Origin of the sequence: Acinetobacter sp. 2JN-4, assembly GCF_003687745.1 — a bacterium.
GTDB classification, from domain to species: domain Bacteria; phylum Pseudomonadota; class Gammaproteobacteria; order Pseudomonadales; family Moraxellaceae; genus Acinetobacter; species Acinetobacter halotolerans.
The window spans coordinates 115,343-173,013 of record NZ_RDNY01000004.1 but is presented as its reverse complement, the minus strand read 5'-3'; the positions used below and the strand labels follow the sequence as shown (position 1 = coordinate 173,013).

Annotated in this window: 47 protein-coding genes and 1 CRISPR repeat array (2 of these 48 running past the window's edge); of the genes, 11 read left to right on the top strand and 36 right to left on the bottom strand. The window is 39.7% G+C overall.

Translation table 11 applies throughout. The features are described from left to right. The 3 genes in view from EAH57_RS07760 to EAH57_RS07750 are tightly spaced (at most 23 nt apart) and all read right to left on the bottom strand, a layout consistent with a single transcriptional unit that may run on beyond the window. Nucleotides 1-878, bottom strand: the 5' end (the start) of a protein-coding gene (locus EAH57_RS07760) for a T6SS effector BTH_I2691 family protein (RefSeq protein ID WP_121929560.1). It extends 1,876 nt beyond the left edge of the window; only the first 878 of its 2,754 coding nucleotides appear in the window; its start codon is at nt 876-878; its stop codon lies beyond the left edge, outside the window. Continuing rightward, nucleotides 875-1,801: a hypothetical protein gene (locus EAH57_RS07755; RefSeq protein ID WP_171407422.1), complete on the bottom strand. Its 927-nt coding sequence runs from the start codon at nt 1,799-1,801 to the stop codon at nt 875-877. Before EAH57_RS07755 ends, EAH57_RS07760 begins: the two co-directional genes overlap by 4 nt. A gap of 23 nt (nt 1,802-1,824) precedes the next feature. Continuing rightward, complete coding sequence (locus EAH57_RS07750) at nt 1,825-4,431, bottom strand: type VI secretion system Vgr family protein (RefSeq protein ID WP_121929558.1); 2,607 nt, start codon at nt 4,429-4,431, stop codon at nt 1,825-1,827. Between the two features lie 142 nt (nt 4,432-4,573). Here EAH57_RS07750 and EAH57_RS07745 point away from each other — a divergent pair, with 142 nt between their 5' ends. Beyond that, the gene (locus EAH57_RS07745; protein WP_265936493.1) at nt 4,574-5,413 is read left to right on the top strand and encodes an RnfABCDGE type electron transport complex subunit B; all 840 of its coding nucleotides are present in this window, start codon (nt 4,574-4,576) and stop codon (nt 5,411-5,413) included. Then, nucleotides 5,414-6,100 carry an endonuclease III gene (gene nth, locus EAH57_RS07740; protein ID WP_121929556.1) on the top strand — a complete coding sequence of 229 codons (687 nt, stop codon included), beginning with the start codon at nt 5,414-5,416 and terminating at the stop codon, nt 6,098-6,100. On the opposite strand, the gene EAH57_RS07735 is transcribed toward nth, so the two are convergent. The 4 genes from EAH57_RS07735 to EAH57_RS07720 all read right to left on the bottom strand — a co-directional run bounded on the left by EAH57_RS07735 (nt 6,097) and on the right by EAH57_RS07720 (nt 8,973). Beyond that, nucleotides 6,097-6,285 (bottom strand): hypothetical protein, encoded by a 189-nt coding sequence (locus EAH57_RS07735; RefSeq protein ID WP_004670461.1) that lies wholly within the window; start codon nt 6,283-6,285, stop codon nt 6,097-6,099. The genes nth and EAH57_RS07735 overlap by 4 nt on opposite strands. A gap of 59 nt (nt 6,286-6,344) precedes the next feature. Further along, complete coding sequence (gene adk, locus EAH57_RS07730; protein ID WP_004670460.1) at nt 6,345-6,998, bottom strand: adenylate kinase; 654 nt, start codon at nt 6,996-6,998, stop codon at nt 6,345-6,347. An 82-nt stretch (nt 6,999-7,080) separates the two neighbouring features. Beyond that, nucleotides 7,081-8,394: a hypothetical protein gene (locus EAH57_RS07725; protein WP_004670459.1), complete on the bottom strand. Its 1,314-nt coding sequence runs from the start codon at nt 8,392-8,394 to the stop codon at nt 7,081-7,083. A gap of 60 nt (nt 8,395-8,454) precedes the next feature. Continuing rightward, nucleotides 8,455-8,973, bottom strand: a complete 519-nt coding sequence (locus EAH57_RS07720) for a hypothetical protein (RefSeq protein ID WP_121929555.1) — start codon at nt 8,971-8,973, stop codon at nt 8,455-8,457. Nucleotides 8,974-9,212: 239 nt separating this feature from the next. On the opposite strand from EAH57_RS07720, the gene mrdA reads away from it, so the two are divergent. After that, on the top strand, nt 9,213-11,231 hold the full coding sequence (mrdA, locus tag EAH57_RS07715; RefSeq protein WP_121929554.1) for a penicillin-binding protein 2: 2,019 nt from the start codon (nt 9,213-9,215) through the stop codon (nt 11,229-11,231). Next, on the top strand, nt 11,231-11,782 hold the full coding sequence (gene rsmD / locus EAH57_RS07710) for a 16S rRNA (guanine(966)-N(2))-methyltransferase RsmD (protein WP_121929553.1): 552 nt from the start codon (nt 11,231-11,233) through the stop codon (nt 11,780-11,782). Before mrdA ends, rsmD begins: the two co-directional genes overlap by 1 nt. Here the strand turns inward: rsmD and EAH57_RS07705 are convergent. After that, nucleotides 11,779-12,174, bottom strand: a complete 396-nt coding sequence (locus EAH57_RS07705) for a hypothetical protein (RefSeq protein ID WP_121929697.1) — start codon at nt 12,172-12,174, stop codon at nt 11,779-11,781. The two genes, rsmD and EAH57_RS07705, sit on opposite strands and share 4 nt — an antisense overlap. Before the next feature lie 143 nt (nt 12,175-12,317). Between EAH57_RS07705 and EAH57_RS07700 the strand changes: the two genes are divergently transcribed. Both EAH57_RS07700 and EAH57_RS07695 read left to right on the top strand, forming a co-directional pair. Continuing rightward, entirely contained in the window at nt 12,318-12,653 is a 336-nt protein-coding gene (locus tag EAH57_RS07700; RefSeq protein WP_121929552.1) for a hypothetical protein, read from the top strand. A gap of 52 nt (nt 12,654-12,705) precedes the next feature. Further along, on the top strand, nt 12,706-13,356 hold the full coding sequence (locus tag EAH57_RS07695) for a DUF2238 domain-containing protein (protein ID WP_121929551.1): 651 nt from the start codon (nt 12,706-12,708) through the stop codon (nt 13,354-13,356). Nucleotides 13,357-13,370: 14 nt separating this feature from the next. Here the strand turns inward: EAH57_RS07695 and blp2 are convergent, their stop codons facing one another. The 8 genes from blp2 to EAH57_RS07655 all read right to left on the bottom strand — a co-directional run bounded on the left by blp2 (nt 13,371) and on the right by EAH57_RS07655 (nt 24,967). Beyond that, complete coding sequence (blp2, locus tag EAH57_RS07690) at nt 13,371-15,545, bottom strand: Ig-like repeat protein Blp2 (RefSeq protein WP_121929550.1); 2,175 nt, start codon at nt 15,543-15,545, stop codon at nt 13,371-13,373. Between the two features lie 252 nt (nt 15,546-15,797). Further along, nucleotides 15,798-16,760, bottom strand: coding sequence for a protease SohB (sohB, locus tag EAH57_RS07685; RefSeq protein ID WP_121929549.1), 963 nt, complete (start codon nt 16,758-16,760; stop codon nt 15,798-15,800). A gap of 181 nt (nt 16,761-16,941) precedes the next feature. Further along, the gene (gene pstB, locus EAH57_RS07680) at nt 16,942-17,853 is read right to left on the bottom strand and encodes a phosphate ABC transporter ATP-binding protein PstB (RefSeq protein ID WP_121929548.1); all 912 of its coding nucleotides are present in this window, start codon (nt 17,851-17,853) and stop codon (nt 16,942-16,944) included. 14 nt (nt 17,854-17,867) lie between these two features. Beyond that, on the bottom strand, nt 17,868-19,265 hold the full coding sequence (gene pstA, locus EAH57_RS07675) for a phosphate ABC transporter permease PstA (RefSeq protein ID WP_121929547.1): 1,398 nt from the start codon (nt 19,263-19,265) through the stop codon (nt 17,868-17,870). After that, nucleotides 19,262-20,641 carry a phosphate ABC transporter permease subunit PstC gene (gene pstC / locus EAH57_RS07670; protein WP_121929546.1) on the bottom strand — a complete coding sequence of 460 codons (1,380 nt, stop codon included), beginning with the start codon at nt 20,639-20,641 and terminating at the stop codon, nt 19,262-19,264. Before pstC ends, pstA begins: the two co-directional genes overlap by 4 nt. A 104-nt stretch (nt 20,642-20,745) precedes the next feature. Further along, nucleotides 20,746-21,777 (bottom strand): substrate-binding domain-containing protein, encoded by a 1,032-nt coding sequence (locus EAH57_RS07665; RefSeq protein ID WP_121929545.1) that lies wholly within the window; start codon nt 21,775-21,777, stop codon nt 20,746-20,748. Between the two features lie 283 nt (nt 21,778-22,060). Beyond that, on the bottom strand, nt 22,061-23,593 hold the full coding sequence (locus EAH57_RS07660) for a pyridoxal phosphate-dependent decarboxylase family protein (protein WP_121929544.1): 1,533 nt from the start codon (nt 23,591-23,593) through the stop codon (nt 22,061-22,063). A gap of 3 nt (nt 23,594-23,596) precedes the next feature. After that, on the bottom strand, nt 23,597-24,967 hold the full coding sequence (locus tag EAH57_RS07655) for a diaminobutyrate--2-oxoglutarate transaminase (RefSeq protein ID WP_121929543.1): 1,371 nt from the start codon (nt 24,965-24,967) through the stop codon (nt 23,597-23,599). Nucleotides 24,968-25,434: 467 nt separating this feature from the next. On the opposite strand from EAH57_RS07655, the gene EAH57_RS07650 reads away from it, so the two are divergent. Then, nucleotides 25,435-26,139, top strand: coding sequence for an SIMPL domain-containing protein (locus EAH57_RS07650; protein WP_121929542.1), 705 nt, complete (start codon nt 25,435-25,437; stop codon nt 26,137-26,139). A gap of 80 nt (nt 26,140-26,219) precedes the next feature. Here the strand turns inward: EAH57_RS07650 and EAH57_RS07645 are convergent, their stop codons facing one another. Both EAH57_RS07645 and EAH57_RS07640 read right to left on the bottom strand, forming a co-directional pair. Further along, complete coding sequence (locus EAH57_RS07645) at nt 26,220-27,314, bottom strand: fatty acid desaturase family protein (RefSeq protein WP_121929696.1); 1,095 nt, start codon at nt 27,312-27,314, stop codon at nt 26,220-26,222. 14 nt (nt 27,315-27,328) lie between these two features. Next, a complete protein-coding gene (locus EAH57_RS07640) occupies nt 27,329-28,399 on the bottom strand; it encodes a ferredoxin reductase (RefSeq protein ID WP_121929541.1) in 1,071 nt (356 codons plus the stop codon). A gap of 140 nt (nt 28,400-28,539) precedes the next feature. Between EAH57_RS07640 and fabR the strand changes: the two genes are divergently transcribed. Then, on the top strand, nt 28,540-29,235 hold the full coding sequence (fabR, locus tag EAH57_RS07635) for an HTH-type transcriptional repressor FabR (RefSeq protein WP_121929540.1): 696 nt from the start codon (nt 28,540-28,542) through the stop codon (nt 29,233-29,235). Between the two features lie 19 nt (nt 29,236-29,254). Here the strand turns inward: fabR and EAH57_RS07630 are convergent, their stop codons facing one another. Beyond that, nucleotides 29,255-30,388 (bottom strand): TIGR00341 family protein, encoded by a 1,134-nt coding sequence (locus tag EAH57_RS07630; RefSeq protein WP_121929539.1) that lies wholly within the window; start codon nt 30,386-30,388, stop codon nt 29,255-29,257. A 242-nt stretch (nt 30,389-30,630) separates the two neighbouring features. Between EAH57_RS07630 and dps the strand changes: the two genes are divergently transcribed. Then, on the top strand, nt 30,631-31,128 hold the full coding sequence (gene dps, locus EAH57_RS07625; protein ID WP_005197794.1) for a DNA starvation/stationary phase protection protein Dps: 498 nt from the start codon (nt 30,631-30,633) through the stop codon (nt 31,126-31,128). 59 nt (nt 31,129-31,187) lie between these two features. Here the strand turns inward: dps and rapA are convergent, their stop codons facing one another. The 12 genes from rapA to EAH57_RS07565 form a co-directional block, all read right to left on the bottom strand. After that, nucleotides 31,188-34,016, bottom strand: coding sequence for an RNA polymerase-associated protein RapA (gene rapA, locus EAH57_RS07620; protein WP_121929538.1), 2,829 nt, complete (start codon nt 34,014-34,016; stop codon nt 31,188-31,190). 188 nt (nt 34,017-34,204) lie between these two features. Then, nucleotides 34,205-34,849 carry an RluA family pseudouridine synthase gene (locus tag EAH57_RS07615; protein WP_171407411.1) on the bottom strand — a complete coding sequence of 215 codons (645 nt, stop codon included), beginning with the start codon at nt 34,847-34,849 and terminating at the stop codon, nt 34,205-34,207. A 142-nt stretch (nt 34,850-34,991) separates the two neighbouring features. Further along, nucleotides 34,992-35,408 carry a GlcG/HbpS family heme-binding protein gene (locus EAH57_RS07610; protein ID WP_121929536.1) on the bottom strand — a complete coding sequence of 139 codons (417 nt, stop codon included), beginning with the start codon at nt 35,406-35,408 and terminating at the stop codon, nt 34,992-34,994. A 349-nt stretch (nt 35,409-35,757) separates the two neighbouring features. Further along, nucleotides 35,758-37,056, bottom strand: coding sequence for a glutamate-1-semialdehyde 2,1-aminomutase (gene hemL, locus EAH57_RS07605; RefSeq protein ID WP_121929535.1), 1,299 nt, complete (start codon nt 37,054-37,056; stop codon nt 35,758-35,760). Nucleotides 37,057-37,118: 62 nt separating this feature from the next. Then, nucleotides 37,119-37,730, bottom strand: coding sequence for a thiamine phosphate synthase (thiE, locus tag EAH57_RS07600; protein ID WP_005197801.1), 612 nt, complete (start codon nt 37,728-37,730; stop codon nt 37,119-37,121). A gap of 135 nt (nt 37,731-37,865) precedes the next feature. Next, nucleotides 37,866-40,354: direct repeats of the CRISPR family, unit length 28 nt; unit sequence TTTCTAAATGGCGTGTGCCGCCATGAAC. A gap of 132 nt (nt 40,355-40,486) precedes the next feature. Next, nucleotides 40,487-41,098: a type I-F CRISPR-associated endoribonuclease Cas6/Csy4 gene (gene cas6f / locus EAH57_RS07595; protein ID WP_121929534.1), complete on the bottom strand. Its 612-nt coding sequence runs from the start codon at nt 41,096-41,098 to the stop codon at nt 40,487-40,489. A 3-nt stretch (nt 41,099-41,101) separates the two neighbouring features. Next, nucleotides 41,102-42,115, bottom strand: coding sequence for a type I-F CRISPR-associated protein Csy3 (gene csy3 / locus EAH57_RS07590; RefSeq protein WP_121929533.1), 1,014 nt, complete (start codon nt 42,113-42,115; stop codon nt 41,102-41,104). A gap of 26 nt (nt 42,116-42,141) precedes the next feature. Next, the gene (csy2, locus tag EAH57_RS07585) at nt 42,142-43,026 is read right to left on the bottom strand and encodes a type I-F CRISPR-associated protein Csy2 (RefSeq protein WP_121929532.1); all 885 of its coding nucleotides are present in this window, start codon (nt 43,024-43,026) and stop codon (nt 42,142-42,144) included. Continuing rightward, nucleotides 43,026-44,276 carry a type I-F CRISPR-associated protein Csy1 gene (gene csy1 / locus EAH57_RS07580; RefSeq protein WP_121929531.1) on the bottom strand — a complete coding sequence of 417 codons (1,251 nt, stop codon included), beginning with the start codon at nt 44,274-44,276 and terminating at the stop codon, nt 43,026-43,028. The genes csy2 and csy1 overlap by 1 nt, the downstream gene beginning before the upstream one ends. A gap of 15 nt (nt 44,277-44,291) precedes the next feature. Beyond that, on the bottom strand, nt 44,292-47,669 hold the full coding sequence (gene cas3f / locus EAH57_RS07575) for a type I-F CRISPR-associated helicase Cas3f (protein ID WP_121929530.1): 3,378 nt from the start codon (nt 47,667-47,669) through the stop codon (nt 44,292-44,294). 356 nt (nt 47,670-48,025) lie between these two features. Next, nucleotides 48,026-48,973: a type I-F CRISPR-associated endonuclease Cas1f gene (gene cas1f, locus EAH57_RS07570; RefSeq protein ID WP_121929529.1), complete on the bottom strand. Its 948-nt coding sequence runs from the start codon at nt 48,971-48,973 to the stop codon at nt 48,026-48,028. Nucleotides 48,974-49,096: 123 nt separating this feature from the next. Continuing rightward, on the bottom strand, nt 49,097-49,468 hold the full coding sequence (locus EAH57_RS07565) for a DUF962 domain-containing protein (protein WP_121929528.1): 372 nt from the start codon (nt 49,466-49,468) through the stop codon (nt 49,097-49,099). A gap of 239 nt (nt 49,469-49,707) precedes the next feature. On the opposite strand from EAH57_RS07565, the gene EAH57_RS07560 reads away from it, so the two are divergent. Next, nucleotides 49,708-51,153 (top strand): CYTH and CHAD domain-containing protein, encoded by a 1,446-nt coding sequence (locus tag EAH57_RS07560; RefSeq protein ID WP_121929527.1) that lies wholly within the window; start codon nt 49,708-49,710, stop codon nt 51,151-51,153. Between the two features lie 265 nt (nt 51,154-51,418). Here the strand turns inward: EAH57_RS07560 and EAH57_RS07555 are convergent, their stop codons facing one another. Then, complete coding sequence (locus EAH57_RS07555; protein ID WP_121929695.1) at nt 51,419-52,051, bottom strand: hypothetical protein; 633 nt, start codon at nt 52,049-52,051, stop codon at nt 51,419-51,421. Between the two features lie 103 nt (nt 52,052-52,154). Here EAH57_RS07555 and EAH57_RS07550 point away from each other — a divergent pair, with 103 nt between their 5' ends. After that, complete coding sequence (locus tag EAH57_RS07550) at nt 52,155-52,541, top strand: DUF3144 domain-containing protein (protein ID WP_121929526.1); 387 nt, start codon at nt 52,155-52,157, stop codon at nt 52,539-52,541. Between the two features lie 69 nt (nt 52,542-52,610). On the opposite strand, the gene EAH57_RS07545 is transcribed toward EAH57_RS07550, so the two are convergent. The 4 genes from EAH57_RS07545 to EAH57_RS07530 all read right to left on the bottom strand — a co-directional run. Further along, complete coding sequence (locus EAH57_RS07545) at nt 52,611-53,576, bottom strand: calcium/sodium antiporter (RefSeq protein ID WP_121929525.1); 966 nt, start codon at nt 53,574-53,576, stop codon at nt 52,611-52,613. 146 nt (nt 53,577-53,722) lie between these two features. Further along, on the bottom strand, nt 53,723-56,491 hold the full coding sequence (locus EAH57_RS07540) for a M16 family metallopeptidase (protein ID WP_121929524.1): 2,769 nt from the start codon (nt 56,489-56,491) through the stop codon (nt 53,723-53,725). Nucleotides 56,492-56,624: 133 nt separating this feature from the next. Further along, on the bottom strand, nt 56,625-57,446 hold the full coding sequence (locus EAH57_RS07535; RefSeq protein WP_121929523.1) for a PhzF family phenazine biosynthesis protein: 822 nt from the start codon (nt 57,444-57,446) through the stop codon (nt 56,625-56,627). Nucleotides 57,447-57,584: 138 nt separating this feature from the next. Continuing rightward, nucleotides 57,585-57,671, bottom strand: the 3' end of a protein-coding gene (locus tag EAH57_RS07530) for a hotdog fold domain-containing protein (protein WP_004670418.1). The gene runs 423 nt beyond the window's last position; only the last 87 of its 510 coding nucleotides appear in the window; its start codon lies beyond the right edge, outside the window; it ends in the stop codon at nt 57,585-57,587.

The following is a 57,671-nucleotide window of genomic DNA, read 5'->3' as shown; positions in this document are numbered from 1 at the left end:
TCATATAATGCCATGCATGCAACAGTATTTGGTTCTTGAACAAACTTTTTCAAAATCTGCTCTATACGCCCTGTACCAAAGCTTTTAATATTATAAATTGAATTTTTTAGATTAGCTGCAGCCAAACAATGATCTTGGGTTGCTCCGCCACCCACAATAAACTTTTGCCATTTACTTTCAGCTACAAATTTCTCGGCATTTTTTTCATACTCTTTGAGTTTTAACTTACTCATCGGATCATGGGTATGGATAATATAAGCAACTTTAGCTTCATCTTTCGGGTTACTTTCTATAGTAATCAAAGATGAATTAACACTATGCCCCGCACCTTTACAAGCAAACTCAGGAACACTTTTTGGTGCGACTTTTCCAACAGGGAAATATGATAAATGCCCCTTTGGTGTGACCAAATAGCCAGCCCATTCTAAAGCACCAGATGCTCGTTTTATTAAACGATAGATATACCCTGTATCTATCATTTCTACAGCATATTTAAAATGTTTTAATTGAATATCTTTGACATTTTTGCCTAATGTTGCAGGCAAAGCAGATGCATTGCCACCTACCACCGTATAACGTAAAGGTAAAATATTAAAACCAGTTTTACGACAAAAATTAGAGCACTCTTTTTGAGACTGTCCAGCATTACTGTTTTGCAAATTTGCAGGTGTAGACTGCTTTGCTGTTTTAGCAATCGAACCTTGCTCTATTTTTTTATTAACATTTTTGGCGACTGTCGGCTTGCGCATGTCTCCAACTGTTTCCGTTTTTCCAACAACAGGAATTCTAGCTTGTTGTTGTTTTTGCTTTGCAATTTTCTCAGCCAGTATGTTATTTGTTTGCGGCTTAGCCAATACCGTCTTTTGATTCGTAGTCATATTTCGTATCCATTCAATTCTTTACTAATTTGCTCATATAAATCTTTACTTACAGAATCCATAGCATTAGTAAATGTCATTTCACCGACAACACAGTGCTCAAAAAGAACATCCGTGACAATCGAGTGCTGAATAAAATCTTTATGTACAATCTGGCTATAAAGACCATATGTCACTAAATCTAAATAATTTTGAATACCATATTCCTGATATGCATATTTTAAGCTTCGATGTATATCGAGAGGATTGATCTCGGCCATTTCAATCTGTTCAAACTCATTTAGTTGCTGAAATACACTATTCGCAATTTCAATTAAGTCTAAATCTATAGACTGCTCATCATTCACTTGCCTTAAAGACAGAATAGAAGGTATCTCATAAACTGCATCAAAACTAAAAAATCCTTTAGGATGCAGAAAATGCCATTCTTTAAAATCTTTCAACAGACCTAGAACATATTCTTTTCTAAAAATTTCAGGTAAATAAATTAATACGCGAGGATCATACCAACGAAAAAGAATTTTTTTACCTTGATCAACAATCACCAATTTCTTTTTTATAGACTCAACTAATTCATCTAGTTCTATATCAGACTTACCAACTCCGAAACCATGAACAAAATAGCTGTCGTTTTCTATTTCATGATTTTTTAGAAGCAACTGAATAAGGTTATCCTTTATTAGGTTGAATTTGTCTTTCGCTTCAATTTTTACAAATAAAAGATTTGAAACCTGCATATCTTTTTTTAAAGCTAATGGAATGTAGGCAATATTTTTTTTCTCAATCTTAGATAAAAGATCATCAAAGATTGCTTCATTCAATGTCCGATCAAGTAAAAATAAAATATGTCCATGCGTATCTAATATTTGTAAGCAGCGATTTTCTAAAGCTAAGCAATCAAAATTTAAGTGTTCTGCTTCCATCTGCTTTTGAAAAGGAGAAACAATCACGATAAATCCACCTTGGCAGAACCATTTTGAGCAGCTTGAGTTTGCTTCGCAGAACAATCTGGTAAATCAATCGCAGGCGTACTGACAGATGCCCCGCTCTTAAACAAATGCTGCCCAGCTTTCACCTCGAACTTGCCACCCATCGTTGGGAAAATTCCATCACTACTGATTTCAATTTGTGATCCACCTGCAGTAATAATAATTTTCTTTGGAGAAGTAATCTCAATACGCCCTTCAGTTGAGATCACCTGTATATCTTTACGGGCAATGAAGTCAGCAGCATCACCTTGTGCCTGTATCTCAAACTTACCTTTTGCTGCAACTTGCTTAATTCCACCTTGTGCTGCAAATAGACTGATCTTTTGACTGGCTTGGGCGATTAAATTCTTTTGCGTGGTCAGGTTAATACTGTCCCCTGCAAATTGGTTTAGTTGTCCATCCGCAGAAAGGTGTATATCTTCTGCGGTGCTGAGTCCAATGCCATTTGGAGAACTCAGCAATAGCATCGCTTGTTCGAAACGAGAAATTTTCTCTTGAATTTGCTCCGCAAAAGCTTGTAATTGCTCTACCGATTCTAATTCATCCGTTTGTTGATTCTTCGCCACTTCACTGAGGGCTTTGGCATTGTTTTGGTTGCCTTCCAGTTGTTGTTTGGCTGTTTGCGCTTCGAGGTGTTCACCTTGTGCTTGTTGTTGTGCATGGGTGGTGATAAGTAAACCTTCGCCTGCTCGGATCGCGCCCCATTGGTCAGTGCGTAGTTCAAAGCCTTCGCCTCGGTCTTCGCTTTCTGCTTCTGATTTGGGATGGCTGAGTTTACCGAGATTGAGTTGGCTGGCTGCATGGCTGCTTTGTAGTTGTGCGCTGATCTGTCCTGTGGTGTCGTCAAAGCGGAGTTGGTTGTAACCTGTGCCTTGGACTTCTTTGGATTTAATCCCTGCGAGTTTCTTGGTATCTGGCAGTTGTCCTTGGTCATCAAATTTGGTCGGACTGCGTTGTGCTTCGTGCAGTCGTCCTGTGACATAGGGTCGGTCGATGTTGCCGTCAAAGAAGTCAATCACCACGATTTCACCGATACGTGGCAGGAAGCGTGCGCCGTAGCCTTCGCCTGCCCATGGCGTCAGGACATCCACCCATGCTGAATCAGTATCGTTGTCGTTACTGCCTGCGCCACCATCGTGGCTATGGTCGTCATTTCGGGTGAACAGAAAGCGGACTTTGATTCTGCCCCATTCATCGACATGGATTTCTTTACCTGCGGGTCCGACCACTTTGGCGCGTTGTGGATGGGCTGCTGGGCGGTGTTGTAGTGGCTGGTATTCGGGTACTGTTTTGATGGTTCGACGTTGTAGCGTCAGTTGGTTGGCTTGGCGTTCTGCTGAGTTGGTACTGTTATTTTGCCACTGACTTTGGTCAATTAAGCTTTGGATTTGTTGGTTTAAGTCTTTGGGTAGGTTGTTTTGGTTGTAGTAGTTTTTAGCAATGATCAGAAATTCTTGGTCTGATCCGCTGTGTTGATCGATCTCTGGGTGTTCATTCAGTTTAAACCAGTAGCCCACTTGGCTATCGCGTACGGTGCTATGGGCAATAAATTGTTTGGCTTGGGCATCGTGGTAGTGGCCGAGGTTTTGGTTGAGTTTTTCAATTTGGTTGTTGCCTGATGCAGTTGCGCCATCTTCGCCTTTGAGGTCTTGCATCCATGCTGGGGTGAAGTGCCATGCATCTTCGAGTCCCAAGCTGGTATTGTCGTGTTGTTCGCTATGCCGATGTTTGCTTTGGACGCTGCCTGCACCGTCTTCTTGTTCTAAGGCATCAGCTTGCCAGCGTTGGATATGCACTGCGGTCGGTTGTAGAGAGCGTTCCGCAATGAGGCTGGTCATGCTGTCGTATTGTTCGGTGGCACTGCTACGGTGGTAGCGAATCGTTCTTCGATTTAAGGCTTGGTATTGGTTGTTGTCATCGATCAAGCGGAGTTTTTGGGCTTGGATCGGGCTGTTGCTGTTGGCAACGTTGTGTTGGGCTTCATCGATCAGCCAGTTAATGCCTTCGCTTCTGAGCAGTCGTGTAATGAAATCATAGTCGCTTTCATTGGCTTGCATCACAAAGGGTCGGACATCGTAGTCTTGTGTCACGCCGCTAATATCAAGCGTAAGACTGGATGCGAATAAGGGACTGCGTTGTTGCCATTCTCTGAAAAGGGTTTGAACAATATCCAGTACGGTTTTATTCATAAACACGCGGCTGTTACGGCGTTTATGCCAAAGTGCAGTAGGGTCTTGCAGTTTGAGTTTATATAGGGTCAAACTTCCATCAGACTGCCCTTGTACGGCCTCAGTGATGATGCCTGTAGTTCTAAATAATGTGCCTGTGTCAGTCACTTGATCGACGGCGACCTGAGAGCCAATGAATTGTTTTAATGGGATGGTGGCATTGGTTGATAGGCAGATCAGTTCTGCTGTCATGCCAGTATTGAGTTGATGTTGCCCTTGTATTTTTTGTAGGAATACTGCTGTGTTTAAGGCAGAGTTGGCAAATTGAATATGTATCGCGCGTTTCTGTGCGGTTAAGCCTAATTGCGACAATGCTTGGAATATGTTGTTCAACATTTTTATAAAATATTTACTAAAATCTGCCCGATTCTATAATAAACATACAAGTTAGTCTATGTTTTTAATGTCAAACTTTTGAAACGATCACTTTACCCAATGTGAAATCCAATGCACCGATGACTCGTCGCGCTAAACTATTATTTGCTATACTACCTGTCCTGTTTTCCGCTACACCTTTTCCATGTCGCTATCTGCACAACGATCTCTTATTGTTCAAATTGACCAACTTTTACCACAAACTCAGTGCGGTTTATGTGGGCATCGTGATGGATGTTTGCCTTATGCCAAGTCGATTGCAGAAGGTGAAGCAGCCAATAAGTGTGTTCCGGGTGGACAACCTGTTGCCGACGCGCTAGCAATATTGCTACAACGTCCTCATCTCACTGCCGAGCCAAGTGTTTGGGATATACAGACAGATGGGCGACCGCAAAGAATGAAAGCAATCATTCGAGAAGATGAATGTATAGGTTGTACCAAATGTATCAGTGCGTGTCCTGTTGATGCCATCATCGGTAGTGGTAAACTGATGCATAGTATTTTGACTGACCTGTGTACAGGGTGTGAATTGTGTATTCCTCCTTGTCCTGTCGATTGCATAGATTTGGTTGCAGACCCAGAACCTATTCCTACAGCAGAACAACGAACGTTAGAACAAAACCAATTAAGACAACGTTATTACGCACATATTCAACGTGAAGAAAAACGTCGTGTCAGTCGTAAAGGGCCTATCGTACGTGCAGAAATTGATATTGAGTTCTTTGCTCAATTTTCACAAGCCTCAAATAATATTCCGACGATTACCTTAGCAGACAAACCTAAAGAAAATCCTGTTCTGGATGCCAAAACAACCATTGAACTTGCTAAAACTCGCACTCAAATTAAGAAGTTAGAAAAGCAACTCAGTGTCCGTCCAGATGAACAAAAACAAGCCCAGCTCATTGCACTTCAACAACGTTTAAACGAGCTACAGGAAATCTAAATGCCCGTTAAAAATATGACCAAAAAGCAGATTCAAACCTTTTTTGAGCGTTTACGTGAACAGCGACCAAACCCTGAAACGGAACTCAATTATTCATCACCATTTGAGTTATTAATTGCGGTCATGCTTTCAGCACAAGCCACCGATGTCAGTGTAAATAAAGCCACCGACAAACTTTATCCGATTGCGAATACTGCTCAAGCCATTTTCAACCTCGGTGTAGACGGTTTAAAAACCTATATAAAAACCATTGGCTTATATAACTCTAAAGCTGAAAATGTCATCAAAACTTGTGGTATTTTGCTGGAACAACATCAAGGTCAAGTGCCTGAAACACGCCAAGCGCTCGAAGCTTTGCCCGGTGTAGGTCGAAAAACAGCGAATGTGGTGTTAAATACGGCTTTTGGACAACCTGCAATGGCGGTAGATACCCATATTTTTCGTGTCGGTAATCGCACAGGTTTAGCCATTGGCAAGAATGTTTTAGAGGTAGAGCATCGCTTAGTTAAAGTCATTCCAAAAGAATTTATTTTAGACGCTCATCATTGGTTAATTTTACATGGTCGTTATTGCTGTATTGCACGTAAACCCAAGTGTAATGAGTGTATCGTTTCTGATGTATGCAACTGGCCTGAGCGTTTTGAATTTGGCGCTGCCAAAGCAATTCCAATCAAAAATCTCACTTAATCCTGAGTCTCTTTATTCTTGTTCTTTTGCAATTCAGGATGTAACTGACGTTCTTTGCCATTTTTCTTATTTTCCAAAGCTTGTTGCGCTTGCACATGGCGCAGCATTTTTTGACTTTGGTAAAGTAAGAATAACAATAATGCAAAACTTAAAATAACAGCGGCGATCAAGACAATTTTTAGCATTTTTTCTCCAAAATAAAAAGAGCCCTATATTCAGAGCTCTTTTCAATTAGCAATCCAAATTATTTATCTAGGATCGCAAATAAATCTGTTTGCACATTTTCAATCGCACGTAAACCATCTAACTTATTGTAAGTTGGTGCGTTCTCACCAGAAGCTGCACGGCCTTGGTAGAAACCAACCAATTGTTCAGTTTCGGTGTGATAAGACGTTAGACGCTTACGAATCGTAGCTTCTTGATCATCAGGACGCTGTACCAACTCTTCACCTGTTTCATCATCTTTACCTTCCACTTTTGGTGGATTGTAAACAATGTGATAGACACGACCAGAAGCTGGGTGCTGACGACGACCTGAAAGACGCTGAACAATCTCTTCATCTGGTACATCAATTTCAATCACATGATCAATACTGATACCCGCTGATTCTAATGCTTCAGCTTGTGGGATCGTACGTGGGAAACCGTCAAAAATACAACCATTTTCACAGTCAGGCTGAGCAATACGTTCTTTAACCAAGCCAATAATCAGCTCGTCAGATACTAAGCCACCTGACTCCATCACGCTTTTCGCTTTTAAGCCAAGTTCAGTACCTTCACGAATTGCAGCACGGAGCATATCACCGGTTGAAATTTGTGGGATATTGTAGCGCTTACAGATCAACTGAGCTTGAGTACCTTTGCCTGCCCCAGGTGGTCCGAGTAAAATAATGCGCATAAAGAACATCCTCATCTAAAAACAATAAATTTTAAATTGAGCAATATCATACAGAGTTATCACTCAACCAACATCAAATTAATTATAAGAAAGCAACAAATAAGTGAATTAAACCAGCTAAGAAACCAGTTACCCCACCCAGTACAATTAAAATCCATTCATCTTCTTGGAATGCAGGACGTAATAAGTTCTGGAACTCTTTCGGTGTTAGTTCACGGATACGCTCTCTAAACATATGAAAGATTTTCTGCGCACGGCTTGCATTCAAGGCTGGATCACATACTGGACCCATGGTAATTTCAATTGAACGATCAATCAAGTCGGTCTTTAGTCTAGCATACTCCCTAGGACCTAAAGATAACTGCAACGAGGTGCGTACCAATGGGGTTTCCATGATTTCATTGATATGACGTTTAACAATACGGCGTGTTTTATCTTTCTTACTGCCATACATCATTTCGGTCATAATTGACTTCAAGGTAATCAAATCTTCAGTCACTACACTCGCAAATACATCAGAAACTTCTTCCTGACGCTTCATAAATGCACCTTGAACATTATAAGTCCCAATCTTAAGGACTGGCACAACCCAAGGGAATTTGCGGTCTTTGGTCAAACGGAAAAACTGTGGATAACGAACAGGATGCGGTTGAATTGGATTGAATACCATCCAAATTGCGATCCAGTTGGTTAAGAAACCCCATATCGCAGCCCAAAATGGCACTGTCCAATGCCAAGGCACTACGAACCATACAATCATCTGGAAGATACCGAAGAACATCCCGATGAGTGCACTAATATGCCAAATAAAGTTAATTTCTTTTTGTCCAACCTTGAGGAACATGCGCACCATTAAACGGCGATCACCTTCCATCTGGCTAACCACCATTTCGCGCATATCAACCAATGACTCAACATTCAAAGTCAACTCAGTGACAAGCTCTCTCAAGGTGGTTGGTAATTGCTTATGTGCCTGTGCATAAATACGGCGTTTAATGGAATAAGGTAAGTTTTCCCATAACACAGCATTGCGATCAATCATGACTTCATCAATCAGATGTTCAAGCTCAAAACCAACTTGCTCACCAATGATCATCGCCATGTCTTCAGGATCCATTGCTTCTAAAAACTCGCGCAATGATCCCAATTTAGACAGGGTATTATCGGTAATAATGCCTGAAATACGCCCCGCTTTGCGTGGCACGATTCCTTGCCATCCGACTGGCAATGGCCCTAAGTGAAATCCCCAAAAATTAATTGGGTAGAACACCATTTTTAAAGCCATCCACACATGTGCCCAAGTCACAAAAGCAGTTACAGGTATAATACTGAGGACTGCCCAAAAATCTGGACGTGCTAAAAAAATCTGCCACAATTCATTGACGTAATCAAACATGCATGACTCTCAGAATTATTGATACATGATGGCTATATAAAATGAACAGTGCGCTCACCCCTATAAACCAAAACTTAACGAATATGAAAATTGCAGCGTTGGTTCAGTTTTCTCAATCACGTTTCCACGATCATTTTTGAGTTTTTCACCCGCTCCAATTCCCACACTAAAGGTACTGATGCGTTCTGAATTTAGCCACACGAACGCAAGATCTACACCCGCGCCTAAACGCGCTTTTTCTTCACCATCAATTTGTTTACTTTCTATATGGCCGGCATATGCACCGATGTAATAACCATTTTTATCTGTGCCAGTAAGATGATACGGATAGCGAAATCCGACTTGTCCCCCTGCTGGATTTTCATCATTTAAAAAAACACCCGCTTTGGCATAGGCGATCCCATAAGGATTTACCCACTCAAGATTGGCATGTAATAATTTTTTGGTAAAACCAGCCCCAACGTTCCACGTTGAAACATTTGCCCCTGTCAATTTTGCTTCGGGAAGATATGCTTTCTCTCCAGCATGCGCTAAACCATTTGATGCTAAAACCGCGAGTAAAAGATAAATTTTTCTCATTATTTTCTCCATTTTCCCTAAGAGTGTATATTGGTCTTTCCATTTCAAACAGTTTGTGACTTTAACAGAATTATTTTGCTTCTAATATACAAGACCGTACAATTTTAATGTCTGCAAAGTCAAAAACTGTCGCGTCATCATTTGCATGAAGTGTTGAAAATTCTACAGTAAGATCATGCAACTTACGTTAAAATGTTTAGCCAATCCACCCCTCAATCGTATAATTAAGCCGACACCCTATGAAACAGCACTTTCTTTTAAAAAACATGCAACAAGAAAAGCGCATTTATAAGGGTCGAATTTTGTTTGCAATGTTTCTGGTTGCGACTTTTTTACTTTTACTGATTTGTCGTTATGCATATTTACAGATTGTTCATTACGATGATTTTACAACGGCATCAGATAAGAACAGAATTCGCTTGCAGCCACTGCCGCCTGCTCGCGGTTATATTTATGACCGCAATGGTATCCTGTTAGCAGACAATTATCCTGTATTTACAGCCACGCTCAGTCGTGCTGATGTCACCGATATTGACGATAGCATTGAGCGCTTAGTTCCAATCCTAAACCTCACACAAGAAGACGTTGACCGATTTAAAAGCCGTGTAAAAACAGCACGTAAGACTGAGCGAATCACCATTAAACTAAATCTGACAGAAGTAGATATTGCCAAATTTAGTGAAGTCAAATATGCATTTCCAGGCGTAAAAATAGAAACACAAATGACCCGCTATTATCCATTTGGCGAGTTGTTTGCGCATGTAATTGGCTATGTGGGGCGTATTAACGATAAAGAACTCAAAGCGATTGATAAAGATTTATATGCTGGTACCAACCTCATTGGCAAAATAGGGGTGGAAAAAAGTTATGAAGAACTGTTACATGGCATGCCCGGTTACGAGTCAGTTGAAGCTGATGCTCACGGCAATGTGCTGCGCAATCTAGGGCGTAAAGACCCCACTCGCGGTAATGATTTATATTTATCACTAGACTATGGTTTACAAACCATTGCGTCTGAGCAACTTGCAGGACGTCGTGGTGCGATTGTGGCAATGGACCCGCGTACAGGTGAAATTTTAGCACTGGTATCTAGTCCCAGCTTTAACCCTAATTTATTCGTAACTGGAATTAGTTACAAAGATTATGGCGAGCTGCGTGACAATCTAGATCAACCCCTCTTTAACCGTGCAGTTCAAGGGGTATATCCCCCAGGATCAACCATTAAACCGATGTTCGGTTTAGGGGGGATCCATTATGGATTAGTGGATTGGAATACAGCGATTTCCGATCCAGGTTATTTCTCACTACCGGGAGATAGTCACCGCTTCCGTGACCACAAAAAGAGTGGTCATGGTCTCGTCAATATGCACAAAGCACAAATTGTTTCATGCGATACCTATTTTTATGTACTGTCTTATCGCATGGGCATTGAAAAAATGAATGAGTGGATGCGTCAATTCGGTTTTGGTGAAAAAACAGGAATTGATTTGCCGAGTGAAAGTACAGGTTTATACCCTAGTCCTGCATGGAAAATGCGTACCCGAAATGCCAAATGGCTAAAAGGTGAGACGATTTCAGTGAGTATCGGACAAGGTGCTTTTACCTCAACACCTTTACAGTTAGCAATGGCAACCGCAATTACCGCCAATCAAGGTGCACACGTAACTCCTCACGTATTACGTGAAACCAAAGGTACCAAAAAATATGATGTCCACAATGCACCAAATGGGCAAATTAAGTTTAATGGAACACTCGATGATTGGATCAAAATGCGTGAGGCAATGGTCGATGTCATTCAATCAGGTACAGGTCGAGGCATCAAAAGCGGTCTACAATATTCCATTGCAGGTAAAACAGGGACAGCCCAAGTTAAAAGTATTGCGCAAGGCAAGCGTTACAATGAAGCGGCACTTTCTGAACGCCAGCGCGATCATGGTCTATTTGTTGGTTTTGCACCTGCTGAAAATCCTGAAATTGCGATTGCTGTAGTTTGGGAAAATGGTCGAAGTGGCGGTGCAGCAACACAAATTGCTCGTCCAATCTTCGATTATTGGCTGGTAAAACGTAAAAATGATCCATTGCGCCCAGCTCGCCATCAAGTCAGTGGTGGTCTCATGACCGCTGGTATTAAACCAGGTGAATTACCAAGTGGTAATGGAACAACTGAAGCCACACAAAATACCAATGCTGCCATTTCTACCAATAATACCCCAGCGACAACAACTCCTGCTCAAGCAAGTGAAGGAGCAACTGAATAATGAAAAATCAATTGCGTATTATTGGTGGAGAATGGAAACGCCGAACACTCCCCTTTGCCAATATTGAAGGTTTACGACCTACACCCGATCGGGTTCGCGAAACTTTATTCAACTGGCTGATGTGGGATATTCAAAATACACAGGTCTTGGATTTATGCACAGGATCAGGCGCACTTGCCTTTGAAGCCCTGTCACGTGGCGCCGCAAAGGTGGTCATGATCGAACCGAATACAACTCAAGCCAATTTTTTAAAAGAAAATATCCAACTGTTAAAAGCCCAAAACTGCCAATTAATCGTATCAACAGCACAACAGGCTTTAAAGAAATTAAGCACGTCATCATTTGATGTGGTCTTCCTCGATCCACCTTATAGTCTTGATCTATGGCAAGAACTGGCTGAATTGGCTGATCCATTGATTGCAGAAAAAGCTTATATTTATGTTGAAGCTGATCGAGATCTATCTCAACTCAAACTTCCAGCCTCATGGCAAAAAGTTAAAGAAACCAAAGCTGGTATGGTTAGAGCAGCGCTATATCAAAAAGTAGCTTAAAAAATACGCAACCAAAAGAATCGAATCAACTGTCCACGATCATAAGGGAAACTGGATAAGTATTCATAACCGATCCGATTGCTTTGATTGAGTTGATAAACGATGCCATAACCCAGTGAAATTGAGAAATCGTCCAAGGACAAGTTTGTCGTATCGCCTGTTAACATTTTTTGATTAAACTGATTGGTTTGATACGCCGTGTAGTTATACACACGCCAACGTTCATCTTGAAAAAATTGATTATGCAAAACGGAGTAATCGGCCTGCCTCTGTGGGTAAGCAGAATCAAATTTTTCTTCAGCATCATCGTTCGACTCAGCAAAAAAATTATAATCTTCAGCATTAGAGTGACAAGATACAAATAACAACAGCGCAATCAGAAAACCTTGCATCATTTACATAAAAATCTTATTGATCATAGAGCAACATAGCATAGCGTTTAAAATAATTTTTATCATGTTAGACATAAAAGATTAATATATAAAATCAATCTTTTATACAATAATGCGAACTCTTAAATTTTATCTTATCTCTCATGAAGCTTTTTTTATTGTCTATTGTACCTTTAATCTTAACTGGTTGTATCTTTGGACAATCAAATGAAATAAAACGTGCCGAAAAACTCTTGCTAAATTTTCAATGCAATAATATCGAAACCAACCAACTTCCTACCTCATCTATCAGCAACTTTCACCAACAAACCCTTGCAGTAAATAAAGAAAAAGTGTCAACTTACATCGACCAATATAAAAATGGTGAAAATCTTTTTGATATTCCTTTGGATGAGGTTATAGAACAAAAATATCAATTATATAAACAAGCTTGTCAGGCACTTGGCGGAGTATCTCCACAAAGCATCCCAACACATTAGAATCTATTGATTAAAAAGAATGTAATGTGTCTGACTACATTTTGGAAATGGCATGATCGAGAAACAATTGAGTTTAAAGCATTACATCGCACTCGCTATACTTCTGCTGGCTGCACTTGTTGCCAGTTTTCAGCCACTTGAATTTGATTCATACCTGCTCCATCAGGCAGGTACAGTTTTGATGCTGATTGCGCTATTCATTAGCATTAAAAAAATTGGCATCAGTTTTCTCAGTTTTTGTTTATATTTATCCTTTCTTTTTATTCATATCATTGGTGCACATTATTTATACTCACATGTTCCTTATAACGAATGGATCGCAAAACTATTTAACTTCGATCTAGACCAAACTATGGGTTGGTCACGCAATATGTATGATCGGCTGGTCCATTTTGCCTATGGGGTATTGCTCTACCCCTTTTTCTATCGCTGCTTTCAAGTGTGGTTTCCTACTGCAACGCCGTTTACGCTTTTCTTATTGGTCATACAATTTGTAATGGCGTCCAGTATGGTTTATGAACTACTAGAATGGGGGCTTTCAATAGGTTTATCACCAGAAGATGCTGAGAACTATAATGGTCAACAAGGTGATATGTGGGATGCGCACAAAGATATGTTTCTTGCTACTGTAGGTGCAATTCTCATCGGAACAATTCAACTGTATAAAGAAAAACTCCTATCCGAAAATAAGAGTTTGACTTGATACCATTCCGCTTATTAAACGATTGAATGCTGCACTACTTCTAACTGTTCAAAAGGATCAGATTTCATTACTTGTGCATATTCAACATGTGTTGAATATGCCGCTTGAGTCGTGACCGCAGCAGTTGATTCCGTCACTACATACTGATTGAGTACATCATCAACTTGGTGATCAGAAGAATCTGATGAGAGCAGTAAATCATCTATTAGCATGTTTTTAAGCTCTGGCGGTTCATCAAAAGTTACTATCGAATCGCTTTCCAAAGCCGCTAAATCAATGGACTCTACTAAAAAAACTTCAATTGGATCTGCTTCTAAATTTTCACTAAACGCAATTGTATCGGCCGTTATTGGAGCAACCACAGTAAAACTAAAAGAATCGCTCATCTCACTGGTATTCCCAGCAGCATCAGTCTGTGTGAGTGTGATCTTATGTGATCCCAAAGCGAGATCATTACTTAACTCGAAAGTCCATTTTCCATCATTTCCGACAGTCGCTGTCCCGATCGGTTGACCATTATCATAAATGGTTAAAACAGCTTTGGCTTCCCCTTTTCCAGATAAAGTCGGTCTAGCATCATCGGTGCTGCCACCTGCTGAAATTGCACCTTTTACATCTCCAACATCATCTATAACTTTTTCTAATATTGGCTTAGTTGGCGCAATGGTATCTTTATTTCCCACAACATTTGTTTCAACAGAACGATTTTCTGCTGCATCAATCACATAAACCTTACCGATATTTTTATCAGTCAAAGCTGGTGATACAGCAATAGTGAATTTCCCATCCGCTCCAACTGTACCCGTACCGATAATTTTTCCATCCGCACTTCTGATTTCTATTTTGGCATTAGCTTCAGCTGTTCCAGAAATCGAGTCTCCATCAGCGGTGATTTGTACTGAGGCTTTATCAGGTGCAATAGTGTCTTTTCCTGCGCTAATTTCCACAGGCTTAGATTGGTTTCCTGCCGCATCTTCAATAATAATTGAACCTTTTTCGCCTGAAGCTAGTGCAGGAGAAATATTCACCTCAAATTTACCTTGTACATCAACCGTACCACTTCCAATCACATTCCCATTCGCATCTTTAATAATGACATTAGCATTAGCCTCAGCTTTTCCGTAGATAGAAGTACCTTCTTTATTCACCTCAATCAAAGGTTGTTCAGGTGCAACCGTATCTTTGCCCGCAACCACATTTGAAGGTTCCGACTTATTTCCAGCCGCATCCTCTGCTACGACCGTTCCTCCATTTTCACTGGTTAATGGGGGTGAAACCTGTATCGAATATATCCCCTCTTTATTGGCTTTCACCGTACCTAAAAGATTTCCATCAGCATCAAATATAGACACTTTCGCGTTGGCTTCGGTTTTTCCAGTCACAATTGTTCCATCTGCATTTAATTGTGCAGTGGGTGCTTCGGGGGCAATTGTATCTTTTGTTCCTGTGACAACTGTACCTTGAGAAATATTTCCTGCTTGATCTACTGCTACGACGCTAACCTTATTACCATCGACCAAAGGTTGATCGAGCTTGATGGTATAACTCCCCTGATCATCGGCATGACCAGTAGCGATCACTTTGCCAGTCAGATCTCTAATGATAATCTTGGCCTTTGCTTCTGTTTTTCCTGTGATGGTTTGGGTATCGCTGGATAAAGTAGCGGTGGGTTTTGCTGGAGGAGTAATATCTGATGATTTATTATTATTTTTATCCTTGTCATCATCATCTTTAACTGCCCATAAATAAACTCCTTCCGCAGCCAAAGCAACTAGACCTGCTTTCATCAATTGGGATTTGCTGATCCCCGAATCATCTGCTGCGCTTTGTACTATTGAGGATTGTGCTGGTGCTTCGGTATATGCAAAATGAGATAATTGAGTGGTGGGCACATAACGAATAAATTTGCCTGAATCATCAAATTGCGCAATCTCATATGTGCCATCCTGTTTGACGAGTGCAAGCGTATTTTCAGTAACATTTACATCATTATAAAAACCGCTAATGACAATTTTTTCTCCATTCTTCAATGTAATGATAAGGTCATCACCTTGTTTCATTATGGATTTAATATCTGCTTGAGTTACACCAATCTGAACAATAGAAGGTTGATTAAGAATCACATCTTGCATTTGCGTATCTTGTAACGTCATTAAATTTTTCTTTGAAGAAACCACAACCTTTGTCATTATTATGCTCACTGATCAATTATATTTTTAAACACTTGTCGATTAATGAATAATTAAGTTATTAATCTAGCAATTAAAATATCAAATGATTGCAATCAGAACAATCATTGCTCACAAAAAGTTTTGTCATGTTTATTTAACTGACCATGTGTTCAAATCCACAGCTAAATGTAATTAAAAAAAGTCATTTAAAAATAAAAAAACCAGTCAGGTCGACTGGTTTTATGTAGAAAGAGGCTCATCCAAATTTAATTAGAATTTAGGATCACGCATTTGAACCAAGGTACTGTTCGCTTTAACTAAACTATCAGTAATTTTGTTCATTACAGTCGGAATCAAACTCTCTGCCATTTGTGCAGCTTGTAGACCAAGTTTTTCACCCAAAGTTGGACGTTTACGCGTGTTGATCACATAGACGTCATGCTGTGGCAGTAAGCTCAGCAAATATTCATCAGAAGTCTGTAATTTATCGACCAAATTTAATTCACGCGCATCTTCACCATACCAATGTTCACCTGTTGCAACTTTTTCCACATCCAACTGCGGGCGATATTTTTCAATAAAGTGCTTAAATAGAACATGCGTTTGCTGTAACTCTTCTTCAAACTTGGCTTTGCCTTCAGCAGTGTTTTCACCAAACATAGTAACGGTACGCTTGTACTGCCCAGCGGTATATAGCTCAAAATCAACATTATTATGTTTTAGCAAGCGATTGAAGTTTGGCACCTGTGCAACCACGCCAATTGAACCCACCACCGCAAATGGTGCTGAGATAATTTCATTGGCAATACATGCCATCATATAACCACCGCTTGCAGCAACTTTATCCACACAAATAGTGACGTGAAAGCCTGCATCACGTAAACGTACCAACTGTGCAGCTGCCAAGCCATAGCCATGTACCATTCCACCAGGACTCTCTAGTCGTACTACAACACTATCATGTCCTGCTTTGGCTGTGGCCAATATCAAGGTGATTTCTTCACGAATCGAATCAACTGCCGATGCTTGAATATCCCCTTTAAAGTCGAGTACATAAATTTTTCGGTCATTCTTTTTACGAACTTTTGCTTCTTTAGCAAGTTGTTGAACAAGCTGTAATAATTCCAAACGAGATGCGGTGGTTTGCGTAATCTTTTTTCGTTGTTCATTTACACGCGCATTTAAATGGCTGATACGAATTTCAGCAGGAAATTTAGGTAAATGGAATAACATAAAATAAGTGCTCTTTAGATTCGGCTTTATTGCTCTAAGATGTGGTCTGTTCAATAAAAATTCAATAGTGATTTTGCAAAATAGATTCATTTTCATCGATATAACAAAAAAACATCCAACCAGCCAGACACGAGGTCCAACCCGAAGGATGCTTTTAAGTAGGTTTTACGCGGATAAATAATTAACCGAAACGACCCGTAATATAAGCTTCTGTCAATTGGTGATCAGGTTGAGTAAAGACTTTTTCAGTTGAATTCACTTCAATTAAATCGCCTAAATGGAAATAAGCTGTACGATCAGAAACTCGTGCAGCTTGTTGCATCGAATGCGTTACGATAGCAATGGTATATTGCTCTGAAAGTTCAGAAATCAATTCTTCAATTTTAGCGGTTGCAATCGGATCAAGTGCAGAACACGGCTCATCCATCAAGATCACTTCAGGACTCACTGCAATCGTACGCGCAATACACAAACGTTGTTGCTGACCACCTGACAACCCCGTACCTGGTTGAGTTAAACGATCTTTTACTTCGTCCCATAAACCAGCTTTACGTAAACTATTTTCTACAATTTCTTCTAAATCATATTTATTACGCGCTAGACCATGAAGTTTTGGCCCATATGCAACGTTTTCAAAAATTGACTTTGGAAAAGGATTTGGCTTTTGGAACACCATCCCCACTTGTGCGCGCAACAACACCACATCAAGATTAGGATCATAAATATCTTGTTGATCTAAAGTGACTTTACCTGTTACGCGACAGATATCAATCGTATCGTTCATACGGTTTAAAGTACGTAGAAACGTTGATTTACCGCAACCAGATGGCCCAATAAAAGCGATCACTTCATTCTGGTAAATGTCAAGATCGATACCTTTGATCGCTTCAGTTTCACCATAATAAACATGGACATCTTGCGTACTGATTTTCACATCGCCATGTTGCAGTTTTTTCGTATGGGCAGATGTTTCAAATTGCGCGACAAAAGCTGTACTTTGCTGTGCAGGTTGTTCAGATGATGTAAATTGAGTTTGCTGTGGGTTCACTGATTTATCCTTTTCTAAGGAGTTCGTGGTATCTATAGTATTCATCATGTTATCTCCGATTACCAACGTACTTCAAATTTCTTACGTAACCAAATTGCAAGGCTGTTTAAACCGATCATTAATGCAAGCAACACAATAATTGCTGCCGCAGTTCGCCCTTCAAAGAAATTACGCAACTCATTACCCTGCCATAAGAAAATTTGTACTGGTAATGCCGTAGATTGATCTAATGGTGACGCTGGTACACTTGCTACGAAAGCACTCATACCAATAAGCAATAATGGTGCAGTTTCGCCTAATGCTTGCGCAACCCCAATAATTGCACCGGTTAAAATCCCAGGTAAAGCTAATGGTAAAACATGGTGAAATACCGTTTGTACTCTAGATGCGCCGAGCCCCAAAGCCGCTTGACGAATCGAAGGTGGCACTGCTTTTAATGATGCACGTGTCGTAATAATCACCGTAGGTAATGTCATCAAACTCAGAACTAAACCACCCACCAAAGGCGCTGAAATCGGTAAATGCAGCCAACCGATAAAAATCGAAGCACCCAACAAACCAAAAACAATTGAAGGTACAGCAGCCAAGTTATTAATATTGACTTCAATAATATCCGTTAACCAGTTTTGTTTCGCAAACTCTTCCAGATAAATCGCACTAGCAACGCCAATTGGGATCGAAATAAAGATCACAATCAACATCATAAACAACGAGCCCATGAAAGCACCAGCTAAACCACTTGATGCCAAAGAGCTGCGAGAATCTGGGTTGGTAAATAGGTTAAAGTTAAACGTACTCGAAATGACCCCTTTTTCTTTTAGATCATCTGCAATCTGACGTACTTCTGCGCTCAATTGTTGTTGCTCGTCAGGCAAAGAACGATCAATATTACCTGCCAACCAAACATCAATATTGGCATCAGCAAGAATCTCAATCTCTTGTTTTTTACCGATCAAAGATGGATCTGCGAAAACCATATCACGTAAACGATACGACTCAGAGCTGGTATATAACCTGCTCAAATCATCTTGTTTATCTGCTAAAGACGGATCTTTTGCGACTAGTCCATTGATAATCAATGCATCCCAGTCAACCATTCCCATTTCAGTCTGCCACGCTACATAGCGCTCTTGATAATCGACTGGTGCTTCGCCAGCAATCTGTTTTGGTTTTGGTCCTACGTCAATAATGGCAGGATCAAAATAAACAGGCACGGTCATACTGGCTTGCCAAAATGCAGGTAAACCCTTTGCCAAAATACTCGTAAATAACAGCGCGACAAAGGCCAAACCAAGCACAACAGCAGAAAATCCAAAGAAGCGAAATGCCTTTTCTTTACGATGGCGTTTGCCCAGCGATTTTTCGATTCTTTCTTTACGTTGTGCACGTAACTCTTGCGCCGCTTGTGGATCAAATACATTTTGATCCACAGGAGAAGATGTATTTGATGAACTCATTCGTATTGCTCACGATATTTACGCACAATGTACAATGCGACAATGTTTAAACCTAAAGTAATAACAAACAACGTTAAGCCTAGTGCAAAAGCTACCAAAGCTTGCGGACTAGAGAAATCTGAATCACCTGTTAACTGAGTAACAATGGTCATCGTGACCGTAGAAACCGCTTCAAATGGATTCGCATGTAAAACTGGGCTATTCCCTGCAGCCAGAACCACGATCATGGTTTCGCCAATAGCACGAGAAGCCGCTAATAGAAATGCACCGATAATACCTGGCAATGCTGCTGGAATAATCACGCGACGAATCGTTTCTGATTTGGTCGCTCCTAGCCCCAATGAACCATCACGTAGGGTACGAGGCACTTGAGTAATAATGTCATCCGACAAAGAAGACACAAATGGGATAATCATGATCCCCATGACCAAACCTGCAGTCAGTGCACTTGTTGCATTAATATTAAGACCAACGCTTGCACCTGCCATCTTAATAAATGGACCAATAATCATCATCGCAAATACACCGTACACAATGGTAGGAATACCCGCTAAGACTTCAATGGTTGGTTTTGCCCAAGAACGTAAGCGTGGAGAAGCATATTCGGCGAGATAAATCGCGATCATTAAGCCAACAGGTACTGCAACTAAGAGTGCAATTGCACTCACCATTAGTGTTCCCCACAATAATGGTAATAGTCCGTAACTGCCTGATACTTGACCAACTTGACTAAATCCAGGCTGCCATACGGTACCAAAGAAGAAATCGAAAGGGCTTACGAATTTAAAGAAGTTGAGTGCTTCTCCAAACATCGACATCACGATACCGATGGTGGTGAGGATGGCAACACCCGAACATAAGATCAGTGCGACATTAATTGCACGCTCTACTTGATTACGCGCGCGATACTGTTCACTTATATGTTTTTTGGCCCAAATCAAACCACCCAGCGCGACACTAATGACCACCGCTATTTTTGCAAAGGTCCCGATCGCTTCAAATCTAGCCAGTTGCTGTGCTGCTGCAACTTCATAAGCAACAGGCTCGCCAGTCACACCAAAACCTGATGCAATTGCCTGAACACGACGAATCAATACATCCTGACTAGCGGGATCTAAAGAAGCACTCACTGATGTAGGAATATGATTGAGAATGATATGTTGTAAAATACTCGGTTCAATCAAGTTCCACGTGATCAAAATTAAAAAAGCAGGAATACCACACCACAAAGCAACTAACGCGCCATAATAACCAGGGCGTGAATGTAGTGTGACTGAGTTATTTCCCTTACCTGCTAGGTTACGGCTTTTGCTCAGCCCGATTTGATATGCAATTGCCATGAGGGCTAATAACACACCTATGAGTAGCAGATTCATGTGATCTCCACCGTTTTTCCAATTCCAATCATTTGAAAAAACCTAGTTTGACAAAAAGGCCGATGGTAAATTCCCCTCACCATCAGCCTCTATTAACACCAATATTACTTAAATACTTTACCAGCTTTAAAGTCGGCAAGGATTTTTGCGCGTTCAGCATCAGACAAAGGAATTAAACCCGCTCGTTCTAATTTTGAACCTTTACCAGAAGTCTTCTTGTTCAAGAAGAACTCAACAAACTGCGGTAAACCTTTCACTGATTGTAAATGCTCGCCTTTTACATAGAAGAATAAAGGACGTGATACAGGATATTTACCACTTAAAATCGCTGCTTCTGTTGGTACGATATTGTTTACTTTTGCTACACGTAATTTGTCACGGTTTTGATCATAGAAACTCAAACCAAAAACACCTACCGCACTTGGAGAAGTTTTCAAACGAGCCAATGTTTCGGTATAATCACCCGCGATTTCGATCACACGTCCGCCTTGACGGAAAGTCGTACATGCTTTCTTGTGCGCATCTTTATCTAAGTTTTTAATCTGTTCGTAAGCATTACAGCCTGCATCAACCATTTTTTCTTGGAATACTTCACGCGTACCATGGTTAGAACCTGGGATGACCAAAGTAATAGGTTCATTTGGAAGTGTTTTGTCGATTTGATTCCAATGTGTATATGGGTTTGGAACCATTTTACCATTTGATGGTAACTCTGCTGCAATCGCAGTGAAGACATGGTATGGCTTTAATTTAAACTCTGCTTTCTTAATATTTGATGCAAAAACAATCCCGTCATAACCAATTTTGATTTCATGAATCTTATTCACACCTGCTTTCGCACAAGCTGGAAGTTCGTTGCTGCGCATCGGACGTGAAGAGTTTGCAATATCAATCGTGTTGTCGCCAACACCTTGACAGAATTGTTTCAAACCGCCTGAAGAACCGCCAGAACCGACTACAGGAGTTTTGAACTGTGGGAACGTATTACCAAACTCTTCCGCTGCAATACTTGAAAAAGGCAGTACAGTTGAAGAACCAGCAATCTGAATAGTATCACGAGCTGCATGTGCAGTGGATGCTACAGCTACCCCAGCAAATGTTATAGCAAGTGCGATTTGACGTGGATTTAAGCGCATTCTATTTCTCTCTCATTTATGCAATTTGAATTACAACTCTTTTTGGATTTAAGTGTTGCACTTTGGTTAACTGCATTTTGAATAGATAATATGACAATAAAGTTACAGCTTTATGACGCTTTGATGATGATCAATTTTAGTTGTAAATTATTTGCAGTTTTTTCTAGTTTAGCTATTTTTTATCACAATGCAATGCACCAAAAATTTGGCAACTTCAATCGCCCTTCACCTCCAAAAATGAAAAAGGCACAGATATCTGTGCCTTTTTCAATCGATTCAATGATTAATCGAGCGCTGAAACATACGTTCCTGCAACAATCGCATCTTTAATACGATCAGTCTCAATCAATACCAATGAAAGCAAGTTTTGTACATTCTCAAGCGTTGCCACTGGGCTTAAAGTCGTCATTTTCAATGATTGAACTTGACCAACCTTCGTCACACCAATATTCGCCTCACCACGTGCAAATAATTCATCTGCAACATTTTGATTTAAGCTATCTATGAATTCAGCAGGATAGCCTTCAGGCACAACACGGAACAGCACCGAAGCGAATTGAGGTTCAATCAACAATTCAAGACCATTGGTCGCTTTAATATAGTCAGCAACCTCACGCGTCAATTTCACACCATGATCGATCATCGAACCATAAAGTTCTTCACCCAATGCTTCAACCGTCATCCACAATTTCAACGCATCGAAACGACGCGTCGTTTGTAATGATTTAGACACAAGGTTCGGTACGCCATGTTCTTCATCATAAGCAGAGTTCAGATATTCTGCTTCATAATGCATAAAGCGATAGTTTGCTTCGTCTTTCAATAAGAAAGCACCACAGCTAATGCTTTGGAAATAATGCTTATGGAAATCAAGCGTGATAGAGTCTGATAACTCTATACCGTCAAGCATTGCACGATGGTCGTTCGAAAGTAACAGTGCACCGCCCCAAGCCGCATCAATATGCATCCATGTACCATATTTGGTGGCAATTTCACGAATTTTCTTGAGTGGATCAATTGCACCTGCATCGGTTGTACCTGCTGTAGCAACAACACACGCGACAATTTTACCTTCAGATTGAAGATGCGCCATAGTTTTTTCTAACGCATCGACATCCATTTGTGCATTTTCGTTCACAGGAACGGTTACAACCGACTGGAAGCCCATACCCATCATTGCCATGTTCTTTTGCACAGAAAAGTGTGCATTTTCAGAACAAATGACTTTGACATTTTTCATTGCATCGGCTGGAATACCATCACGCTGTACAGACCATGGCTTGCCATTTTCGTCTTTCCAGTTTTTTGAGATACACCAGTCACGCGCAAGTAAGACACCCATCAAGTTCGACTGTGTACCACCAGAAGTGAACACGCCTGCTTGACCTGCACCATAACCGACTTTTTGACGAAGCCAGTCAATCAACTGCACTTCCATCAATGAACCCGCTGGGCTTTGATCCCATGAATCCATTGATTGGTTAGTCGCATTGATCAACACTTCCGCAATTTGGCTGGTGACCATGGTTGGGCAGTGTAAATGTGCTAATGAGTGCGGATGATGTACTTTTAAACTTTTATTTAGAAAAAGCTCAACCATACGTTGTAATGATTGTTGTACACCTAAACCTTGTTTCGATGGATTAAAAGAAATTGCTGCACGCAAATCTTTAATGCTTCCACCGGTGTACATTTTATCACTTTGCAACCATGCTGAAACGGCTTCGACCGCTTCGCCCATTGCTGACTGATAGTCAGCAATGGATTGAGCATCATTGCAGAGTAACGCTTTACGATGTTCTGCAAAATCAACCATGAATCAGCCTCGCACTGCTTTTAATGCTTCAGCAATCGCTTTTTTGAAGCGAGCAATAACTTCAACACATTCATCTTGATTGATGATCAATGGGCAAAGTAAACGGATAACCGTACCATTGCGACCACCTTTTTCAAGCAATAATTTATTGTTGAAACATGCCGTTTGAATCGCTGCTGCTAACTGCGCATCCGCAGGAAGAGAACCCATATGATCTGCTGCTTTACGTTCGTCAACGATCTCAATACCAATCATTAAACCACGACCACGCACATTACCAATACATGGGAATTCTTGAGCAAGTTTCTTCAGCTCTGTTTGTAAGAAATCACCACGCTGTTGTGCATTTTGGGCAAGGTTTTGTTCCTTGATCACTTGAAGTGATGCTAATCCCGTACCCATTGCGAGTTGATTACCACGGAAAGTCCCTGAATGCGTACCTGGCTGCCAAGCATCAAACTTACGTTTAATACCCAATACCGCAAGCGGTAAGCTACCACCCACAGCTTTTGACATCACGACAACATCAGGCTCAATCCCTGCTTGTTCAAAGGCAAACATTTGACCCGAACGTGCAAAACCAGCTTGAACTTCATCCAAAATTAAAACGATATTGTGCTTTTCAGTCACTTCACGAATTTTTTGCAACCATTTTACAGGTGCAGCGACCACGCCACCTTCGCCTTGGATCGCTTCAAGGATCACTGCAGCAGGTTTAGTTACGCCACTTTCAACATCTTCGATGAAGTTTTCAAAATAGTAAGTTAAAGCATCAACACCAGCTTCACCACCCAAACCAAGTGGGCAGCGGTACTCATGCGGATAAGGCATAAATTGTACGCCCGGCATTAAACCATTGACCGCATTTTTTGCACTCAAATTACCCGTCATCGCCAACGCACCATGAGTCATACCATGGTAACCGCCAGAGAAGCTGATCACAGAACTACGACCAGTATAAGTTTTTGCGAGTTTAATGGCTGCTTCAGTCGCATCTGCGCCTGTAGGTCCACAAAACTGTAAGCAATATTCTTCTTTACCACCTGGCAAATATGCCAAAAGTGCTTCTGTAAACGCATCTTTTAAAGGAGTCGTTAAATCTAAAGTATGTAATGGCAAACCACTTGCCAATGTATCTTGAATACTTTGAATCACCGCAGGATGATTATGACCTAAAGCCAATGTTCCTGCCCCAGCTAGACAATCAAGGTACTCTGTACCTTCAACATCAGTAACCCAGCAGCCTTGCGCTTTTGCTATTGCCAACGGTAGTTTACGAGGATAACTACGAACATTTGATTCCATCTGACTTTGGCGAGTCAAATAATATTCGTTGGTTGCATTAGCGGCAGGATTTACGGAAGTAACGCTCATATCGAATTACCATCTCTGATATGGGTAAAAGAAATAAGTCTGGTGACTTGCGGTCGTAGGACTCGGTGCTTGTTAGAATCTAGTGCAGACACAATGTTTTATATCTTTCAACTAGGAGCGAGATGATACCTAATTTTTAGAGAAAAGAAATACTTTTTATGCCTTACACTGATCTAATATTATTGAAAAAAAAGTTCTTTCAATTAAGTATGATGAATTATCATCATACTATGTGACAAGCGAAAGAAAGTAAGCTTTTTTTAACCAGAAAATTATTTTTAGATAAATGGTAAAATATGATTAATTAAGATACTAATTTATAAAAGATTTGTATTTTATTTCTCGTTTGCAAGATACTACACAGATATTACAAATACCCCACAAAATGTGCAGATATTTTCCATGACTTCTTTTTAATATCGAACATGTAAAAATAAATTTTTGATACTAAATTCCAAGGATTTTTTATGCGTACTTTAGCTCTCATGACCATGATGCTTGGAGCAACACTGAGTCCAACTCTTTTTGCCCATGAGCCAGAAAAAATAAACTATAACATTGTCAATATTCAAGCCGATGCTTCACGTCAAGTGGCGAATGATGAAATGCGAGCTGTTCTCTATATTGAGAAAAGCCATAAACAACCTGCTGAGCTATCAAATCAAATCAATCAACTGATGAATCAAGCACAAGCAATTTCTCGCAAATATACACAAGTCAAAGTAGAAACGGGTGCACAAAGTACCTATCCAGTTTATGACAATGACAGCAGAAAACTCAAAGAATGGCGAGCTCGTGCTGAAATCCAACTTGAAAGTAAAGACTTTAAAGCTGCTAGTCAGCTGATCAGTGAATTACAACAAAACTTCCAAACTCAATCCATCAACTTTACCGTCTCAGATGAGCAACGTAAAAAAGTTGAAAATGAATTGATGATTGAGGCATCTAAAAACTTCCAGCAACGCGCACAAGCAATTAGCCAAGCTTGGAATAAAGCGCAATATAATCTGGTGAGTTTAAATCTAAATACCAGTAATTATTTCCCGCAGCCGATTATGCGCGGCGCGATGCCAAAATTTGCAGCGATGGCAGAAGCAGCTCCTGCACAAGATATGGCAGCAGGCGAATCTAAAATTATTGTGAATGCCAATGGAACGATTCAGTTTAAATAATCACAAGATGACCCTGTAAAACGCTCTAAATAAAAAAAGCCCCGAGGCAATTAAACTCAGGGCTTTTTTTGGTTCAAAACTTATTTTTTAAACGGCAATGCATATTTAAAAATACGCCCAACCACTTCACCGAACTGTTTCACAAAGCTCGCGTTATTATAATTTAAGCCATATTTTTCGCAGACAGCCTGAACTTTCGGTGCAATTTGGCGATAGCGACGTGCAGGAATATCTGGAAATAAATGATGTTCAATCTGATGACTTAAATGACCTGTCAAAATATGAAAAGCTTCTGAACCCGTTAAATTGGATGAGCCACGAATCTGACGCATATACCAATGTCCACGGCTTTCATTTTGTAAAATAGCTTTAGGAAAAACTTCGACATCTTTGGTGAAGTGACCACAAAAAATAATACTGAATGTCCAAACATTACGAATCCCATTGGCAACCAAGTTACCTGCAAAAACAGGAATTGCCGAAGGCCCTGCAATCAATGGGAAAAACACATAATCTTTAAACATTTGCTTCATGATTTTCTTTTGCGCTGGCTGCCATTCACGCTTTAATTGCGCGACTGATTTGCGCTTGTATATCACTTTACCTAGTTCAAGGTTTTGAATCGCAACGCCCCATTGAAATAACAAGCTAAATGGCGCGATGTACAAAGGTTGAATCAAAGTAAGTTTCGACCAACGTTGTTCGGGAAACAGACGAAACACACCATAGCCAACATCCTCATCCATCCCTTTCACATTGGTGTAAGTATGATGCTTAAAATTATGCGTTTGTCGCCAATTGTCTGATGTTCCTACAGTGTCCCACTCATAGGTCTGACCATTGAATTTTGGATCATTCATCCAGTCATATTGGCCATGCATCACATTATGACCCAGCTCCATATTCTCCATGATTTTGGCAAAGCCCAATAAACCTGTACCCAATAACCATGCCGGCGGAAACCAACCAGCGAATAACAAAGCACGCCCTAATATGCTGCTATAACGAATAGAAGAATAGACTCGACGGATATATTTGGCATCTTTTTCACCTAAATCATTCAAGACCTCTTGTTTGATTTGATCCAGCTCACGTGCAAAATCATCTAACTCTGCGGCAGTCAAATCACGGTTTTTAGGATTTTTAAAATATTCAATTTTAACAGGCATATTCATAATCATTTTCTCGCTTATAGATCAATCACAAGATCTGATTGAGCCGAATTTACACAAATTTTTAATAACTGAGCAGGTTCATGATTTGCTGAACCATTGAGAAGATTTTTGGTTGCACCTTGCGCTTTACTACAGGCGCATTTATTACAGATTCCCATACGACAGCCGTGATTTGGCTTAATGCCTTGTTGTTCCAAACTCGCTAAGATCGATTGGCCTTTTGGAATTGCCACAGTCTTATTGGACTGGGTCAATCGAACATTAATAAAGCCCGTATCATTTGCATCAACATCAAATTGACTCAAACTAAATGCTTCTGTCTGAATCGAGGCCGCATCTGCAAACAATGTTTCCGCTGTCGCTGCAAATCCTGATGGCCCACATGCATATACTGTGGTTTCATTTAAAGTCGTGAATTGCGCTACATGGCTTTGGTTTAAGCGTTGATCTTGTTCTTGGGTATAAAAAATTTGATAACTAAAATTTGGAAAATTTTCAGCAACTTCTTTTAAATATTCAGCATAAGCTGCATCTTCATGCGTTTTCACCCAATACATCAGTTGAACTGGCATACGCACAAGTTGTTTTGATTGGCACATTTCCTCAATCAGACTCAACATGGGAGTAATGCCACTACCTGCTGCTAAAAGTAATAAATGAGGGGTTAGGATATGATGGCGTTGCATTTCACCATACGGTTGACCGAAATACAGAATATCTCCAATTTTACTTTGTTCAACCAACCAAGAGCTCACGATTCCTTGATCAACCTTTTTAACCGTTAAACAAAGATTATCTTCATCTAATTGCATCAAACTATAAGTACGTTCGTAATGACGACCAGCGATCTCAACCGTAATCGGATGATGCTGACCTGCTACACCACGCTTTACATGACGATTGCACTGCAAAATAAGACTCACGGTATCTTTCGCCACGATTTGTTTTTTTACGACTTTGGCTAAAGGTTGATTAATCGACCATAATGGATTGATTTTCTGTAACCAAAAATTGGCGTCATGGCTGTTCATTACGCTTTGAGCCAATGAATTGAATAGAGAATTTCTCTTTTCGGTTGCATACATGAGCAGTTACTCTGGTTGTTTTTTAATTATTATACACATGTATATATATTTGTATATATACATGTGTATAATAATTTGTATTTCACAAGTTCACAGACAACCGCTATACTCTGAACTAGCTCACTTATATTTTGACAACAATGGTTCATTCTTCTTTGACAGCACCAACTCATGACACATTAGCGCAACAAGATGTCAATCCAGTTAAACATCCCATCCGTACTGTTGGGCGAAAAGCGACGATTACCAAAGAAGAATTATTTCAAGCAACTTTAAATTTAATCGGTCCACAAAAAAGCATTTCATCACTCAGTCTTCGAGAAATTGCACGTGAAGCAGCGATTGCACCCAATAGTTTTTATCGTCATTTTAAGGATATTGATGAACTCGCGATTGCCTTAATTGATCGAGCGGGCTTGGTTTTGCGTAAAATTATTCGTGAAGCACGATTAAAAGCGGTGTTACAGCAAAGCATTATTCGCAGCTCAGTCGAAGTGTTTATTCAGCAACTCGATGCCGATGAAGGCAATCTCAGCTTATTACTTCGTGAGAGTTATACAGGTTCGACCTCTTATAAAGCCGCAGTTGATCGCCAGTTGATTTTTTTTCAACAAGAATTACAAGAAGATCTGATTCGTTTGGAGCAAATGAATAACAGTAAAATCAGCCATGCGGATATTGCTGCGAAAGCCATCACCCAATTGGTTTTCAATATGGGGGCAAAAGTTCTTGATCTGCCTGCCGAACAACGTCTAGAAGTTGCAGAACAAACCATGGTGATGATTCGTATGATTTTAGAGGGCGCACGTCATTTGGATGAGGCGAGCATTAGATAAATTCCAAAATACTTTTTAGTTACTTCGTGATTAATCGCTTTGCTTCTCGATCACTCAATTTGATCTTAACTTCGTCATGTGCTTGAATAATCTGTACAGGTATAAATCGTATTTGTACAATAGTTGGCATCTTTTTTAGATCATTGGGTAGGACTTGATTCAACTTTTTGATCTCATCAGATGAGGGTGCAGTATCACCTTGTATAACCACGCGAGCTAACGTGTGTTGGTCGCGTGAATCGAACTGAATCTTATCAATAATATTATTATTTTTATTTAAAGCCTCAATAATCTCTGTTTTTGTTTTCGTTTCATACATTTGCTTCTGAATCATGTGAAGAAAGTTTGCTGTTAAATAAACCGTTAATACCAGCAAAAAAAGTAAACTAATCACATTGCGTTTTATAAACTCTAATACATTACTTTTTACTTCCTCATCTGAACCACGTCTAAAGCCTGCAATCCACAACACAAGAGATGAACTGATTTGAATTGCAACAATATTGGTAAATGCCAATAAAAAAGCATTCGCAGAATTGCGTAAATCCCAATGCGCCAATAAAATCCCACTCGCAACGAGTGGTGGAACTAACGCCGTCGCCACAGCAACACCAACCACAGCGACAGACAATCGAGGTGACACTGCTGCAAATGCCCCTGCAGCCCCACCTGCCAATGCGATCATTAAATCAATAACATTCGGTTGAGTCCTCGATAGAATTTCATGGGTGAGCGCCATATTAAAATTAATCAGACCTAGTACAACCCCGATGCCGAAAATCATCATGACACCCAAAACGAGCGTTTTAAGGGCCGTAACAAATAAAATCCATCTATTGTCAATAAATGATAATGCGATTGCTGAGATCGGCCCTAACATCATGGCAACCAACATCGCACCGATCACCACAGCTGATGAATTCGCCAATAGACCATATCCTGCGATTACAGCTGCCAAAGCATTCATGATAAAGAATGTTTTAGTTGGCAAAGCATCAGCCTGAATATTCAACCGTACTAATTTATGATCAATCTTTTTAGCGTTCTCTCTCAAAGCTTGTTTATAACGGAGCTTTTCTTTCAAAACTTCTATCTTTTTTTGTTTTGGATGATCATTAATCACAATAGTGGGATGGTCTTTTTCATTTTCCATTTATTATATCTCATCAATTCAACGTTTTATTCATCATCATTTTTTCAACGACACTGAATTCCTATTTGTTAGCTATATTAACCTAAGACGATGTAATGACTTTAAAAAAAATTCATACTCACTATAGTTTACAAAAGGCTTAATAATTAAAACACTCAATCCCCCATCATTAGGCGTAGGCTAAGTTGAAATAATGGTTTTATTCACTTTGTTTGACCCTACTATAATTGAATGAGGTAACTATGAGTTCTTCAGCAGCTAAAACTTTAAAAGTTTATACACGTAATAATTTAGACGACTCGATCAAAGAAGCCACCGTTAAAATACTCAATCAAATTCTTGCCAATCTTATTGATTTATCATTACTGACCAAACAAGCACACTGGAATATGCGAGGAAGTAACTTTATCGCGGTTCATGAAATGTTAGATATGTTCCGCACCTCGCTTATTACACATTTGGATAATGTTGCAGAACGTGCAGTCCAAATTGGTGGAACGGCACTAGGAACCACACAAACTGTTGCTGAAAGCTCACATTTAAAACCTTATCCAGTCGCTATACATGCTGTACAAGATCACTTAAAAGAACTTGCCGATCGTTATGGTGTGGTGGCAAATCATTTGCGTGACACCATTGATGAAATTGAAGATCCAATTTCTGAAGATATTATTCATGCTGCTTTGGAAGATTTAGATCAATATTTATGGTTCTTGGAAGCCAATATCGACCAAAAATAATTTTATCTCAGCATAAAAAAACGAGGGTATTCCCTCGTTTTTTTATTAAAACTATAAATTTAAGGCTTTACCACCACCAAAACCTGAATCGCTTCTGGTGTTACAGAAAGACCATCCAATAAACCTAATCCCTCTTGTTGGAACTTTTGTAAACGCTCAATTTCATCTTGACGAATACTAGGATTGAACTGTTTAAGATAGGTTAAACGCTCGATTTCGTATTGCCATTTATTGCCGTAGTGTTCTTTGGCTTGTTGAGTCAGCTCTGGTAAAGATGTCTTGGCAATTTCCAAAGCTTGCGCATAGCGCTCTTCGATGACATCACGGCGCGCTTTCACCACTTGGCGACAGCTATTGCCATCTAAATGATGTAAGTACGGACGTAAGATACTTGGATCAATTTTGGCAGATAAATCTTGACCATTTTCACTGAGCAATACGCGAATCAATTGCTTTGGTAAGCTTGATGGCAAGTTTAGTGCTTTCGGTGCTATCACTTCCACTTTAAACCAAACTTCAAGCAATACCGAACCTTGTTTCAAAGCATTCGATTTGAGCAATGCAACATTAGTACTACCAAAGGATTGAGTACGGATCATTTCCATCATACTTTCGATAAATGGATGTTCCAGCGTCAAGTATTGTGCGTCTTCACGGATCTGTGCCTGATCACGATAGAAGGTTGCGGTCATACCTTCTTCGTCTAAAGTCAAACCTTGGACTTGCATCTGATCAGTTGGTTTGATGATCACGGTACCATTGCTTTGCTCATCAAAATCAATATTGGTCGATGACATAAAACGTTTTACAAACATTGGCAATGTCGTATTGTCATCATAGTCTTCAAGTGCTTGTACAATGCCTTGTGCCACCACAGGGCGACATGAATTGTATTCTAACAAACGATCACGACCCGCTTGTAACTCAGCTTCTAAGGCTTGACGTTGAACATTGACTTCTTCAAGTAGATCTTCAAAGGTCTGACCTTGATCCGCCAACAAACAGTCTTTAAGCTCAATAATGAAGTTTTCTTGCAGTGTTTGTGCTGTCGGTGAAATACTGCTGAAAATATTGAGCGCCTCGTTGTACCAACGGAACATACGCTCTTGCGCAGTACCAATCAAATACGGCACATGAATTTGAATACGATTTTCTTGACCAATACGGTCTAAACGTCCGATACGCTGTTCAAGCACGTCAGGGTTTGAAGGCAAGTCAAATAAAACTAAATCACTGGCAAATTGGAAATTACGCCCTTCCGAACCAATTTCAGAACACAACAGAATTTGAGCACCATAACTGTCTTCAGCAAAATATGCCGCCGCTTGGTCACGTTCCAATAAGCTCATGCCTTCATGGAACATCGCCGTACGAATACCTGCATGTAAACGCAAGACATTTTCAAGTGCTTCAACCACAGGTCCACTGCGTGCAATCAACAACACTTTCTTATGTTTTAAATCTTTGCGTAGCACTTCCATCAACCATGATACACGCGGATCACTTTCCATCCATGCGCCATCAAGTTGACCTTCTTCTGGCCACATCTGCTCACGCATTTTACCATCCATTGACCAATCTTCTGGCGCTGGCAATGGTGCTGGCTGACAATCACGTCCAGGGAAACCTTGAATCGCTTCACGGGTGTTGCGGAATAAAATACGACCTGTGCCATGACGGTCTAATAATTCATGAATAGCGCGCATACGCTGTTCAGGCTGATCGTCAATACGATGACCCAATAAGCTTTCCAGTGCCGTAAGGTGCTCTTCAGTCAATGCATCATCTGACATCAACACTTCCGCAATTTTTGCAGTATGTTGATATTTTTCTTCTTCATCGAGGAAACGATCTAAGCTACTAAAACGTTGCGGATCGAGCAAACGTAAACGGGCAAAATGACTTTCTACGCCTAACTGTTCAGGTGTTGCTGTAAGCAATAATACACCCGCTGTTTGTTCTGCAAGTTCTTCGACCAGATCATAACGATCATTACCGCCCTCTTCTTCACTCCACATTAAATGATGTGCTTCATCAACCACAAGTAAATCGAAACCAGCTTCGATGGCTTGTTCACGTAAATCTTCATGGTCAACCATGAGATCTACGCTGGCAATAATGCATTGCTCAGTTAAAAATGGATTGAGATCAGGATCATGTTCTTTGATCGAAGCAGTACGGGTCAAATCAAATAAAGAGAATTGCAAATTGAAACGGCGACGCATTTCAATCATCCACTGATATTGCAATGAATCAGGCACTAAAATCAGGATACGTTCTGAACGCCCTGTTTTTAGTTGTTGATGCATAATCAAACCCGCTTCAATGGTTTTACCTAGCCCCACTTCATCAGCCAACAAGACACGTGGTGCAAAACGCTTACCGACTTCATGCGCGATATAAAGTTGATGCGGAATCAGCCCTACACGTGCACCGAGAAAACCACGCAATGGGCTGGTATGCATTTGCGCTTGTAACAGCATAGATTCAATGCGGAGGTCGTACCATTCTTTGTAATCGACCTGACTAGCTAACAGACGTTCTAATGGTTTTGAAAGCTGGATTTGCGCACCGATACGCGTTTCATTCAGAGATTTACGCTCTTGCTCGCCATTTTCTAAGCTGCGAATCACATCATAACGCAATACACCGTGACGATCTTCGATTGACTCAACAATCCATTTAACGCCTTCTTGGTCTTGAACTTCATCTTTGACATTAAAGATGATCCGAGACAAAGGTGCATTATTGCGTGCATAAACACGGGTCTCATCACTCTTTGGAAATAAAATGCTGATAGAACGTTCATCTACATCAATAAGAACACCTAAACCAAGTTCAGTTTCTGTATCTGATAACCAACGTTGACCAATAGCAAACTGCTGCAATTTATTCCACCTTTATCTCATGTTAGCCTACATATTGTATGCGTTAAACCGACGAAAGTTTAAGCTATTTTATGTAGTTTTAAGTTTGGTATTATGGTGTGATTGAACCACCTAATAACCCCAATATTTTGACATAAAGCAAACTCAAATGGCGTGCTCTACATCCTATTTAATCAAAAAATCTACTGCTAAAACGGTACAGGACAATCAAAAGTGAGTGTTGCACCTGTTTTAGGGTGAGCAAAGCTCAATTGCGTTGCATGTAAACATAAACGCGCATAAAGCTGTTGCTGTTGTGCTGTGGCATATAATGTATCGCCAAGAATAGGATGACCCAAATATTGCATATGTACGCGAAGCTGATGTGAACGCCCTGTAATTGGCGTCAGTTTAACACGTGTAACTGGTTGCCCTTGAATTTCAAAATGCTCAATCGCTTGCCATTCGGTTAATGCAGGTTTGTGATATGAGGCATCGACGATATGAAGTGGTGGCCGAGTTGGATCATAAATCACAGGAATATCAACTGTGCCCTGACCTTGTAAATGTCCAGCCACCAATGCTTGATAAATTTTTGAGGTTTGACGATCTTGAAATTGACGTGAAATGGTGCTTTGACCAAACTTAGATAAGCCAAACACTAAGATACCTGAAGTATCTCGATCTAAACGATGGATGAGCAACGTTTTTGCTTCTAATTCTAGTAAACGATTGATCAAACAATCTTGTAAATCAGCAGTTTTACCCGGTACTGTGAGTAAGCCTGCTGGTTTATGGATGACCATAAAATCTTCATCACGATGAATCAAATGTTCACTTAGAAAATCATTCAAGGTAGCTTTCCAACGACTGGATGAAAACAAGCGGGCAATCATAAAAAGCTTGGCGCTGAATTACAATGCATGACACGTATTTTTACTGATTTTTTTCGTGTTTCTCTCGATATTTCATCCAGAATCGAATTTAAACGATAATTTAGGCCTGTTGCTCTAGAAATTGTTGAATCGCATACTGGGCAATTTCTGCATCCTGAAAAGATTGCACACCTGAAACACCAACAGCTCCGACAACCTGCCCTTGATAGACAATCGGCTCACCGCCTTCTAACATGCCTTTTGCTGCATTAACCGTTAAAAAGCCGATTTTACCATCGCGAATCAGATCTTCTGATACTTTGGTTGCCCTACGACTGACCGCAGCAGAGTGGGCTTTTTCTTGGCAAATCTGTGTCGATAATACCGATGCACCATCCATACGCTTCATCATCAACAATGTTCCACCGTCATCGACAACGGCAACGCTGACATTAAAATCATGCTCGGTCGCATAATGCAATGCTGTATCAACCAGAATTTCCACATCCGCCGCAGTTAAATAATGTTTAGTTTTCATTATTACTCCATTCCTATGAGTTTTTATCAAAAGCTTATTTAAAATATGATCCATAGAAGCGCCATCTAAAGCTTGCACAAACCAAAACGTTAAGGCTTTGAGGCAGCTAAAGATAAGCGCAAATATAGTTTACTATTCAAGCATTATTTTATCTTGCGGTACAGTAAAGATTATTTAACTTTGCTGTTCCTAGTTGTGGTTTATCATACAAATAACTGGGAACTCAGTAAGATTGCATTCCGATTATTGATTATTCTAAATCGATTAAGGTCTATTTTTATTCAGATCAACCTAAATCTATTCCATTAAAAAAGCCCGAAAAAATCGGGCTTATGTAGGCATCATAGCGTTATTTCATTTCAGCAAAGGTTTCTTTTGCTGCCTGAATAGTATCAGCAATATCCTGATCAGAATGCATCGACGAAATAAATCCTGCTTCAAATGCAGATGGCGCAAGGTAAACACCACGCTTTAACATGCCATGGAAGAATTTCTTAAATGCTTCGACATCACACGCCAACATGGAATCAAAGCTGGTAATGTCCTCTTGATCGGTGAAATACAAACCAAACATACCACCGACTTGTTGGGTCTTAAATGGAATACCCACTTCATCTGCCGCAGCTTGTAAACCAGTCAACAATTTTTCTAACTGCGCAGCAAGTTTTGCATAGAAATCAGCTTCGCGTAAATGCTTGAACATGGCGATACCCGCACGCATTGCCAATGGATTGCCCGACAATGTACCTGCTTGATAAACCCCGCCTAAAGGTGCGATGCATTCCATGATTTCACGTTTACCGCCGAAAGCACCGACAGGTAAGCCCGCACCAATAATTTTACCTAAGGTGGTCAAATCAGGTTTTACGTTATAAACCGACTGAGCGCCGCCTAAAGCAACACGGAAACCAGTCATCACTTCATCAATAATAAACACAGATTTGTATTCATCACAGACATCGCGAATCGCTTGTAAGAAGCCTTCAATTGGGGTAACTAAATTCATATTACCTGCCACAGGTTCAATGATTACCCCTGCGATCTCATGACCAAACTTAGCAAAGCATTCTTTCAAAGCTTCAATATTGTTATACGGTAAAGTTAAGGTATGTTTAGCAAAATCGGCTGGCACACCTTTCGATGTTGGTTCGCCTTCACCTAAAGTCAGTAAACCAGAACCTGCTTTCACTAATAATGAATCTGAATGACCGTGATAGCAGCCTTCAAATTTCACGATTTTGTCACGACCTGTATAACCACGTGCCAAACGAATTGCGGTCATGGTTGCTTCTGTACCTGAACTGGTCATACGAACCATTTCAATTGAAGGCATGATCTCGCAAATCGTGTCTGCTAAAGTGGTTTCGTGGACCGTTGGGGCACCAAAACTCAGACCATCTTCAGCCGCAGTTTGGACTGCTTGGATAATATCAGGATGCGCATGGCCTAAAATCATCGGTCCCCATGAACCAACATAATCGACATACTGCTTGCCATCTACATCCCATAAGTACGCACCTTTTGCCTTTTCAATAAAGACAGGCGTACCACCAACACCGTTAAATGCACGTACAGGCGAATTTACACCGCCCGGAATATGTTTATTTGCTTGTTTAAATAACTGTTCTTGCTTTGGAGATAAACTCATAAAAGACTCAACCTAAATCGAAAATGAGGAACGACTGCTGTTCCACAAGGCGAATGAAAAAATTATGCAAATAACTTTGCCCATGCGTCTACACGAGCAGGAATTTCGGCTGTTGATCGTCCTAATATATCACTAATCACCGCACAAAGGCTCGCCCCCGCATCAATCACCGCTTGAGAATTTTCCACGGTTAGACCACCAATTGCACAAATGGGCACATGATATTTTTGTTTGGCTTGTTGAATAACCTCTATGCCAACATTTCCTGCTTCAGGCTTGGTCGCCGTTGCATATACAGCACCAAATGCAACATAGCTTGCCCCATCGGCAATTGCTTTGTCAGCCAGCTCTAATGAGTTGAGACAAGTACGCCCAATAATGACATCTTGCGCTAAACGTTGAGTCGCTTCGGTAATTTCACCATCTGACTGCCCAAGATGAACTCCTAAACCAAATTTTTCCGCCATTGCCAAATCATCATTAATCACAAATGGAACTTGGTATTTTTCACAAAGGCTTTTGATTTGTTCGACTTCGGTTGGTTGATCTAATTTCGCTACTTTTTTACGGCGATATTGCAAAATGGCAATATGCCCTGTCCCCAATGCTGCATTTAATTTTTCTAGTAATAATTGGAGAGGATCATCATTGGTAATGAGGTAAACACCGCGCATTAGAATTTCACTATAAGTAAGTTCACATCAGATTATATTTTCTATTCGGAAATTTAAAGAGAGGTTGTGTGTTAGTAATCAAAATTAAGCTGCCTACATGGCTGTGAACTCCTCGATTCCTCTTTGACCTACCTTTTTCTAAATGACGTGTGCCGTCATGAACTACAGATTTATATTTGATAGAGGACTAGCTATTTTCTAAATGACGTGTGCCGTCATGAACAGTCATTAGTAACAGTAACTTTAGAGTCGGCATTTCTAAATGACGTGTGCCGTCATGAACTGTGTATCAAGAAATTGAGACGCATGATCAGCTTTCTAAATGACGTGTGCCGTCATGAACAATAACGCAGAAGGTATGCGGTTGTGGGGAGATTTCTAAATGGCGTGTGCCGCCATGAACGCAACAAACGGCGCTTGATATCGCCCGTGATGTTTCTAAATGGCGTGTGCCGCCATGAACTATTACATGGTATTCCTGAAATTGATCATAAATTTCTAAATGGCGTGTGCCGCCATGAACCTTTTTCGCCGCGGCTTTTCGCACTTCGATCGTTTCTAAATGGCGTGTGCCGCCATGAACGAGTTCGCAGAGGATTTTGAGTTCGTCAATGATTTCTAAATGGCGTGTGCCGCCATGAACCTTGAATATGCCTTTACGCTTACCCAGATCTATTTCTAAATGGCGTGTGCCGCCATGAACTTGATGAAATTAAAAGTGAATTGGTCGCTAAATTTCTAAATGGCGTGTGCCGCCATGAACGGCATTCTGACTCATCAATATTATAGTGGTCATTTCTAAATGGCGTGTGCCGCCATGAACATGCGTAACGGTCAGATCGGCGCGCGTCAAGCTTTCTAAATGGCGTGTGCCGCCATGAACAAACCCCTGAGCTGTGATTTACTTGTGTGCTCTTTCTAAATGGCGTGTGCCGCCATGAACGTAGCCACAATTAAAGGACAGACACCTATTCATTTCTAAATGGCGTGTGCCGCCATGAACCAGGCGGTACTGGTATCGCTCAATTGTTGAATTTTCTAAATGGCGTGTGCCGCCATGAACCAGGCGGTACTGGTATCGCTCAATTGTTGAATTTTCTAAATGGCGTGTGCCGCCATGAACGTTTAGAAATGACTTCTACTAACGTGCAATAATTTCTAAATGGCGTGTGCCGCCATGAACATTTGTTTAGTGATTTCCCTCATTTGTATTATTTTCTAAATGGCGTGTGCCGCCATGAACCTCTTGTGTTGCCGACAACAGTCTTACCTCTTTTTCTAAATGGCGTGTGCCGCCATGAACGTAACACTGAATTAATGAAGGCGGCATGGAGTTTTCTAAATGGCGTGTGCCGCCATGAACTTTCGTAATCTCGAATACCAGCTTGTTTGATATTTCTAAATGGCGTGTGCCGCCATGAACCGTATTCAATGGCTCTTATAAGCTGGGCGCAATTTCTAAATGGCGTGTGCCGCCATGAACGTTGTTTAATTTTAGACTTATATCATTCAACGTTTCTAAATGGCGTGTGCCGCCATGAACCATTGCACAGCAAATTCTTTGTCGTATTCAATTTTCTAAATGGCGTGTGCCGCCATGAACGTAGTTTGCACCATCAAGCATTTCTTCAATTATTTCTAAATGGCGTGTGCCGCCATGAACTGCGAGCCATGATTTCAAGCCCTTGTTTGTTGTTTCTAAATGGCGTGTGCCGCCATGAACAATGCTGTTAACACGGAGGGCAAGACACTGCTTTCTAAATGGCGTGTGCCGCCATGAACAAGTACGTATGGTCATCCATCAACCACGCTTATTTCTAAATGGCGTGTGCCGCCATGAACATCCCTGTATTCAATAAGCGCATCTTTGAAAATTTCTAAATGGCGTGTGCCGCCATGAACTGGTTGTTGGTGTTGAATGAAAAACTGAGTGATTTCTAAATGGCGTGTGCCGCCATGAACAAGCATCAGGCGATTTAGAATCCTGACGCACTTTTCTAAATGGCGTGTGCCGCCATGAACAAATAACACGTTCTCTATGGTTTCCTTCTTTTTTTCTAAATGGCGTGTGCCGCCATGAACAAGCAATTGAATATTTTAAGGATGCTGAGTCAATTTCTAAATGGCGTGTGCCGCCATGAACCCAACTGGATAAGTGGAGTGAATAACCCTACATTTCTAAATGGCGTGTGCCGCCATGAACATAAATACTGGCATCGATCAATAGAGTTGACTTTTCTAAATGGCGTGTGCCGCCATGAACAATATTTATCAAAACTGCGAACCCACCCCAGCTTTCTAAATGGCGTGTGCCGCCATGAACCGACAATGAGTAAGAATTGCATTCTGTTGAAATTTCTAAATGGCGTGTGCCGCCATGAACCCATATTAAAGTAAGCAGGTACTTGTTTCTGAGTTTCTAAATGGCGTGTGCCGCCATGAACGTGCCGACGATGACAGTGCAACTTTAGATGCATTTCTAAATGGCGTGTGCCGCCATGAACATTCCGATGGTACAAAGCTATTTTTAGCAGGTTTTCTAAATGGCGTGTGCCGCCATGAAGTTGTTCCGATAATCCCAGAAGAATGTGTGTGTTTTCTAAATGGCGTGTGCCGCCATGAACTATAAAATTATAGTAAAAATATAAGTTACAACAAGTATTTATCATGGATTTTGGCATGTTACCCAATCAAAAAATGGCTTGTTGTAACTTATTGATTTTATTAAGCTGTTAAAGAGTAGAAAAAATATTGGGTCAAAACTCTGGAACTGTTGCAGTTCTACTTAGTCCATACGTTCCAAATTTCCCATCTTTCGCCTCATCAGCAACAGACTTACCAATATATAAGCGATACGGTCGATCTATATTTTCCTCACGTTTAGCACTAAGACTTTTTAAACTAACATAAGGCTCAACCACAGGTTGCTCAACATATTGTTTAAAATGCTGCTTAGCTTCAGCCAAAGGAATATTATGACGCTGTGCTTGATGAGCAATGCGCTCTTCTAAACTCATCTTTGGATTAACACGGTAATAATGTGCATAGCCTGTGATCTTAGCTTGCGGCACTTCACGCGGTTGAATGATGTGCACATAATCCGTCAATCGTTCTAGCCACTTACCTAAATTAAGCTGCTGTAACTCATTTTCCGTTTTTGCAAAGATACGAATTTTTGTACCCAAAAATCCAAATTTCTTTTGCTCATTGGTACGATATTGAGGAAAAGAAACTCCGAGGTAGCTCCTTTCCTGCTCATCACTATGTTCGGCAAAAGCAATATGGAGCTGGGTATAAACTTTTGACCAAATAAAATAGGGGGAAATTTCATCTTGATCAATCAAGGTAATTTCTTGATACCAATCCATCAATTACTCCTTGCCACTTTGACCAAAAACTCCACCACGTACCAAAACTGCCATCACGTAATGCTCTTGCTCAGGATTCTCAAGTGACTCCCCCAGTGCATATTTATCAAATAAACTAAAAAAGTCTTTTTTATCTTTAGGCGTACGATAAGCCTTTCCAAGATTAGTTACTGCACCGTATGGCTCAATAGCAATTGCAGCTTTTTTCTCTTCAAATTCAGGATACCAAGTATCAATTGTACGTAACGCATTACCAATTTTTTGAGAGTGCATTGCAGCAACATCATTCACATGATAAAGAATTTTACTCTTATCGCCCTTCCCTTTATCCAATACCAACTCTTCACTTGGGTAAACTTCTTGGGCTTTGCCAACCAATGCATAAGCTTCAACTTTAATTAATAAATATGCTGTTTCACCTTTTAAGGCTTGCGCAATTTGATTCGCCAAGTTTTGAACTTTTTCATCGACCTGATCAAAGTCATGCAATGGATATTCCAAAGCATTAAACGTTACTTCAGGTTGATCATTAACTGTGACAATAACTTCTATTTTTTCAGCTCCCACACGATTACGCCATAAGAAACGTGCATTGGCGATATTCAGAGCATAACGTTTTGCTAATTCTGTAAAACCATATTGTTGAATATAGTTATTAGCAACCGAGTGATAAGATTTTAGAAATATTTCATTATTACAAGCTGATGGATTTTCAACTCCACCCAATACTTTTAAAGTGAATCCAACTTTCAAAGTGTCTTGGTGTTCACCCAAAGCACAGGCATCTACAGTTTGTAAATTGGCTTTTTCAACTTCCGCATTCAGTTTTAATGGATCACTTGCAACGGCTGGTTTCAAACGGTTTGAAATAGTTCCACGTACTGATTTTTGAATCAGTTCCAAAGCTGTTTGTTCTTTACGATTTCCCCACGACGTTCCATAAAAATAACCATCAGATGGAACAAGTTTCTTTTCAAATGCGAGTACACTTGCAACTACTTTTTCATTTTTAGCCATGATTTTTTCCTTTTTCAGTTTTTCATTTAAATTGTTGAAACGTTTTGACAAAGATATAAATTATTTTCCAAATCAACATGATACTGCCACAACAGTTGATCAATATGTTCTACGCGATACGGCATCACAAATTCACCTAAAGTGAGAACACTTTCAGCAAAACGATGAGGCGTATTGGCATCGCGTTGATTTTTTGCTTGACCTAACTCAGAGATTCCTTGAAAACCGACAGCAATCGGTACAAGCCAACCTTGCGTTTTACGCTTTGAGCCCCAAGTCACTTTTTCATTCTCATCGACAGTAGAGCTATGAGTTACTTTCAAATAATCTAAAACCGCATCTAAAGCATCTCTACCCTGATTCATACTTTCTATAACCAGATCACGGCGTTCGATCAGTACATGTCCAAGCATAAGTTTATTTAAGATTGGTCTTAATTCGTTATCCTGATCCTCGTCTTCATCAAAATCTAATATTTGGCAATTCTTAAGTGAGAGAACATCTCCACTGGCAAATTTCATACTGCTAATCAGATCATGAACAAGTTCTAAAAATTGCTCTCTCTTTTTTATGCTTAGATTTTCAATCTCGATTAAAAGTGAAACCTCTAGATGACATCGCGCTTCTTCGATAAAAGCAGGTCTACTTCCATCTTTATCTAAAGGATTCGCAGTACCTATAATTGAGTGAACAAAATCTCCTTGCCCTTTGTAGGTTTGCAAATTAAATTCATGGCAGCTCACTGCCACTTTAGTTAAAGCCACATCCAAAGCTTTAGCTTGCAATTTACGTTGTAAGGCATGAACTGCACCGAGCCAAGCCGTCATTGCAGGAAAACCAATGGTGTATGGACTACTCATCGCATTGGCATTATGGAGTTTTAAATGAGGAATCAATAAAAAATAACGCATTAAAAATACCCCTTTGCTTTCTGTAATGAGTTTTCTACCCGATTTTTGACATCAAATAACTCGCCTGTTCCTAGTGTGTAAGCATCACTAATTATTTTTTCATAGCTTCGTACTATCCAGCATGCTATTTCTCGACTTAACTCATCACACCAGTCAGTATTAACTTCTCTTTCTTTTTGATGAATTTTATCCAACCAAATACGCTGTATTTTAGGTAAGCTTTCGTAATAATTCTGATTTGACCAACCTTCAACTGCATATTCTCGGGTTCGGAATGCTTGTAATAATATTTGGTCAATCACAAACTGAATGATATTTCGTATCGCGTTACGAATATCAATGTTATTTAAATCAAGCTGCATAAATTTATGCAATTGAATAAAGCTATCTTGATAGTTTTTTCGATATAGACACTGAACAAAAAAATCAGTTTTTGGAAGCCGGATTATTCTTTTTTCTAAAACAGGTGGACAACTCGATAATAAATAAGCTCGCCCTGCATTTTGGCTATTTAGAACACTGACATTTTGTGGTTGAGTTCCACCATAGGCAGTCACTGTTAAGCCAAAAATATCTGAATACCCAACTTCATGATGCTCATTTTTCTTACGCGACTCTTTAGCTTGTTTAGTCTCTTCAGAAAAACGTATAGCATCTATTGATTGTTTTAATCGAGTGATTAAACCCGAGGGTGTTAAAATAGAAAGTAAATGATATTCTGCTTCACTAACTGGGAAGTAAACTTGTTTCACTAAGTGATCGGTTCTAATAGAGTTGTCTGCTTCTTTTATTTTCAAAAACTCTGTACTTAAAGTATCAAAATTTAGTTTAGCATCAGCAATCAAACTTTTAAGCCTTTGATCTTTTTCTTCAAAACCATCTAATACGGTTAATTTGTCAGTTAGCGGCAAAGATAAAAACTTAAATACGTCCATTGCAGCTGCATTGCCAAATACATCTAATGAGTAATCTACATTCCCACTTCTTAAATAGCCATCATTACGATGTTCTACATTGGCGATAACACTTGAAGTTTTAGCACTTGGATGACTAAATTTACTCGGGTGGCTAACCATGGAAAGTTGAGTCACCCTTTTTGCTGCATCAGGAAGCCATTCATTCAAACTAAATTTATCTTTTGCTTGCTGCTGTAATTCGGCTATTACACTTTCATTTTCAGCCTTCTTTATACGATCTTTTAACCAAAGCTCTTTACGCTCATTTAAAAATGTATGAATACTTTCAGCCATATTTCCCCCATTTTATTATTTATCTAAAACTACAAGTCCAAATTGTTCTGAATAGATCAAATTTTTATTCTCATCATATTCCGGCAACATAATTTCCCCATATCTTTTTGATAATGATTCTATCTTTTCATCAATATCCTCATTTTCATCTAATTTATCAAGAGCTAGACGACATAAAATGTCGTAATAATTTCGATTTAACCATAGTCTTTTATTCTCTTGTTCATTTAACTGAATGTAATGAATATTATAAAAACCACTGCGATCAATATATTTTCCAAAATCATCTTTTAGACAAAGCGCAAGCTTGTTATTTTTCAGCACTGCAAAAAGCTGAGTATTAGGCGAACTCTGCCTAAAAGGTGTAAATCGTTGAGGCAATGCTGTTAAAAACCATTTTTGAGTTAACCAAGCATTAAGTGGTTTGGCTCCAACTTTATTGTAGGAAGTTAAAGCATCTGCCATCACAGCATGCTCAAGGTCAGCTAATTTTTTTACTGCTTGCAAAGGCTGATTTGCCTTAATTCGAGGAATAGCATTGATGTGAAAATCACCCTGTGAAATATCGAGAAGTTCTGTTAGGTTTTTGGTCTGTAATTTAAATTTATCATTATTAATTTCAAAACCTGGTTTCTCAAACGCAACCTTAGCTTTGCGTAATCCTTTTAAATTATATTGCAGCAAAGCAATATTTGGCTGTTGAATATCCTGTTCCAGTTTTCGATGACGTAACACTCGTCCTGCTAGTTGAATGATGGAACGATACGAAGATGGCTCTACAATTGCCCAATCAAAATCATGATCTCTCCCTACTTCCTCTACAGGTGTAGCAACCAAAATAAAAATAACATGTTCATCGATAGTTGAGTCTAAATGCTGGCGAATGACTTCGTTGGAAAATGCGGTCGCCTGCTCACCTAATTTTTCTTTACGCTTTAAAACCTGATCTAAATGTCGCTCTTGCTCACTGCGTAGTAAGAGAACTTGACGACTATGATAAGCCATCACACGGGGTACAACTCCTTGTGACCACTCCGCATTCAATAGATATTGAGTTAGCGCAACACATGGTGGGATATTCGCTATTCTAACCACCCCAAAAGAAACTTTTTTGCCTGTTTGAATATCTATACTATGATGATTTAAATGCAGTTGTTCAGCATTCAGCCTAATTCTTTCAAAATATTGAGACTGTAAACTTTGATCTAAACGTTGAGCTTCTTTTTCTTCCATAAGATCAGAACAGTCAATAATATAAGCTTTATGTTTTACGATTTGCTTACTTAACGCATCTGCTCGAAGTTCAATAAAGTGATCATGGTTTTTTTTATATTGCTGTACCGTTTCTTTTGATTGGCTTGAATTAATATTTTGAATTTTAGTTTTAAACTCATCGACCCACATCGAAACAGTATCACTATTTTTAAGTTTCTTAAATGCACAGTAAAGCGACCAACCTTGCTGATAAGCATTAAAAAATCCTTCAGCCAATGCAGGTGGAATCGTCGCAGATGAAATCATCACTTTTCGACCCAACATTCCCGCTAAATGTATGAGTCGAGCAATCGCAATTAAATCCTGACCATTAAAATCATCAACTTCATCAATGACTAAATCAGATGAGGAAAGTCTCAAACTCGGTAAAATATATTTGCCACCACGCTTAGTTTCAGTGGCTGCCATCATATGATCAATGGTGCAGGTCAAAACTGGTTTATACAGAAAAGCTTTATTTCGTTGCTCTTGATTTTGTGGAAATAAAGCATTCATAAATTCTGCTTGAGGCATAGCGTCATAATCGAGTTCATTATCTAATAATTCCTCTAATGACTCTGAACCTATTTCCTCAATACTAATCTCATTTGTTTGAACATCCTTAATATTTTTATGATGCAATTCCTGAACAGCTTTAGAACCAATTAAAACCGCAAGTTCATCATTACCTAGACCAATATCATTGCGATATGAATCGCCTGTTTGTAAGGTTAATGTTCTCAAGCCTAGAGCTAAAATATAGCGTAACGATTGACCATCTTTAGATAAAGCTTGCATGATTTTAGCGTTAGCAATGGTTTTTCCTTTTCCTGTACTCGCCATGTTGACAATAAACCAACCTTGTTTCTCTGCGGCTTCATTTTTTTGAATAAACTGCTGAATTCCCTTAACTGCCTGATCTTGCCATTCAAAGCCTTGTGGGCTTTTCTTCTTTAATTTCTGAATATCATATGCAAATTCCATTTCATCAGCTAAGCGGCTCAAAGACTGTGCGACTCTCATAGCATTGTCACTGACACGCACCAAATGCTCATCTAAATATTGTTTGGCTTGTTTTGTTTTTGGATCAGTATTTGCTATGAGAGATAAATTCGTTTTCCACGATTTATCAGCCTCGCACGATGAATAATAATGATCACCCAACATGAGGCATAACCGCGCATGATGTAAAATCACACGCCAACTACCATCAACAAAAATTTGTTCTGATATATGAGATTCCTGTAATAAACGAGATGACCATTTTTTGATTTGCTTTGTCCATTCGGATGACTGAGACAATAAACCTTGTTCAAATTCCAAGCATAATTTGAGGCGTTGTTGATACTCTTTTTCCTCGAATTTATTTTGATATCCCCAGTCTGCTTGAATAAATTCAAATAGATCACTTCCGCTGGACACATCGGCATCACTATATTTTTTATATTCTTTTTCAGTTTTTAAATTCGGCAAACGATGATGCGAAACAACTAGCCATGCGACTAATTGAGCAAAAGGTGGAAGTCGGTCTAAAACTTTCGATTGATCTGAGTTTTTTAAAATGGTTTGCTTTAGTAGTTCCTCATCCCAACTTTGATTAATTAATAAATTTAACCATGCTTTATCAGACTCAATATTGCCTGACGACTGTACCAAAGCATTCAATAATAGACAGGAAATCCATTCATGCCGTAAAGGATCACCTTTTTTACCATTCTTACTCTGTGGTTTTAATTTCTCTTGAAATAGAGTTGTTGCTTTGCCCCAATCATGCAGTAAAGCAGAAACAGCCACCAAAGCTTTGATTAAAGGCAAATAGTGCCAATCATTTTCCCATTTATTTTGAGCTAAACTTTTCTTTGTGGTATTTACTGGAACAATTCCCTGCTCATTAAACTTATTGCGATTTCCCACAATCCATAAAAGTTCACTTCTACGACGACCACGTATCCAATGACAACTAACCGCAGTATTTTTTGTGACTGTTTTTCTAAGTAACTTTTTAACTGCCAACAAACCATCTTCAGTAATCACCGTTTGCCAAGTGTTATGACCTATCCGATCTGCAAAAGCATCGAGCACACGACGCGTTCGAGGAATCGCTTTCTTTTCGCATTGGGAGATAAAGGTTACGATCATAAGCTAGTAACCTCACGCTCATTAGAATTAATGAGGACTAATACAAGTCTTACACTTATATTAGCCCTTCTAAGCAACCTATGCGGCTGTGAAAAAGACCTATCAAAAAAGATACATCTAGTATTTTCTAAGCTGCCTATGTGACAGTTGGTATTAATTATACTCATAACTCATTTTCTAAATGTAAAATCTAGATATATTTCTGGGTTAAAGTTCACCGAAATATTCACTGACCATATTAATGAAATAAAAAGCACAGTAAAAAGCTTATTTTTAAACATAGGCGTATCTCCTCAAACATTGATAATGAGCAAAATAACACCAATTTTAAAATAAAACAACCATACTAGATGTTTCTAAATTAATTTAGGTAGAGATTTATCTTTCACCTGCTCAAACATCCAATCCAAGCATTTATATTCAGTAAACTTCTGCAAGAGCTGTTGACGAAACTCTTGTTCTTTCATGCCTTCTTTGGCACAAATAAAAGCCCACGGTAAAACCACAGCATCTTTTATTAAGTCAGCTACATCAAAGACCAAAGCACCTCGTCTAGTTTTACCATGCATCACCGCAAAACCATGATTGATACCCAATACCCAAAGCGTGGTAGCAGCCAATCCATAAGCCAAATAATTGCCATGATTTAAAAAGTCGTTTGCTAGATCACCTTGTTCAGGATTACGCTCAAAACCAAGCTTGCACCGTGTCGCTGCAATTTTATAAAGTTGCTTCGTCGTTTGTGCCTCTGCCAGCAAGAGATCACCCACCTTACTTTGATGCGGTATTTTCTTCTCAAAACCAGTTAAAGCTTGCTGAATATCGAGATCCTCCAGATAAAAACCCTCATCTTTGAGATCTTTATCTTTCGCCCAAATTTTGCGGATAAACTCAATACGTGCCAGTTGAAACTGTTTAGCAACGTCTAAACGCTTGGCATCATCAAACCAAAAACTCATCCAGCCTTGCATGTATTCGGTCGGGCGATATTCACTTTGAGGCATCATCCATTCAATTTCTGATCCCATAAATAGCGGCGTTCCACCTCCCCCTGTAAAACCTACCAACACTCCTGCACTCGCAAGCATTCGCATCGCAGCTTGGGTAATTGAAGTGCCTGTCCCTAATAAAATGACCGTGGTATTGGCAATCGGAATATTCCAATATTGATTTTCATTTTTAGCTTCGGTGAGATATAAAACGCGACCATCTTTTTGCATCACACGACAATGCTCAAGATAATAAAGATTGGCACGCTTCGAATGGAGTATTGCTTTTAAATCTGAAGGGTTGAGTTGTTCCATTCTTATAATTTCTCTTATTTTTTATGATAATACTTGAACGTTTGATAATAAAAAAGCTGCCGAAGCAGCTTAGCGACGTATTATGTCGTTTTAACTCTGATTATTTTTTAGCGATGATTCAACTTAGGAATCTATCTTATCAAATTGACGATCAACCAAACTCAAACGTCCACGTGCAACATCGGACAACATCCGCCAATCCGAAATAAAGCTAAAAAGCGGCTGTTTAAAACTTGCAGGTTTATTATGTTCAAAGAAGAAATGCCCAACCCATGCACAGGCGTAACCCGACAATAAACCATAAGCCAAATATTTGGCTTTGCGCTGACGAATTGCTTTACTAAAGAAATATAAGCCAACTGAACTTCCCGCTACATGCAAACGGCGGCTGGCAATACTACGATGCTCGGTTAAATAAAAGCGATAAAACTCATTGTAATCTTTAATCGGTAAAGTGAATTCCACTGGCTGGGTCAATGTCGCTGGTGCATTCATTTTGATCGTCCTAATCCTATATAACGCTCATGACACGGTACTGTATTTTTTGTACAAAATAAAGTCATTGCATGCCAACAAAGCGATACTCTATTGATATGCCACCATATGAGCTATAGCTCTCATTGCGACATCGGCTTTTTTGGCGCAAGATAGTAAAGTATGAAAAACAATGATCCACAAGTAAAATACACTCATTTTTAAATTCTTCATTCTAAAAGATCAGGAGTCACGGCATCATGGAAATAGAACTTAAATTTCAACTTCCTGCATCTAAGAAAAAAAGTGTTTTACTGGCATTAAATAAGCAAAAAGCGCAAAAAATTCGATTACAAGCAAAATACTACGATACCGCTGATCGCCTACTGGCGAAGAATCATGTTGCGATTCGTCTGCGTCAGGAAGGTGAACATTGGGTTCAAACCTTTAAGGCGGCAAGTAAAAATCATTTACAACGGATTGAAGAAGATATTCATTTGGGTCAATGTGAACAAGAACCCGAGCTGGATTTATCCCTGTATCAATATAACCAAACTGTTCAAGACATTATACGCGAGTTGCTAGGCGATACACCTGCTGATTTACTTTTGCAGTTCCAAACCGATGTTGAGCGCACATTTCACGTTTTTGAATTCCAAGGTTCTCAGATTGAAGTCTGCCTCGATGATGGCGAAATTCGTACACCAACTGATCAAGCCAAAATCTGTGAGATCGAATTTGAGTTGAAACAGGGATCAGCTCGAGATCTAATTATTTTTTCTAATCACTTAGTGGAAAAATATCAACTGTGGTTAGATGTACGCAGTAAAGCCGAGCGTGGAAATTTACTGGCAATGGGTAAAAAAGTCTCCCCCGCAACCAAAGCCAAAACATTACAATTGCAACCAGAGTTTTCTGCTGAACAAGCCCTCAAACTGATTATTGAAAATTGTTTAAATCAGATTCTACCCAATGCCGCTGCAATTGCTGATGGTGTTGCTGAAGCAGAACATATTCATCAAACACGTGTCGGTTTACGTCGTTTACGTTCTGCATTCAAGCATTTTTCTCATTGGACGCAGATCGATCCTACTTGGGAAAGTGAATTGGCTGACATTTTCAGGGCTTTAGGACAATCGCGTGATAATGATGCCATTCAAGATTCAGTCATTCCGTTGATCAAAGAAGTTTGTGATTTTGATTTTCCATTCAACAGTCAAGCAGCGACAAATGTCACTAAGCTTTTGAGTAACACCAAAACCACGCAACTGTTTTTATCACTGTTAAGCTTTAGCTATAGTGAAAATGAATCAAAAACAAAACTCACAAAGCAAGTGACCAAAAGTTTGACGAAGCTTTATCAAAAAATCTTAAAAGACGCATCTCAATTTTCTGATCTTCCTATCGAACAGCAACATCGTACCCGTAAGCGCGTGAAACAATTACGCTACTGCATCGACTTTGTATCAGGCTTATATCCTGAAAAGAAGGTTCAGCAATTTCTAGATAAGTTACAGCCGATTCAGGAGTATTTAGGTTTTTATAATGACTTGTTTGTGGCTGAGCAAATTTTTCAGCAGCATACAGCGAAGCAATCGCAATTTTTATTTGCTTTAGGTTGGGTCAAGGCACAACAACCGCATGTGATGAAAAAAGCAGATAAAAAGCTACAAGTCTTGTCTCATAAAGATATTTTCTGGGAGTAAAAGTTTCTTTTGCCTTCTATATTATTATCATAACGGAGTCGTACCGAACCCTCATTCAATCTCGGTATATGCCTTCGGCGATCTACTTTTCTTTCGGGAAAAGTAGGCAAAACCATTTGTCATCCACAAAACCTGTTCTCGGCTTTCATTAATCTAATTTTATTAACTCGTCCAAAACTACCTATCTTTTTAGTATCACGCAGGTTGTGGATGACGCTCCCGAGTAGCATATTCCCAAACAAGATTTTTATGCAGCTTAGATCATTCAACGATACTTCCCAAAAATCTTCCACGTGCCATTATCGGCAATCGGATCACTATAGCTATCATTGCGTTGCTTGCGCGGCTTATCCCGTGCATCGACCAATTTAAAATGCGGTTCTACACTTAAAATCATGCCATTCATATAAAAACGGGTTCGCGTATATTCACTCTGCCCATGCTGAAATACATAAGTCCGCAGATCAATAAATTCACGGTGTGCGACCAACGCTGCCGTGTCATCACTTTCAAGCCATTCTTGCATCGCAAAAATCTGGTCTGTATCAAACTGCCCACATTTTTCGACTAAAGCTGCCACACCCCGAAACGTTTTTGATTCCTTCGCTCGGGTTTTATTAATCCGAATACGATCCACATGAAAGAAAAATAAAGGTAAATTTAAATGACTCGGTAAATGAATCGCGTCTACGATTTCATCTTGCATAAATGGCTGACAAAGCTGTTGTGCTCTTTCAATCAACGATTGCCATTGACGATAATACTCGTCAACCTCTGCTTGTAATCCATAGTAAATCGGTAAGCCCTCCACCTGTTGTAAAAATTGTGGTGGATAGATATGTTGACGGAGTAAAGCAATATCTGTTTTTAGGCTTTGAATAGCAATTGCGTCTTGCATCATGATTATTCTAATTGCTTAGGCTATTTTAGATTAAGGCAACGGTTTTGTTTATGCAAGGCTTTGTCTATAATGGCTGATCTTGTTTTTGTTGGAAAAGACCATGTCTCAAAAAATTAATGCGACTGATGTGACAGAAGAAGAAGCTTTAAATGCGGTTTTTTTTGAGCGTGCGGACGAGTTTATCAAACTAGCCAATGATTTTTGCCGTCCACAAAAAGGCCAACAACCTAAGCCTGAAGAGTTACGTGCCCAAGTCAGTGCTGCCATGTTATTTGGAACAGCGCGTTTTAATACATGGGTCGCTGCCAATAACTTTAAAGATGGCAATGAGATGCGTGAAGCCAAAGAACAAGTGATGTCTTACTTGTTGCAACAGTTTCAGATGATGTTAGAAGATAATTTTGATGAATATTGCGAACAGTTTGAAAACTATCTCCGTTTCCGTAAAAACGAAGATTTTCATACGCATAAGCATGATGATAAGTAATTGAGCGAACCTAAAAACGGTTTTATATTGAAAAAAGGCATTGAATCACTCAATGCCTTTTTCTATTTACTAAAATGCGGTGTGAACCAAATAACTGGTGTAGGCAATAAAACTAAATAACCAAACGCCCCCTTTGACACGCCCAATACGTCCTTGACCTTTCCGACTCAGCGTAAACAGCAATAGACTCAGCGTAAGCGCCCCCATAACCACCATATCTCGATGGAGCACTTCTTGCGGCACGATGGTCGGATGAATGACACCTGCAAGCCCGACAACCGCTAAGGTGTTAAACATATTCGAACCGATGATATTGCCGATTGCAATATCAAGCTCACCTTTTCGAGCTGCCGCAATGGAAGACGCCAACTCAGGCAATGATGTACCGATCGCGACAACTGTTAAGCCAATCACCAACTCACTCACACCAAAGGCTTGGGCGATTTCAACAGCACCCCAGACCAGTAAACGAGAGCTTATTACTAAAACAATCAAACCAAAGATGAGCTGAAGAATTGATGTTTTTAATGGCGTTTCGTGCTTCTTTAGCTCTATATCAAACTCATGACTCAATATGTCACTTTGATTGCGCATCCCATACCAGATCGTCCATCCCATATAAAGAAGCAACATGAATAGCATCAACGTGGCATCCATACGGCTCAACACACCATCAAAAATTTGTAGGATACAAATCACCGTCACCAAAAGTAATATCGGCAGCTCTTTACGAACCACAGCCGAATGCACCATGATCGGATGGATTAAAGCAGTAACTCCGAGAATGAGCGCAATATTGGCAATATTTGATCCGTAGGCATTTCCTAATGCAATACCTGGATTTCCATCAATTGCCGCCATAATAGAGACAACCATTTCAGGCGCAGATGTACCAAAACCAACGATAACCATACCCACCAATAAAGGCGGCATACCTAAGTAGCGTGCGGTAGCAGATGCACCATCAACAAATTTATCGGCACTCAAAACCAATAAAATCAAGCCGAAAAGCACAGCAAGTGCTGCCAAAATCATGTTAATCCCCTTTTGTTTTCTTACTTAAAATTCATCATAAATACTGATTCAATCCATTTTATGATGTGATTTAAAAACAGAAGAGACATGCAGAACAGTAGCAGCACAGACTTTTTTAAATCACTTTAAAATGTGAAGGTTCCAAATTAACGATTGTCCTGAGCTTTACCATATTGATCTGCCATAACTTCAACAAAATGTTCAAGTTTAATGTATTTTTTAATCACGGCATCTATATCGGCTTTACTGAGTTGGGCAAACTCTTGATCTCGAACAGCTCGATCTAATAAAGTTTTGTTGCGTTCCAATTGTCCCGTCAACATACCGTGGATATTACGTTCATCTTCCAACGCTGTCACACGCTTTTTCATAATGTCTGCTTTGGCAGCTTCAACTTCCTGTGCGGTCACACCTTTATTTAACAGATCAGTCAACACTTTATGTACCGACTGCGACACTTGGTTTGAACGCCCAGCCGTATAATTTGCTGTAATACTCAACGTACCATCATCAACGTCAGGGTCTAAACTCAAACCACTGCCAAAGCCATATACCAAAGCATTCTTCTCACGTAACTCTTGCGCTAAACGTGATGAAAGTTGCGAGTTTCCTAAAATATGGCTCAGTACGATTAAGGCAGGCGCATCTTTGTGATATGAACCGACTGGCAGCGCTAAAACACTTTGATAGCTACCAAACTCACGCTGCTCGGATAAGGCATGAATTTTCTGTGCTTTATATTCCGTGTATTGTCCTGTCACTTTCTTAAACGGTTGCTTAGCCTTCCAAGAAGCAAAAGTTTTCTTTAAGGTCTTCTGCATCTTCTTCGGATCAAAATCACCTGTTATCGCGATCTGAGCATAATTAGTCACAAAGAACTGATCATAAAACTGCTTGACCTGTGCTTGTGTCGCTTCGTTTAGCTGTTTTTTGGCTAACTCAGGTTCAAAGTGATAACGCAAATCACCCGGTTGATAGATTTCCAAAACTTTAGATAAAGTCATGGACGCCACCACAGCAGGCTCAGTATATGGTCGATCCAATACCGACAAACTTTGATTTTTTGCTAAATCAAATTCAGATTGGGCAAACTTAGGTTGCTTTACGACATCCAGAATAAAGCCTAAAAATTCTTCAAACTTATCTTTTTTTGCTTGAACAACCAGCGTTAAACCATTGCCATTTGAACTGACCGATGCACCGCCACTGGCTGCAATGGCTTTATCGGTGATTTCTTGTAAGCTATGTTTCTCCGAACCACGCAACATCAAATAACTGGTCAAATCCAATGTAGTTGCTTTACCAAATAGAGATTTTTCATCACCAAAATCTAAACTGATCGTAGCGTAGGTTTTATCATCACGGGTTACGGTTGGGAACAAGGCGTAGCGAATCCCGTTTTTTAATTGACCGCTTTGGATCTTTTGCTCATTTTTCTTTAATTGCTGAGCAGACTGCGTGACAAATTTTTCCACTTCTTGTTGATAAACGTTGACATCTTTTAATGGCTCAGCCTTTTCAGCACTTTGGTCTAGAGTCTTTGGTTTCTCTTCAGCTTTAAGCGTCATCGCTTTTTTCTGATCTTCAGGCGTCGGTAAGATATCACCTAAAATACGATGCGATGGAACCAAAAAGTCTTTCAACGTTTGATTCATATCTTTCAATTTCAAGTCTTGAACCGCTTGTAAGTCCTTAAAATATTGATCCCACTGACCATGTGAAGAAACCGCATAATCACTTAAGCGTGAACCTAAAGCCACTGCATCATTGGCAATGCTTTCCGCCGTATTTTGAGAAATATTTTTGATCCGCTGTAATTCAGCCTCAGTGAATGGCTGACTATTTTCAACGCCAACTTTTAATGCTTCACCCACTTTTTTTGCATCATGATTTGGTGCATAAATTGCGCCCATGAATACAACGTTAAAGTCTTGATCTAACCATGTGGTGGCTTGCACTGCGGTACTGATCCCAGTTTCAACCATATTTTTATATAAACTGCCGCTTGGCTGCATGGTATATAAGGCTGGTGCAAGTGCTAAAGTCGGTTGTAACTTGGTATTTTTACCATTCATATATATATGAAACTTCACAAGATCACTGCCCTTTTGTACAGTGAACTGACGTTGGGCGATTTTGCTTGCATCTAACACGGGGACTTTTACAGGGGCTGGCACAGTGCGAGCTGGAATTGGGCTAAAGTATTCGTCAACTTTATTTAAAACTTCAGTTTTATCGAATTTACCTGAAATCACCATCACGGCATTATTCGGTGCATACCATGTTCGATAAAATTGATTTAACTCATTCATGGTGATGGATTTTAATTCAGGTAAATCACCAATTGGCAAACGACCTAAATATTGATTTCCATAAGCGGCTTTTAACATTTGATCCATCAAAACAGCAAAGGGTTGATCCATACGAATCTCACGTTCACGTTTTACGATCTCAATTTCTGATGGAACAAACTTTTCTTGGAGTACCAGTTTATCCATACGCTCAGATTCGAGGTACAGAATTTCATTCAGGGCATTTTTTTCTGGACGGACAATATTAATATATTTAGTCGCGTAATAATCGGTGCTGGCATTGGTCATCAAAGTGAATTGATCTAAGCGACGTTGGAACTCATCGCCTTTTACATTTTGTGTGCCTTTAAATGCCAAATGTTCAAGTAGATGTGCTAGCCCGCCTTTACCTTTTGGATCATTCAGTGACCCTGTTAAATAAACCGTATTTACATAAACTTTATTTTCTTTATCGTTTGGCGCAAGAATAACTCTAAAACCGTTATCTAATTTATATTCTTCAATATTTTTTTCAGTTTTTACCAGTACTGTCTGAGACCAAGACGTCGCACTCAATCCAATTAAACAAAGCGAGAGAGTAAGCTGCTTAAACCGCATTAACATAGATTATCCAAGTATTTTTGGTGATTTAAATAAAAATGACAGCCTATACTAGTGAACGATTGTTGTTTTTAATAGTGATGTTTTGAAAAAAGCTGTTTACTTAAACAGCTTTTTTCTTTGCTTTTATTATGTTTCAGTTAATCAAAAGTTCTGCTTGCATATATAACCTTGCATAACCAGAAATCTCAATCCGATCTTCAGATTCAATCACACAATCCAGAATGCCACCACGTGCAGATGCTTGATAAGCAATAAGCTGCTTTTGATTCAGTTTCTCAGCCCAAAGCGGCACGATTCCAGTATGAATTGAACCTGTAACAGGATCTTCACCTATGCCAACTGCGGGGGCGAAATAACGTGATACACAATCAAACTGCCCCTCACCTCTCGCCGTAATCGCTACATCCGGTTGCGATGCAGTAATCGCAGTACGCACTTTGCCCAATTGTTTTAATTTTTCCAGATCAGGCTGTTCATCCAACACATCCTGTACCGTCTCGTACTCCACAATAAACGCTTGCGTGTTGCGATAAACCGCTTTAAATGGTTTAGTTAAACCATCACGTAATTCTTGGGGATATTCGGAGACCAATGCTGCTCTACGAATCGGAAAATTCATTTTAATTTTGCCATCATCATCTTGATTGACTACAAAAATTCCGAGTTTACGCACATGAAATTGAATTGTTTTTGCAGCTGTATAATCCTTGAATAAAACAAAAGCACTGGCTAATGTGGCATGACCACAAAAATCCACTTCGTCTATAGGTGCAAACCAACGAATTTCATAGTTAGTATCATCTAACTTTTTCACAAAAGCAGTCTCAGATAAGTTATTTTCCATGGCGATATTCTGCATCAAATCGTCATCTAACCACGTATCTAAGACAATGACTGCCGCAGGATTACCCTTAAATAATGTTTGGGTAAAAGCATCAACTTGGTACATTTTCATCGTTGGAAACTCTCAATATTTTTCAGTTATTTTGAACCGAAGGTTTATAAATCATAGATACAGTTTTTTCTAAATTTGCGATACAAACCATATCTAAGAATTTTACGTGAAACTTATACCAAATCGAGGAAAGTCTGCTTATTTCTTTTCCGTCACCCAAAGGGTAATGATTCCTTGAACGACGACAACGCCATCTGCCCTAGAAGCCTGCACTTTGACTTGCAA

Excerpts from the sequence above, each read along its gene's own strand:
- EAH57_RS07545 (WP_121929525.1), bottom strand. The coding sequence starts at position 53,576 with ATGATTTTGGCAGCACTTGCTGTGCTTTTCGGCTTGATTTTATTGGTT.
- EAH57_RS07695 (WP_121929551.1), top strand. The coding sequence starts at position 12,706 with ATGATCGAGAAACAATTGAGTTTAAAGCATTACATCGCACTCGCTATA.
- EAH57_RS07550 (WP_121929526.1), top strand. The coding sequence starts at position 52,155 with ATGTCTCAAAAAATTAATGCGACTGATGTGACAGAAGAAGAAGCTTTA.
- EAH57_RS07535 (WP_121929523.1), bottom strand. The coding sequence starts at position 57,446 with ATGAAAATGTACCAAGTTGATGCTTTTACCCAAACATTATTTAAGGGT.
- adk (WP_004670460.1), bottom strand. The coding sequence starts at position 6,998 with ATGCGCATTATTTTACTCGGACCACCTGGGGCAGGCAAAGGTACTCAA.
- blp2 (WP_121929550.1), bottom strand. The coding sequence starts at position 15,545 with ATGACAAAGGTTGTGGTTTCTTCAAAGAAAAATTTAATGACGTTACAA.
- nth (WP_121929556.1), top strand. The coding sequence starts at position 5,414 with ATGCCCGTTAAAAATATGACCAAAAAGCAGATTCAAACCTTTTTTGAG.
- thiE (WP_005197801.1), bottom strand. The coding sequence starts at position 37,730 with ATGCGCGGTGTTTACCTCATTACCAATGATGATCCTCTCCAATTATTA.
- EAH57_RS07645 (WP_121929696.1), bottom strand. The coding sequence starts at position 27,314 with ATGAATATGCCTGTTAAAATTGAATATTTTAAAAATCCTAAAAACCGT.
- EAH57_RS07630 (WP_121929539.1), bottom strand. The coding sequence starts at position 30,388 with ATGGAAAATGAAAAAGACCATCCCACTATTGTGATTAATGATCATCCA.
- EAH57_RS07725 (WP_004670459.1), bottom strand. The coding sequence starts at position 8,394 with ATGTTTGATTACGTCAATGAATTGTGGCAGATTTTTTTAGCACGTCCA.
- EAH57_RS07755 (WP_171407422.1), bottom strand. The coding sequence starts at position 1,801 with ATGGAAGCAGAACACTTAAATTTTGATTGCTTAGCTTTAGAAAATCGC.
- EAH57_RS07705 (WP_121929697.1), bottom strand. The coding sequence starts at position 12,174 with ATGCAAGGTTTTCTGATTGCGCTGTTGTTATTTGTATCTTGTCACTCT.
- hemL (WP_121929535.1), bottom strand. The coding sequence starts at position 37,056 with ATGAGTTTATCTCCAAAGCAAGAACAGTTATTTAAACAAGCAAATAAA.
- EAH57_RS07750 (WP_121929558.1), bottom strand. The coding sequence starts at position 4,431 with ATGTTGAACAACATATTCCAAGCATTGTCGCAATTAGGCTTAACCGCA.
- EAH57_RS07565 (WP_121929528.1), bottom strand. The coding sequence starts at position 49,468 with ATGAATGCACCAGCGACATTGACCCAGCCAGTGGAATTCACTTTACCG.
- EAH57_RS07700 (WP_121929552.1), top strand. The coding sequence starts at position 12,318 with ATGAAGCTTTTTTTATTGTCTATTGTACCTTTAATCTTAACTGGTTGT.
- EAH57_RS07640 (WP_121929541.1), bottom strand. The coding sequence starts at position 28,399 with ATGTATGCAACCGAAAAGAGAAATTCTCTATTCAATTCATTGGCTCAA.
- EAH57_RS07665 (WP_121929545.1), bottom strand. The coding sequence starts at position 21,777 with ATGCGCTTAAATCCACGTCAAATCGCACTTGCTATAACATTTGCTGGG.
- EAH57_RS07650 (WP_121929542.1), top strand. The coding sequence starts at position 25,435 with ATGCGTACTTTAGCTCTCATGACCATGATGCTTGGAGCAACACTGAGT.
- cas1f (WP_121929529.1), bottom strand. The coding sequence starts at position 48,973 with ATGGAACAACTCAACCCTTCAGATTTAAAAGCAATACTCCATTCGAAG.
- EAH57_RS07610 (WP_121929536.1), bottom strand. The coding sequence starts at position 35,408 with ATGAAAACTAAACATTATTTAACTGCGGCGGATGTGGAAATTCTGGTT.
- fabR (WP_121929540.1), top strand. The coding sequence starts at position 28,540 with ATGGTTCATTCTTCTTTGACAGCACCAACTCATGACACATTAGCGCAA.
- EAH57_RS07735 (WP_004670461.1), bottom strand. The coding sequence starts at position 6,285 with ATGCTAAAAATTGTCTTGATCGCCGCTGTTATTTTAAGTTTTGCATTA.
- dps (WP_005197794.1), top strand. The coding sequence starts at position 30,631 with ATGAGTTCTTCAGCAGCTAAAACTTTAAAAGTTTATACACGTAATAAT.
- cas6f (WP_121929534.1), bottom strand. The coding sequence starts at position 41,098 with ATGGATTGGTATCAAGAAATTACCTTGATTGATCAAGATGAAATTTCC.
- csy3 (WP_121929533.1), bottom strand. The coding sequence starts at position 42,115 with ATGGCTAAAAATGAAAAAGTAGTTGCAAGTGTACTCGCATTTGAAAAG.
- mrdA (WP_121929554.1), top strand. The coding sequence starts at position 9,213 with ATGAAACAGCACTTTCTTTTAAAAAACATGCAACAAGAAAAGCGCATT.
- csy2 (WP_121929532.1), bottom strand. The coding sequence starts at position 43,026 with ATGCGTTATTTTTTATTGATTCCTCATTTAAAACTCCATAATGCCAAT.
- pstC (WP_121929546.1), bottom strand. The coding sequence starts at position 20,641 with ATGAATCTGCTACTCATAGGTGTGTTATTAGCCCTCATGGCAATTGCA.
- cas3f (WP_121929530.1), bottom strand. The coding sequence starts at position 47,669 with ATGATCGTAACCTTTATCTCCCAATGCGAAAAGAAAGCGATTCCTCGA.
- EAH57_RS07655 (WP_121929543.1), bottom strand. The coding sequence starts at position 24,967 with ATGAGCGTTACTTCCGTAAATCCTGCCGCTAATGCAACCAACGAATAT.
- EAH57_RS07555 (WP_121929695.1), bottom strand. The coding sequence starts at position 52,051 with ATGCAAGACGCAATTGCTATTCAAAGCCTAAAAACAGATATTGCTTTA.
- EAH57_RS07560 (WP_121929527.1), top strand. The coding sequence starts at position 49,708 with ATGGAAATAGAACTTAAATTTCAACTTCCTGCATCTAAGAAAAAAAGT.
- EAH57_RS07540 (WP_121929524.1), bottom strand. The coding sequence starts at position 56,491 with ATGTTAATGCGGTTTAAGCAGCTTACTCTCTCGCTTTGTTTAATTGGA.
- pstB (WP_121929548.1), bottom strand. The coding sequence starts at position 17,853 with ATGAATACTATAGATACCACGAACTCCTTAGAAAAGGATAAATCAGTG.
- sohB (WP_121929549.1), bottom strand. The coding sequence starts at position 16,760 with ATGTTATTCCATTTACCTAAATTTCCTGCTGAAATTCGTATCAGCCAT.
- pstA (WP_121929547.1), bottom strand. The coding sequence starts at position 19,265 with ATGAGTTCATCAAATACATCTTCTCCTGTGGATCAAAATGTATTTGAT.
- rsmD (WP_121929553.1), top strand. The coding sequence starts at position 11,231 with ATGAAAAATCAATTGCGTATTATTGGTGGAGAATGGAAACGCCGAACA.
- csy1 (WP_121929531.1), bottom strand. The coding sequence starts at position 44,276 with ATGGCTGAAAGTATTCATACATTTTTAAATGAGCGTAAAGAGCTTTGG.
- EAH57_RS07660 (WP_121929544.1), bottom strand. The coding sequence starts at position 23,593 with ATGGTTGATTTTGCAGAACATCGTAAAGCGTTACTCTGCAATGATGCT.
- EAH57_RS07720 (WP_121929555.1), bottom strand. The coding sequence starts at position 8,973 with ATGAGAAAAATTTATCTTTTACTCGCGGTTTTAGCATCAAATGGTTTA.